This window comes from Photobacterium sp. GB-36, assembly GCF_003026135.1.
Classification (GTDB): Bacteria; Pseudomonadota; Gammaproteobacteria; order Enterobacterales; family Vibrionaceae; genus Photobacterium.
Genome location: NZ_PYNY01000008.1, coordinates 57,672 through 115,342, shown reverse-complemented (window position 1 = coordinate 115,342; position 57,671 = coordinate 57,672). Strand labels below are relative to the sequence as shown.

The window sequence follows — 57,671 nt, the reverse complement described above, 5'->3', positions numbered from 1 at the left end:
TGTTAATGGCAGGCGTCAGCCACGACTTACGTACACCATTAACCCGTATTCGTCTGGCTACAGAAATGATGTCACCTGAAGATAGTTATTTAGCGGAATCGATGATCACTGATACCGAAGAGTGTAACGCGATCATTAGTCAGTTTATGGATTATCTAAAATCGACTAAAAAGCAGGAAGAAGAAGATCTTGATCTGAATACCTTGCTGATTGATGTTGCGCATACTGAAGGCAGTTACGGTAAAACTATTGAGCAGCAACTCGGTGAAATCCCCGGTATGATTTCCGCTAATGCGGTTGCGCTTAAACGTGCTGTCGCCAATCTTGTGGTGAACGCACAACGCTACGGTAAAGGTTGGGTGAAGATATCGAGTGGTGCTTCTGCTGATCGTAAATCTGTATGGTTTTGCGTTGAAGATGATGGTCCGGGTATTGCGCCTGATCAGGTCAATAAGATGTTCCAACCCCTTACGCGTGGTGATTCAGCTCGCGGTAGTGAAGCGGAAGGGACAGGGTTAGGACTTGCGATTGTGAAGCGTATTGTTGATCAGCATGATGGTGTTATTTTAGTGCGTAACCGCAGCGAAGGTGGTTTACGCGTTGAAGTGACGTTACCACTACATAAAATGAAGTAAGTCAGCAAATGAAAAGCCCACATTACCGCGCGGTAATGTGGGCTTTGTTGTATTTGTACTTTACCAATAACTAAGCGTTTGAGTAGTTTTCTCGTTGTCCTAGCCAGCGATCAATGATGGCTTTGGCGTTATCGGGGTAACTGTCATGAATATAGCGAGCCAGCTTCTGCACTTGTGGGATCATGTATTGGTCACGGATAAGATCGGTGACCTTAAATTCAGCAATACCGGTTTGTTTGGTACCTAATAATTCACCTGGGCCACGAATTTCTAAATCTCGTTGGGCGATCACAAAACCATCACTACTTTGACGTAATACCCCTAAACGCTTTTGTGCGGTTTTAGACAGGGGGGCGTGATAAAGCAATACACAGTGACTCGCAACTTTTCCTCGACCGACACGTCCACGTAGCTGGTGGAGCTGCGCTAAGCCTAATCGTTCCGGGTTTTCAATCACCATTAAACTGGCATTGGGTACATCCACTCCGACTTCAATCACGGTTGTGGCAACTAACAAATTCAGCTCACCAGCTTTGAAACTTGCCATCACCGCTTGTTTTTCTGCGGCTTTCATTCGTCCGTGTACTAAACCAATTTTTAAATCAGGCAGTAAACCCGTCAGTTCATCGGCAGTATCTGAGGCGGCTTGGGCTTCCAACACTTCTGATTCATCAATCAAGGTACATACCCAATAGGCTTGGCGTCCTTCATTAACGCAAGCTGATCGAATACGCTCGATAATTTCAGGGCGACGGGCATCGGGTAAGGCAACAGTTTGGATCGGTGTTCGGCCGGGGGGCAGTTCATCAATGACCGAGGTATCCATATCGGCATAAGCTGTCATGGCAAGAGTACGTGGAATCGGGGTTGCCGTCATGACTAACTGATGTGGGTAGCGACCCTCATTGGCCCCTTTTTCTCGTAGCTCTAAACGCTGATGGACACCAAATCGGTGTTGTTCATCGATGATAACGAGTGCTAAATTTTCAAATTTAACGTGGTCTTGGAATAAGGCATGCGTGCCGACCACCATCTTCACTTCACCACTCGCAATACGGGCAAGTTCCGTTTCGCGCGCTTTGCCTTTCAACTTACCTGCCATCCAACCAACCTGAATACCCATAGGATTAAGCCAGTTGGCAAAGTTGATGGCATGTTGCTCTGCCAGTAACTCTGTTGGTGCCATTAAGGCGACTTGAAAGCTATGTTCGATGGCGCGTAGGGCGGCAAGAGCGGCAACTAAGGTTTTACCTGAGCCAACATCTCCTTGAACTAAACGCATCATTGGTTGCGGCTTAATAAGATCGGCTTCAATGTCTGCGACAACACGTTGCTGCGCACCTGTTGGAGTGAACGGCAGACTATCGAGCAGTTGCTGCTTTAATGAATCTTTCGCGGCAAGTGGCCAAGCACTATGTTGTTGTCCTTTGCTGCGCAATGCCAACATCGATAAATTTTGCGCCAACAATTCTTCTAAAATTAACCGGTGTTGAGCAGGATGCTTACCTGCTTCTAATTGATCTAATGAGATATCAGGGGTTGGACGATGCATCGCACGTAATGCCTGCGCAAGCGTCATTTGACGGTCGTATAAACCTTCAGGCAGTAGTTCTGTCACCGCTGCCTTATCGAGCAAGTTGAGCGCTTGGTCGGTTAGGTTACGCAGGGTCTGTTGACGTAAGCCATCAGTGGTTGGATATACTGGTGTTAAGGTTTCTTCAACACTAAGCTCGGTTGGCTCTGAGAAAATACGGTAATCCGGATGAATGATCTCAAGACCGAATTTACTGCCTTTGATTTCGCCGTAAGCCTTAACTTGTTTACCTTCAGCAAAGCTATTTTTCATTGCTGCATTGAAATTAAAAAAGCGCAGCGTAACAGAGCCTGTGCCGTCTCCAATTTTTACTGCCAGCATTTTACGTTTACCAAAAGTAATACTGGTATGGTGGACTTCACCTTGAACGGTCAAGTGTTGCCCTGGCATGGCTCGATTGATAGGCCAAATACGAGTGCGATCCTCATAGCGCAATGGTAAGTGAAACAGTAAATCTTGGACATTATGGAGCCCAATCTTTTCCAGTTTCTCTGCCATTTTTGCTCCAACGCCAGAGAGTTCAGCTAGCGAAATAGTATTGAGGAGTTGTCCGCTCATTACTCGTTATTCTCCATTGCGGGTTGGCGTTTTTTCATTTTCTTCGCTTGCATGGCTGCCCACCATGCTTCATCAGCAACAATCTGACCTTGATCATCGAGTTGTGGGTAAGGTAAGCCCTTTTGTTGTGCGACTTTAGCAAGAACAGGATGCCCGCGTTCAAACAAAATACGGTTAACGACATCATCTGGTAGTAAGGTTTTTTCACGCTCATACATACCAGCATTTTGACGTTGGCGTTGTGCTTCGTACAAAATCAACGCGCTTGCGACTGACACATTTAATGACTGCACCATACCGACCATTGGAATGATGATATCTTGATCGGCCATCGCTAGCGCTTCAGCTGTGATGCCGTTTTTCTCTCCGCCTAAAATAATCGCTGTTGGTTTGGTGTAATCAACATCACGAAAATCAATCGCAGTATCAGATAGGTTGGTAGCCAGTACCTGCATGCCTTGATCTTTTAATGCTTGAACGGCTTCAACCATAGAATCATGGGTATCTAATTCAACCCAGTTACGCGCACCAGCCGAAGTATGGCTTAATACTTTCATCCCTTCTTTGGGCCAAACGGCATGGACTTTATGTACACCGACAGCATCAGCTGTGCGGATTATCGCTGAGACATTATTTGGTTTGTGGACTTCTTCCATACATACCGTCAGATCGGGCTGACGCGTTGCCAATACTTGGTGGATACGTTGAAAACGATCTGGGGTCATGGAGGTTACCTAATGAAAACAAATGAGATAGGTTAATGATAATAAGGCTTTATTGCCAAATACACAAAACGCCCAATAAAGGGCGTTTTTATGATGAAAACTGTGCGTATCTTAACGCTTAGTTTTTCTGGCGCGCGACACGTACGACATTTGGCATAATACGAATTCGACGCATAATGTTGGCTAAATGAATGCGGCTACGTGTGGTTAACTTTACGGTGATGGTGTATAAACGGCCATCTTTTTCTTCCGTCGCTAAGCCTTGAATATTCGAGCCTGTCGCAGCAATAGTGTTAGTGAGATCGGCTAATGCACCTTGGTGGTTTTGCATATCAACTTTCAAGCTGGTAACAAATTCCTGATCGAAGTCTTCACTCCATTCTACCGCCATGTACTTATCCGGCTCTTTACGATAACCACGGACATTGGCACATTCTTCACGGTGGATCACTAACCCTTTCCCTGGACTAACATGGGCAATGATCGGATCGCCATGGATCGGATGACAGCAGTTAGCAAAGGTTAATAAAATGCCATCAGCGCCTTGAATTGGTAAGCGACGATCATTTTCTTTTGGCGTGAGCTCATCGACATTGCCTAACAAACGACGAGCAATGACCACACTCATCACTTCACCTAAGCCGATTTCAGCGAGAAGATCATCCATTGAGCTGAGTTTGAGATCAGACAATACCTTGGTAATATTTTCGTTAGCAATATTATCAATATTAGTGCCACCAAGAGCATGGTTTAGCAAGCGACGACCTAAAGTAATCGACTCGTCACGACGCATGGTTTTCAGCACTTGGCGGATCTTCGTGCGGGCACGGGATGTCACCACGTAGTTAAGCCATGCAGCGTTAGGTCTAGCGCCAGGAGCACTAATGATATCAACGGTTTGACCGTTTTTAAGTGGTTTGCTTAGTGGATAAGGTTGGCGATCAACGCGAGAGCCAACACAAGCATTACCGACATCAGTATGCACGGCGTAAGCAAAATCTACCGCGGTTGCGCCAACAGGTAATTCAACAATACGGCCTTTCGGGGTAAAAACGTAAATCTCATCAGGGAAAAGATCGGATTTTACGTTCTCAATAAATTCAAATGAGCTACCTGCACTTTGTTGAAGTTCAAGTAAGCTTTGCATCCAACGCTGGGCTTTAACTTGCGCGGTGGTACCTGAGCTTTCGCCATCTTTGTAGGTCCAGTGCGCAGCAACGCCTTTGTCTGCCATTTGATCCATGTCTTCGGTACGAATCTGTACTTCAACGGGAACACCATGAGGGCCAACAAGCGAGGTATGCAGCGATTGATAGCCATTGGCTTTCGGGATCGCAATGTAGTCTTTCATGCGGCTAGGACGGGGTTTGTACAGGTTATGTACTTGTCCTAATACGCGGTAGCAGGTATCTAAATCACTCACAAGTACACGGAAAGCATAGATATCCATGATGGAGTGGAAACGCTGCTCTTTGTTCTTCATCTTGTTATAGATAGAGAACAAGTTTTTCTCACGACCTAATACGGTAGCGTGAATTCCCGCATCACTGAGGCGACCCTCAATTTCAGCGTGAATTTTATTGATCATCTCTTTACGGTTACCACGCGCCGCAGCTACCACTTGCTTTAATACACGGTAGCGATTTGGGTATAACGCTTCAAAGCCAAGCTCTTCAAGTTCAGATTTGATGTTATGGATACCCAGACGGTGGGCTAGAGGAGAGAATATTTCAAGAGTTTCGCGGGCAATACGACGACGTTTATCGGGGCGAAGGGCACCGAGTGTTCGCATATTGTGGGTACGGTCAGCCAGCTTAATCAAAATTACGCGAATATCATGCGCCATTGCCATGATCATTTTGCGGAAGTTTTCAGCTTGTGCTTCTTTTCGATCTCGAAACTTTAATTTATCGAGTTTCGATACGCCATCGACCAATTCTGCGACAGTGTCGCCAAAACGGCTGGCGAGATCTTCTTTAGTGACCTCGGTATCTTCGATAACGTCATGAAGCAATGCCGCCATGAGCGTTTCAATATCGAGACGCATTTCCGCCAAGATGCGAGCAACCGCAACGGGGTGGATAATATAAGGCTCGCCAGTGGAGCGAGTTTGCCCTTCGTGTGCGTCGCGAGCAACGAGAAAAGCCTGCCTAAGAGCCTCTAGCTGAGGCTCTGGCAGGTACTCGATTGCGACTTCTTTCAGGCTATCAAAAAGATACAATTCGCCCGGTTCCCTGATTAACGGTGGTCGCCAGCAATAGCACTAACTGCTGCTAATTCAGCAGCTTCTTGCTCTTGCAGTTCCTGACGCTCACGAGCATCAAGGATATCTTTAGTAATTAGGCCTTCTTCGATTTCACGAAGTGCAATTACTGTGTACTTGTCGTTTTCTTCAGGAACCAATGGATCCTTACCGCCGGTTTGCATTTGACGTGCGCGGCGAGCAGCAATTTGGATCAGATCGAAACGGTTGCCAATTTTATCAACAGCGTCTTGAACGGTTACGCGTGCCATGGAGGACTCCAGTGGTTATTAAATTAGGAATAGAAAATTGTACAAAATAACTTACTGATCTGCTAGTAGTGCAGACAACATGCTCTTATATTTAGCAGCTTGTTTGTCTTGCTTCAATCGTTCAGCACGAATAATTGCTTTAAAGTCGATTAAAGCAACATCAAAATCATCATTTACGATAACATAATCATACTCATCGTAGTGTGAGATTTCTGAACGAGCTTCTTGCATACGACGTTCAATAACAGCTTCGCTATCTTGACCGCGCGCATTTAGACGACGCTCTAATTCCTCTTTTGAAGGAGGAAGGATGAATAAGCTCTTAGCCGCTGGCATTTGTGTGCGAATTTGACGCGCACCTTGCCAGTCGATATCAAGGAATACATCAATTCCTTTATTTAATTGCTCTTCGATCCATGGGCGTGAAGTGCCATAGTAGTTGCCGAATACTTCTGCATGTTCAAGGAATGCACCTTGTTCTACCAAGTCAGTAAATTCTTCTACGCTAACGAAATTGTAATGAACACCGTGTTCTTCACCCGGGCGCATACCACGAGTTGTGTGGGACACGGATACTTTCATGTCATAGGTCGGGTTTGTTTCAAGAAGGGCATTAATCAGACTTGATTTACCAGCACCGCTTGGGGCCGACACGATGTATAGAGTACCTTTGCTCATTGCCTATTTTCACTCAGTGATAGAAGGGCGCGAAGATTATCATGATCTGCGCATAATTGAAATTAGCTAGTTGCTGGAAAATTCATCTTTTTGTGCGATATAGCTTAAGCCTAGTTGGCTTTAATGCGTTTTTCATAATTGCAGCAGCTAATCAACCACAACCAAGGAAGCAATGGCTTCCTTGATTGAGCGATTATCGAGTTATTCGATATTCTGGATTTGTTCGCGCATTTGTTCAATCAAGACTTTAAGTTCAACTGCAGAAGCTGTGACTTCAGTGTTGATTGATTTTGATGCGAGGGTGTTAGATTCACGATTGAACTCTTGCATCATGAAGTCTAAACGACGGCCACATGCGCCACCTTTTGCGATGATTTTTTGGGTTTCTTTCACGTGAGAATCAAGGCGATCAAGCTCTTCTGCGACATCACTCTTTTGCGCGAGCATGATCAGCTCTTGTTCAATGCGGTTCGCATCAAGATCAACTTTTGCCTCTTCAAGGCGAGACATAATGCGCTCACGCTGCCAGTTGATGATTTCTGGCATCATAGTGCGTACCTTGGTTGCTTCAACCGAAATAGCATCCAGACGTTGGTCGATAAGCTGCTTCATGTTATCGCCTTCGCTTGCACGTGCGGCAATGAAGTCATCCATAGCGAGTTCAAAACCCGTCAGTAGATCTTTGTTAATCGCATCTAAGTCTTGCTCTGGCGCTTCCATCACCCCCGGCCAATTAAGGACTTGGAATGGACCGATATTACCTTCACCCGCGGTTTCTTTTACCCATTTAGCAGCAGTAATAACTTGTTTTGCTAACGCTTCATTGATGGTTAGCGCTGTGTTTGCGGCAATATTGGCTTCAAAACGTAGATTACATTCCACTTTACCGCGAGCAAGACGTTTACGGAAACGCTCACGTAATACTGGCTCTAAGCTACGGAATTGCTCAGGCATACGAATGTAGGTTTCAAGATAACGTTGATTTACTGAGCGGATTTCCCACACAGCAGTGCCCCAATCGCCTTTAATTTCGCGACGGGCATAAGCAGTCATACTATGGATCATGGCTTTTGGCCTTTTAGTTGAGAATGGTGCGACGACTAACTTACCGTTACCCACGATAAGTCTTAATTATTCATAACAGGTGCGTCGTTACCGGGTGTTGAGATTATATGCGATATTGGCCTCAAGGGGCTACTGTTTGTCAGCTTACGTTATCGTTTTCTCGTGCACTGAGATTGAGTTATCGCTATAATCGCCGGTTAATATCATCCAGCCAAAGGGAAATCCCGATGCGTCCAAGCGGAAGAAGTGCGACTCAAGTTCGTCCAATCACTATTACTCGCCAATATACAGCCCATGCTGAAGGTTCAGTACTGGTTGAGTTTGGTAATACCAAGGTTATTTGTACCGCGAGTGTAGAAGAAAATGTTCCGCGCTGGTTAAAAGGCAAAGGCCAAGGTTGGGTGACGGCTGAATATGGCATGTTACCTCGTGCTACGCATACGCGTAACCGTCGAGAAGCTGCGAGTGGCAAGCAAGGTGGACGTACGATGGAAATCCAACGTCTTATTGCACGTAGCTTGCGTGCTGCGGTTGATTTAAAAGTATTAGGCGAGCAGATGATCACCGTTGACTGTGATGTTATTCAGGCTGATGGTGGCACACGTACCGCATCTATTACCGGTGCGATGGTTGCACTGGTTGATGCAATTAATTACATGCTAGAAAAAGGCATGATTAAGAAAAGCCCACTGAAAGGTATGGTCGCTGCGGTATCTGTGGGTATCTATAAAGGCGAACCTATTTGCGATTTGGAATATCTTGAAGATTCAGCGGCTGAAACCGACATGAATGTGGTGATGACAGAAGAAGGCAAGATGATTGAAATCCAAGGTACTGCCGAGGGTGAAGCCTTTAGCCATGAAGAATTACTGGCAATGCTGGCTCTGGCGAAAGACGGTATAACCGATATTATTTCGATGCAGAAGCAAGCGTTAGCAAATTGATATTAAGCGGTTCCTATTGGGAGCCGCTTTTTTTTAGCTAAAACTGAATATCAAGTGGAGTACTTGTTGGTTTTAGTTGTTACCTGATGAGTGTTAGGTAACAGGTACATTGTTAAAACACAGAGAAGTAGTTTAAGGAGACACAATGAAAGCATATCAGCGTCAGTTTATTGAATTTGCCCTAGAGAAAGGTGTATTAAAATTTGGTGAGTTCACATTGAAGTCAGGTCGTAAGAGTCCGTACTTCTTTAATGCTGGCTTATTTAATACCGGTCGTGATTTAGCACGTCTTGGTCGTTTTTATGCTGAAGCTTTGGTTGATGCCAAGATTGAATTTGATGTGTTGTTTGGCCCAGCGTATAAAGGGATCCCGATTGCAACCACAACGGCAGTTGCCCTTGCTGATCACCATGATGTTGATACGCCATATTGCTTTAACCGTAAAGAAGCAAAAAATCACGGTGAAGGTGGCAACTTAGTCGGCAGCGCACTAGACGGTCGTATTATGTTAGTTGATGATGTGATCACGGCAGGTACGGCGATTCGTGAGTCAATGGAAATCATTAAAGCGAATGGCGCAGATTTAGCTGGCGTTTTAGTGGCGATTGATCGTCAAGAAAAAGGCCAAGGTGAATTATCTGCGATTCAAGAAGTTGAGCGTGACTTTGGTTGTGCGGTTATTTCAATTGTCTCGCTAGGCGATGTGGTGACCTACCTTTCTGAGCAAGCAGGCATGGAACAACATCTTGAAGCGGTAAAAGCGTACCGTGCCGAGTATGGTGTATAAGTACGGCTTAAGAAAAAAGAGATAATAAAAAAGCGAGGGCTGAGGCTCTCGCTTTTTTGTGTCCGTCAACTAAGTATTAGCCTAATTGCGCACTTAATAGCTCCCAGTATTCATCAAAGTTTGCCGTTGGCTTGTATTTGAAGTTAGAGCGAACATAGCGGTTTAAACTGCCTTCTACTTGACCTAGAAGTTGTGCTGCTAAAACTGACTCATCAACAGGAAAGCCTTTACCCTCACGAATTTTACGCTCTTTTAAGATCTGGCGAAGTTGCGATTCAACACGTTCGAACAGTTGATTAATACGAGATTGAAGACGATCTTGTTCAAACATCAGAGCATGGCCAGTCATGATACGAGTTAAACCTGGGTTACGCTCAGCAAACATGAGGATGAACTGCATCACCATACGTAAACGGTTCAGTGTATCTTTTTCATCATCTAAAATGCGGTTAATACGCGTGGTAATTGAATCTTCAATAAATTCAATTAACCCTTCAAACATACGCGCTTTGCTTGGGAAGTGGCGGTAGAGTGCAGCTTCTGAAACTCCAACATTCGCGGCTAGCATTTTGGTCGTGATGCGTTGACTGCCTTGGTTGGACTCCAGCATATGCGCTAAGCACTGAAGTATTTCCTCGCGGCGATTGTTCTTTTTGGTGCCTGCCATGAATTATCGTTCCTTTACAAAATGAGACTGTCCATGGACAGTATGAAACCCGCCTATCTTAGCGATGCCTTGGCGTTGTGAAAAGTAGCGCAATCGAAATGTACGTATTTTTATTCGCAAAAAAAGCGCAAGCTGAAGAGGTTGCGCTTTGCTTTAATATGTTGCCTTTATTTTATCATCAAAATTGATAATACATGGCTAATTAGATCACGCTTTTTTAACATCAATAGCGATTAGCTACGGCCTGAATGACCAAAACCACCTTCGCCACGATCTGTGCTATTAAAATTTTCAATGATATTAAACTGCGCTTGTACCACAGGTAAGAAAACCAATTGAGCAATACGATCACCTGGTTCAATAGTAAATGTGGTTTCACCTCGGTTCCACACTGACACCATTAATTGACCTTGGTAATCAGAGTCGATAAGGCCAACAAGATTTCCCAAAACAATGCCGTGTTTATGGCCAAGGCCTGAGCGAGGCAGGATGGTTGCCGCAAGATTTGAATCGCCAATATGGATCGCAAGACCTGTTGGTACAAGATGGGTCTCACCCGGTGCGACGGTTAATGCTTCATCTAAACAAGCGCGTAAATCTAAACCAGCAGAACCTTCGGTTGCATACGCTGGGAGTGGGAATTCATTGCCAACTCGTGGGTCAAGAATCTTCAGATCAATACTATTCATATTTTGCTCTATTGTTTCGCTTGTTGGTAAAGGTTAATAATTTCATTGACTAATTGCAGCCCAAGCTCTGATTTGGCAGCAAGAGGTAGTGCTTTATCACCGTTAGACCAGTAAAGGTGTAGCGCGTTGTTATCACTATTAAAGCCTTGGTCTTGTACCGACACATCGTTGGCGCAAATCATATCAAGGTTTTTCTTTGCCAGTTTACCACGTGCATATTGCTCAACATCTTGTGTCTCTGCTGCAAACCCGACCGTAAATGGGCGGTTTTCTGTTAAGGCCGCTACGCTGGCAACAATATCAGGGTTTTTCACTAACTGAATCACCATCTCATCATTGCCGTCTTGTTTTTTCATCTTTTGAGTTGCGAGATGAGCTGGACGGAAATCTGCAACGGCAGCACAAGCAATAAAAATGTGGTGATTAACGGCATGTTCAAGTGCCGCTTGGTGCATCTCTTGGGCACTACTGACATTAATACGCGTTACACCATCAGGTGTGGTTAAATTTACTGGGCCACTGATTAGGGTGACGTTTGCACCACGCTTTGCTGCTGCTTGAGCAATGGCGTAGCCCATTTTTCCTGAGCTGTAGTTACTTAGATAACGTACTGGATCAATAGCTTCTCGTGTAGGACCTGCCGTTACCACAATATTTAGACCACTAAGGTCTTGCGGCTGAAAAAAGTCTTCGCAGCAATGTACCAGTTGCATGGGTTCTAGCATACGACCAGGGCCTACATCACCACAGGCTTGCTCACCACTTGCCGGTCCCCAAATACGGCAGCCGCGACGTTGTAAGGTGGCAATATTCTCTTGCGTTGCGATATTGCGGTACATTTGCTGATTCATCGCAGGGCTAACAGCGATTGGTGCATCGGTTGCGAGACACAGCGTTGTCAGTAAGTCATTGCCCATCCCCGCACTCATTCGAGCAATCAGATCCGCGGTCGCAGGTGCTAAGAGGACTAAATCTGCCCATTTAGCTAATTCAATATGACCCATGGACGCTTCTGCGGAAGGATCTAGCAAGCTATCTGAAATGGGGTGGCCTGACACGGCTTGCATGGTGAGTGGGGTTATAAACTCTTTTGCAGCTGTGGTCATGACAATGCGCACTTGCGCCCCACGTTCAATAAGTCGTCGGGTGAGCTCTGCACATTTGTAAGCAGCGATACCGCCGCTAATGCCGAGAAGAATTTTTTTTCCTGCCAGTGTTTGCATTCGTCTGCCTGTGTCTTGGGCTTATAAATTGGCAACAAGATACCACCAAAGTAATTTTTGATCATCGATTCGGATCAACTCTGAATTGAATGGGAAGTTGTATGCCTCGCATTTTGAGTACTGAATATTTTATTGATTACTTTTTCGCTGTGACTGTTTTCTAAAAAAGCGTCTTGTTAGGTTGTGATAATGGTGTCGGCTGTTTTGCTAGTGGCATATCAATGGGAGGGATTATGTCATTAAAGCAATTACCAGCCGCATCGCGACCGCGAGAAAAATTATTATCTCATGGCTCTGATGCATTAACCGATGCTGAATTATTAGCCATTTTTTTACGCACCGGTACTCAAGGAATGAATGCACTGGAATTAGCGACCCATTTACTGGATGAGTTTGGATCTCTTCGAGCACTGCTTGGTGCTGAAAAACAGATATTTTGTCAGGTTAAAGGTTTGGGGCCGGCAAAATTTGCACAATTACAGGCAGTTTTAGCACTGAATGAGCGGTATCTAGAAGAAACTTTAAAAAAAGATGATGTCCTCACAAGCCCGCAAAATACCCGTCGATATTTAGCGAGAAAATTACGTGATAAACAGCGTGAAGCCTTTTATATCCTGTTTTTAGATAACCAGCACCGAGTGATCACAGGAGAGGTTTTATTTGAAGGAACGATCGATTGTGCGAGCGTTTATCCACGTGAAGTTGTAAAAAGATCACTAGAACTTAATGCAGCAGCGCTCATTTTAGCGCATAATCACCCATCAGGCGTCGCTGAACCTAGTCAGGCTGACCGTCGAATAACGCGCAAAATCAGTGATTCGCTGGCTTTGGTCGATATTCGTGTTCTGGATCATTTTGTTGTTGGTGATGGAGAGATTGTTTCTTTCACCGAGCGTGGTTGGCTATAAAATAGCCGATTTTTCGATAAAAAAGTGAGAAAGGATCTGCTCGGGACTTGAGCAACTGGTTTTGACTTAGTATAATGCGCGACCTTTGATAGCTGTGGTTATCTGTGAAAATTATTTTTACAGTGAATTTCTACAGTAGATATCGAGCTGAAACGATTTGGAGAAGACAGTAATGTCCCGAGTATGCCAAGTAACTGGTAAGCGTCCTGTAACGGGTAACAACCGTTCACACGCACGTAATGCCACCAAGCGTCGTTTTCTGCCGAACCTGCAAACTCATCGTTTCTGGGTAGAAAGCGAAAAACGCTTCGTTAAACTACGCCTTTCTGCGAAAGGCATGCGTATCATCGATAAGAAAGGCATTGATGTCGTTCTTGGTGAAATGCGTGCTCGCGGCGAGAACGTTTAAGAGGATTTAAAGAATGGCTAAAGGCATTCGTGAGAAGATCCGTCTAGTATCATCTGCTGGTACAGGCCACTTCTACACTACCGACAAGAACAAGCGCAACATGCCAGGCAAATTTGAGATCAAGAAATTTGATCCAGTAGTTCGCCAGCACGTGCTTTACAAAGAAGCTAAAATCAAGTAATTGGTTTTATCAATCTTTGATAAAAACCCAGCCTAGCTGGGTTTTTTTATATCTATTACTTTTCTATTTAACACCGCTGACTTCCTTTCTGTTACTTATTTATCTGCCAATGGTGCAATGACCTTACCAGTGTTATCTTTATTCTCATTAAGATAAGACAGGAATGGATGAATGCGCTTAACTCGACGTGGCTGGAATAACATTATCATCATTGGTGTGCTGTGCTTTATCGCGATAATTAAATTGCCCGATTTACTTCGCGAACGATTTACCCCCAAAGAAGCGGTGACACAAACTGTTACCGAGCAAGTAAATAATATTCCCAATACTGTTTTTGTCCTCTCGCCAGATCTTTTGATTCAGCGGGTTGTTTTTCCACATTTTACGCTTAAGCAAAGTAACGGGCAGTGGCAAAGCTCGTCTAAGTTATCGATTTCAGCCAGTGAGTTAATACAACGTTGGCAACATCTACAAGGCACTGTGGTGGATGAAGCAACAATATCAAAGTTAAGTTTACAGTTACCGCCTCCACAAACGATAGAAGTTTTGGGGGAGCAACAAGTAGAACCGATTCGATTAACGGTTTATGCCTTACCTAAATTTTGGTTGTTCAATAATGGTCAACAATGGGTTGCTGTGTCTGTTGCTGCGGATTATCTGTTTCCGACGTCTGTATCAAATAACCAATAAAAACGAGATTGAGTCATGCCTGAATTACCAGAAGTAGAAGTGAGCCGGATGGGGATATCTCCTCATGTCATAGATCAAACAGTTAAAGAAATTATTATCCGTAATCCTCGATTGCGCTGGCCTATTCCTGAAGCGATTAAAGCGATAGAAGGGCAAGTGATTCGTGGGGTGACACGTCGCGCTAAATACTTGTTACTAGAAACGGATGTCGGTTATGCGATTGTGCATCTAGGGATGTCAGGCAGCTTACGCGTTTTACCCGTCGGAACCCCGGTTGAAAAACACGATCACGTTGATTTGGTTCTGACTAGTGGTGAAGTGCTACGCTATAACGATCCTAGGCGCTTTGGCGCGTGGTTATGGGAAGAGAAAGGGGTAACACACCCTGTGCTCGATAAAATGGGTCCAGAGCCGCTGAGCGGCGATTTTAACGTAGAATATCTACATGAAAAAGCACAGGGAAAACGGACAGCAATAAAACAATTTATTATGGATAATCATGTGGTTGTTGGTGTGGGTAATATTTATGCCAATGAATCTCTGTTTGCGGCTGGTATTCACCCTAAACGTGCGGCTGGCAAAATCTCACTTGCTCGTATGACGAAGCTGGTGGCAGAGATCAAATCGGTATTAGCCTTTGCCATTCAACAGGGCGGTACGACATTAAAAGATTTTAAAAACGCAGACGGAAAACCGGGATATTTTGCACAGGAGCTGCAGGTGTATGGTAAAGCAGGTAAACCTTGCCCTAAATGCGGTAAGGCTTTAAGTGAAGCCAAAATAGGTCAACGCGCGACAGTGTTCTGCAGTGATTGCCAGAAGTAGGTTCGATAATAATTAACCTAGGTATCATCATTATTGAGTCAGTTGGTTTGGGATTAACCTTTGTTGATTGATCTAAAATGGTATTATGCCCACAGTATTTAGGTTGAGTAGCGCATAATGAAGCGTTATTGAGGATAGAAAAATGAAATATCTCATCACTGGTGTTGCTGGTTTTATTGGTAGTGCAATCACCGAACGTTTATGTGCTCAAGGCCATCAAGTCATTGGTATCGATAATCTTAATGATTACTACGATGTATCACTTAAACAAGCGCGTTTAGCTCGTATTGCTCATCCAAGTTTTACTTTTATCGAATTAGATTTAGCGGATCGTGAGGGTATTGCTAACTTATTTGCAGAGCAGCAATTTAACCGCGTTATCCACTTAGCGGCACAAGCAGGCGTACGTTACTCGATTGATAATCCATTGGCCTATGCTGATAGTAACTTGGTGGGACATCTCACGATTTTAGAAGGTTGTCGTCATAATAAGGTTGAGCATCTGGTTTATGCGTCTTCAAGCTCAGTGTATGGCTTAAATCATAAGACACCGTTTAATACGGCAGATAGCGTTGACCATCCCATTTCACTTTATGCTGCAACTAAAAAATCTAATGAGTTGATGGCACATACCTATTCGCATCTTTACGGTGTTCCAACGACGGGCTTACGCTTCTTTACTGTTTATGGCCCATGGGGGCGTCCAGATATGGCATTGTTTAAATTCACCAATGCGATAATGGAAGGTAAAGAGATCGATGTGTATAACCATGGCGATATGCGCCGCGATTTCACTTATATCGATGATATCGTTGAAGGTGTGATGCGTATTCAGGATGTGATCCCACAGCCCAATGCTGATTGGACAGTAGAAACTGGCTCACCAGCAACCAGCTCTGCCCCATACCGCGTGTATAACATCGGTCACGGCAGCCCTGTAAAACTGATGGATTATATTGAAGCGTTGGAAGAGGCATTGGGCATTGAAGCGAAGAAAAACTTCATGGACATGCAACCGGGCGATGTTTACATGACGTACGCAGATACAGAAGATTTATTTAAAGCCACGGGCTATAAGCCTGAAGTGAAAGTCAAAGAAGGTGTAAAAGCCTTTGTTGATTGGTATCGCGAGTTTTACCAAAAGTAAGAAAAGGCGCACTCAGCGCCTTTTTTAATGTCTATTTTACAAACTTTTTTAATAATGCTTCAGTAATTAGCGGATCAACAAACTGACTTACATCACCTTTGTGTAATGCGACTTCTTTAACAATGGTTGAAGAAATGAAGGAATTTTCTTCTGCTGGGGTTAAGAAGACAGTTTCTAGTTCTGGCATTAAACGACGATTCATATTGGCGAGCTGAAATTCATACTCGAAATCGGATACTGCACGCAGACCACGGACTAGAATGTTGGCGTTGCGCTCTTTAGCAAAATCAACCAACAGCCCTGAAAAACCAACAATCTCTACATTATTTAGGTGGTTGGTAATTTTACCTGCCAGCTCTACGCGTTCATTAAGATCAAACAGTGGCTTTTTACTTGGGTTAAAAGCAACGCCAACAATCACATGATCAAACATTGCAGCTGCACGCTCAATTAAGTCTAAATGACCGTTGGTAATAGGATCGAAAGTGCCAGGATAAATTACTCGAGTTGTCATAATTGTCGTTACTTCTTGTGCTTTAGGTGAAGACCTAAGTATTTATTTAGGACGTATTGGGCGTTTATGCAAGCAATAATAAACCCATGCTTACCGTCTAGAAACCCAGCTTTAAGAATGTAAGTTCGAATAAAGCTAAACATAGAGTGGATAACAGCAGAGGCAATAGATGATTTTTTGCCTTTTAAAAACTTTTCTTCAGCCCAAAGCTCTGCATACTTTTGTTGTTTGCGCTGAAACTCAAAGAAATCTTCAAAAGTGTAATGTTCTAAATTACCCGTTAGTTTTTCGACTTTGCCATTAGCAGGGATCACAAGAGACTCATGTACTTTGACGTCATTATATTGGGTTTCATTGCGACGATGTAAACGCGAGATCCAATCTGGATGCCAACCAGAATAATGAATAAATTTACCAAATGCTGTGCTGAGTCTATTAACTTGATAAACCGTATTGATGTGATTGCTTGCGACAGCTTGTTGAATCGATAGACGTAGCTCTGGCGTTACTCGTTCGTCAGCATCAAGCCATAAAATATAATCGCTCTCAACATATTGTTGAGCACGTTGACGTTGCATACCAAAACCAGGCCAATCATGACTGACAAAAAATTTGTCAGTATATTGGCGTGCAATGGCTTCCGTTGTATCGCTACTGCCAGAATCAAGGATCACGATCTCATCAACCCAATCTTTTACTGAGTCTAAACATGCCGCCAGATGCTTGGCTTCATTTTTTACAATCAGTGCAACAGCAAGGCTTGGTTTGGTGTTTTGCTGGTTCATTGTTTTCTCACTGTGATTGGGTCAAAGTTAAGGGGTCGATGATGGTATCAAGTTGGGTGATAACATCCTCAACAGAAATTGCAGCCATAATATCACTGCCTTTCACTCGTGCTCCCCAAGGAAGTTCTGAGACAGGTTTGCCATAATGCTTTTCTGCAAATTGTTGATACACACTGACGACATATTGTTGGCTAAGATAAGGGCCTGTGCGTGTTGGATTACTATGCCCGTACAAACCGATCACTGGAGTGCCCTGTGTGGTTGCTAAATGGGCTGGACCTGAGTCGGGAGCGATAACAACCGTTGCGTATTTTAGTAATGCGGTTAATTGGATCAGGCTTGTTTTACCAATAAGGTTAGTAATAGGGTGATGACAATGTTGTATGATCTTCTCACCTAACGTTTGCTCACGTTGTGTCGGTGAACCACATAGGATGACATTTAATCCTTTGCTAACGGCATGATCTGCAACGGCAGCATAGCGCTCTATAAGCCAGTTACGCTCATCTTTACTAGCAGCCGGTGAGATGATCAATGTTGGTCTGTTAGTATATTGCTGAGCAAAGGCCATATCTTCACTTGATAATGGGATCTGCCAATCTGGAGTTGTAAAAGGTACGCCTATGTAGCGAGCAAACTCAGCAAAGTTATCAAGTACATGAGAAGCATTTGTTTGTGGCAGCTTTCTATTCGTAAAGAGCCATTGTCCCTCTTTGGCTCTTTGGCGTGAAAAGCCAATTTTATAACGTGCTTTAATTCCTAAAGATAATAGGCTTGCGCGTAGCGCTACTTGCATGTCGAGTAAGGCATCAAACTTTTGATCTTTCAAGGTATTCCAAACTTCCTTGATCCCTTGCCAGCCTGCTTTTTTATCAAAACTAACCACCTTGACATTAGGCAGTGTACCCACAAGCTGAGCTTCTGTTTTGCCCACTACCCATGTAATACTGGTTTCTGGCCAATGTTTTTGGATAGCTTGTACTACAGCGATCGCATGACACACATCACCAATAGCGGATAGCCGTAAAATACAGATAGATTGAGGCGCAGTGGTAAACAAAGCCATAGTGATACCTAATAAAAAGTGGTTAGCGAATTATGCAGTTAGCGCTGGTAATTGTAAAATAAACCAAAATAAACAGGAGAAAGACAACAGTGCAGAAAATTAGCCATGAACAGCAAATGATATGGTTTGATGACAATTATTTAACTGTCGATCCGCATTGTTGCTTTGAGATTGATTTTTGGCGTCAACAAAATGCAATTGTCGGCTCGGCGCAAGGACGGGGCACGACTTGGTTCGTTGCTGGCGATAAAATGGAAATGGCATTGCGTCATTATCGTCGTGGTGGCTTATTTGGTAAGTTGGTGAGTGACAGTTATTGGTTTACTGGTTGGGATAAGACCCGGAGTTATGCTGAATTGATGCTGCTAAAAGTCTTACGAGAAGGTGGGGTAAATGTTCCTCGTCCTGTGGCCGCAAAAGCGGAAAAGAAGGGCTGTGTTTATCGCGCAGATATTTTGGTTGAGAAAATTCCTAATAGCCGTGATCTCGTTGCGCTACTTATCAAGTCATCTTTGCCAAGTTCGGTTTGGCGTCAAATTGGTATTATGATCCGTAAGATGCATGATCTGCAGGTTTGCCACACCGACTTAAATGCCCACAACATCTTGCTTGATATGAAGCAGCAAGTTTGGTTGATTGACTTTGATAAATGCTATCAGCAACAGGGTGAAAGTTGGAAAAAAGATAACTTAGCCCGTTTAGAGCGCTCATTTATCAAAGAAGTGAAGAAGCGTAATATTCAATGGCAAGCTCAAGATTGGCAAGCGTTATGCGATGGCTATCAACAAGGTTAGGGATGAAGTAGCGATGAGTGTGGGCTCTCATCGCTATAAATTTAATGCAGGTAGTCAGTAATGCTATCAATGGTGCGTTGCACTGCGCCCTGATTTTGCTCTACCACTTTTTTAGCGTTTTCTCCCATCACTCGCTGACGTTCTGGGTTATTAAATAACTCAATCACTTGCTGTGTTAGCTCGGTGCTATCTTGGCAGACTTCTATCGCGTCAGCTTGCAGTAGTTGCTCTGTAATATCGATAAAGTTGTAGTAGCTGGGGCCTGTGATAGCAGGTTTTCCTACAGCTGCAGGTTCGAGTAGATTATGTCCACCGACTTTATCACCGATCAAACTTCCCCCGATAAACGCCACATCACTACTAGCAAGAAGTAATAGCATCTCACCCATGGTATCGGCTAAATACACTTGGGTTTGTGACGTAAATTTAGCGTTATTAGTACGGCGATGAACGGACAATTGAAATTGCTGTTTTGCCAATATTTCAACATCATTGAAGCGTTCAGGGTGACGAGGAACGATGATGAGTAATGCATTTTCGTTGTGCTGCAATATCGTCTTAAAAGCCGTAAATACCTGCTCATCTTCACCTTTGTGAGTACTCGCAGCAATGAACACAGGGCGATCTTGACCCAGTTGTGAACGTAATTGTGCTGCGTGCTCAAAGACCGTTGGCGTAATAGTAAGATCGTATTTAATCGAGCCTGTTACCGTAACCTTCTCTTTGGCCGCTCCAATATCGATAAAGCGTTTTGCATCGTCTTGATGAAGACAAAGAATGCTATCGACATTATTGAGTAGTGGTTGGGTAAAAAACGCTGCCGATTGATAACGTTGAGCAGAGCGTTCTGATAAGCGAGCATTAGCGATCACGATCGGGATATGCTGTTTTTTAACAGTTGCTAGCGTATTGAGCCAGAGTTCTTTTTCAACAATCAGCATCAGTTTAGGTTGTACGGCTTTGAGAAAGCCTCGTACACACCAAGCAAAATCAATCGGCATGTAGCGGTGTTCAACCAAATCACCTAGCTTGGCTATTTGCTCGGCGCCAGTACTTGTTGTTGTCGTAATCACGATAGCTTGTGCTGGATATTGCTCTTTTAGCGCTTTGATCAGTGGCGTGATGGCAATAGATTCACCAACCGATGCGGCATGGATCCAAATAGGTTTCTTACCATTAACTGCTGGCGTAAAACCAAAGTGCTCCTTCCAGCGCTTACCAAAACGAGGTTTCCCCGGTTTTTGTTTGTAAAGTCCAAACAGAAGTAACGGGGAAACTAGAGCAAGCAGTAAGGTATAAACGATTCTCAGTAACATATTCACTTACGCTTGTTGCAACTTATTGATCGCAGCAACCACTAAATCAGGTGTCAGCTCTGTTAAACACTTCAAATGACCTAATGGACACTCGCGCTTAAAGCATGGGCGACAACTGATATCGGTATTTAATACTTCAACATGCTTAGCTAGCGGTGGGGTATAACCCGGTGATGTTGAGCCGTATAACGCCACGATATTACAGCCAACAGCGGCTGAAATATGCATTAGGCCAGAGTCATTGCTAACGACGGTCTTACAGGCGGCAAGTAAATCAATTGCTTCGATTAAAGACGTATTACCAGCAAGATTTTGGCAATGCGTTTGCATTTCCTGCGGCAGGCTGGCTTTTATTTTATCGGTCACTTCACGATCTTTTGCTGAGCCGAATAACCATACTTGGTTACCTTGCTCTATCAGCGTTGCGGCAGCTTTTGCAAAATGTTGCTCCGGCCAACGTTTTGCTGGACCAAATTCAGCACCTGGACATAAGCCAATCACGGTTCTTTCTTTGTTTAAGCCGAATTTAGTTATCGCTTCATTTTGAGTTGTGGCGTCGATGGTAAGCTTTGGATGTGGCATATCAGTTAAACAGCCCGAGCCTGTCATTTCCGTTGCCGGATGCGCGAGTGCAATATAGCGTTCAATCATCAAATTGAATGATTTTTTGTTATTGCGCAGATCATTAAGTAAACCGTAACGCATCTCACCTTTCCAGCCGGTACGAACTGGGATCTTGGCAAATAAGGGGATTAATGCTGATTTGGCTGAATTAGGTAAAACATACGCATGATCATAGTTGTCATCGCGAAGAATTTTACCTAATTGATAGCGAGCAAACAGATTGAGATCGCCATGGCCAAGCGGCATTTCAATCGCTTGATTGACCTCAGGCATGCGTTCAAGCACGGGCTTACACCAGCCGGGCGCCATCACATTAATGATAGCGTCAGGGTGAAGCTTTTTAAGCTCGGTATAAAGACATTGCGACATTACCATATCGCCAACCCATGATGGGCCAATAATTAATATTTTCACATTACAACCGTTGGTTTATACGCTTTGAAAGAAGTTCAGCTGCTGCTTTGTTGTTTCTTGGATTGAAAAATGGGCTTTTAATCGTTGTTGTGCATTCTGTCCCATTTCAATGCGTACTGTTTTAGATTCTGCTAATTGTTTAATTTTATCAGCTAATGCTTGAGGATTATTGGTTTCAACCACAAATCCGGTTTTACCTTCTTCTACTAACTCTTTACTGCCGCCAGTAGTTGTGACAACGGAAGGTTTTGCCATTGCCATCGCTTCGATAATTGTTTTGGGTAGACCTTCACCGCTAATAGATGGCTGCACTTGGATATCGGATGTCGCCATGATTTCAGGTACATCAGAGCGATAACCTAAAAAGTGAATACGATCCTGCATGCCACTGTTTGCTGCTAGTTGATCATTTTCTTCCGTATCCATATCACGACCAACGAGTACCAGATGTAGATTGTCGATATCGGCTAATTGCTTAGCTGCATCAAGCAGAACATGCACGCCTTTGGATTTACGTGCATTGGCGACACAGGTAACAATAATATCATCATCGGTTAAGCCGAGTTGCTCACGTGGCAGAGCATCTGCTTGATACCAAGCTAAGTCATGACCTTTATAAATGGTTTGAACTTTTTCAGGTGCTAGCTTAACAACGCTCCGTACAGACTCTGTAACCGCTTCTGCGACGCAAGAAATACCATTCACGCGAGGATGAAGATGGGTTAAATATGATGATGGGTCATGACGGTAAATACCACCAACAGTGCCACGGTAGCTAATAAGTTTTGTATCCGGAAAACCAATACAAGCAAACGCAGCGTTAGGGATAGTTTTAGAGTTAAGCGCATACACCACATCATAATGGTGTTGGCGTAGTTCATGACGAATTGTTTTTATTGTGTTGAAGCAAATTTTACGACTTGGGTAGCAATCGATAACCGTTATTCCAGCTTCACGAAAACGCTCGACATAAGGCGCATCACCTTGGGTGATAATCGTGACTTCGTGACCTTGTTTGACCATCTCGATACACATTTCGGCTTCTGGTCTAACGCTGTTCCAAGCATCCATATAGGAGCTTATTATCATTATTCTCATTATTTTGCTCAGTCGATTTAAATGTTTATCAAAATAAACGAGTAGGTTTATATTCTACAAGCTTTAAAGTCATCATACTCACTAGGGATGCCACAAAAGATAACATCTTTGCGCTCGATTAGGTGGTAGTGAATTGATTGATTGTTCTTGATGAGAAAATTGTACATCGGGGCAATATAAAGCTCTCCCTTTTCCCATTCCTCTTGTGGCAAAGCAAGATAGTGCTGATAGGCCGTTTCAAAATCTTGCTGGTGGGCAAAATGATAAAGACCAGTACAGCATAAATCAGAGATTGCTCGTTTCTCTGCTGTTTCGACAACTTCAGTTGAGTGTGTTGAACGAGGCTTGGCAAAAGACCAGTTATCGCCGCTACCTTTAAATACTTCGAGATAGCCTTGACCTAATAAAGATAAATCGGGGTAAATGAAATCAGGTCTGAAGGTATCGATATTAAATATAGTGATTGGCTGGCTTTTATCTTGCTCAATTTGTTGTAAGCCAAGGTAGACGGTCTCCGCTTGCCCTCGGGTTTCTTGTGTCAAAGTCACGATGGAGAAAGATTGTATCCCTAGAGCTTTCGCACGTTGTTCCACAAAAATGGGTGTTTGGTAAACATCACGCACAATAAATAAAAAAGTCTCTGTTGAAAAATAGGCTTTGAAGCTGGTTACAGCATGGTCAAAAAGAGACATACCATGCGCATCTAGCATGTATTTAGGCTGCGTGTATCCAGCCTTAAAAAAGCGAGAGCTTAAGCCTGCCATCGGAATGATTATCATTGGGCATACCTTTTCAATATTTGGTAAAGTCTAAATGCGTTAGCAAAAAGTGCATCTTGGCGCTGCTGATCATCACTATGTAGCGGCAACATTGATAAAAATAATTGGATTTGCATCGCATACAAATTCATAGGGGTAAGATTAAATTTCTTTCCTACAATCTCAATGAATAGTTGTTGTAAATCTTGTTGTCTCTGAGTGCTTGGGATGTGCAGAGTAATATCTTTATTCGTTATATCAACGTGATAGTAGCCAGCGATGATCCAATCATAGAGTCCTAGTACCGAGTGGCTTAACTTTGCAATATCGTAACGAGTATCCCCATAAATGGTGAGCTCATTATTCGGTGTCAATCCTCGTGGATCGATGGTCTTTATTCGATTGGTTCTAAAATCATATAAAATATTGCTAAAACAAAAGTCGCCATGCATGACTGATGGTTGCGATTTATCTGTTGGTAGCCATTGTGATGAGGTGCTGAGAATATCATTTAATGTGATTTCTTCTCCATCAAACAACCAAGCATCTTCGAGTGATATGTGTCGGGTGGCACAGAACTCAATTAGTCTACTTGCTGTTTTCTCGCCAAAGAGATCATCTAGCGAAGAACAAGTGACGTCATGCGGAGCGGGAAATTCTTGGCACTGAGATATAAAGTTAATACAACTGTTAAAGATGTTGTTCCAAACAATTGTCGGTAATTCAGAAAAAACATACAGCTCATTTAATGCCGTGTGGTGTAAATATTCTAAACGATATTTATAGCGTCCTTGGCTTTCTTGGGATCCCATAAACTGAGGGATAAAGTGGCGCATCTCGAAAGGTAATAGTTCAAACCACTTTGCTTCGGCTTTAATCTTTATATTTTTTGAGCTTGATTTTTCAATCCAGTCTGGAGTGATGAGCAATTCGTTAAAAGCTCTTTGCGTCGTGAACTTTGCTTTTGAGCGGTAATACGTATTAACGTGTCCGAAATCAAGCCAATGATCAGTACTGATTGTTTGTAAGCCAATTTGGTTGTGGTAACGATTGAGAGCCTCAAGAAAGTCCCAATGACTTTTGGTGATAAGTCGAATTAATTGTCGAGGCTGATTAAATTTAAAATAGCCACAGACCATTTGATTACTCGATGTAAAGGTGTTTTTTGCTGATAACCATGGAGAGTTCGGGCCATTGTTAATTGTGGCCCAATTATAACCGTCTTCTACCTCTGTGATTGCAACGAGATTATTACCAAGTGGTAATTGAGTAATTAGCGTATCGCCAAATAATACATGTAGAGGACTATCGAAATTATCTTCGATAAGACTTATGGCTGCAACGAGCGATGCACCGAGTGATAAACCGTCAGGTGTTGATAATATCGTAAAGTTATTTTCTTCTAGCCAAGTCGCATCCGTTGGAGATATCGAATACGATTCAGGAAGTGAAATATATTTCTTTATACCTAGGGGAATAACAGTGTTTTGATGTTGAAATAAACGACGGTTACCAAGCGGAAGAAAACTTGGGGGAAGAGCACCAAACTCAGATTGTAATTCCATATCAACATAGGCCGCTGACATGATTAAGAACATACTTTCTCCTTTGCAATTAATGCATTGATTTCGTCGTGAGAGAGGGCTGCAAATTCAGACGGGCGAATTGCGCGATCATCAATATAAAAGCCGTCATGACCACACCAAGGCTTACCAACAATTACTTCATCGTAAGGAACATTGTATCTATCTAGCCATTCGATGATAAGTGGTAAAGTATGGATATTAATTTTACCGATATTCCCATTATGCGTACGCATATTGCGGGCAGTGAAAATAACGATTTCAAAGCCTTTTTCTTTGTAAGTGTATAAATTGTCGATAATTTCTTGTCGAGGTTTTACATTTCTATAATCAGAGGTATCAGCTTGCGTTAAGGTGCCATCTAAATCAACAACCAGTCTTTTCATTTTAGGTCAATCTTCATGTAGAATGTTTGCCCAATAGTTTATCTGATTAATATAATGAAGTCTTTTTTTGTCATAAATGATGACGAGGTATCCCTATTTTGGACTTGGGTTTAAAAATTAATAACAATTCTATACCGTTTGAAGAAATTACTGTCGTTGTCCAAGGACCGGTTCAGACATTTGCGGATAGACAACAAGAAGATGGCATAACCCAGCGTTGTTTAAGGTCAGTGCGACAGATGCTACCTGGCGCTCATATCATACTGTCGACATGGAAAGATCAAGATTTAGCGGGCTTAGATTATGATCAATTAGTCATAAGTGAAGATCCTGGCCCCAATACTCGATATTACAAGAAAAATGGAACTCCACAGTATTATAACAATAACCGTCAAATAGTATCGACGCTAGCTGGATTAAAGCAAGTACAAACCAAATATGTGGTAAAGCTGAGAAGTGATAATTACCTCGAATCGAATGATTTTATAAATATTCAACAGCAATATAAAAGTCGTTGCGATGCGTTTAAGTTTTTAAAAGAGCGGGTTGTTGTGCCAAATATTTTTACACGTAAATATGCGAAGGGGCATCGAGTCGCTTTTCATGTTAGTGATTTCTTTTATTTTGGTTTAACCGAAGATGTTTTGGCGCTGTGGCAGTTTGAATTAATCCCTGAATTTACCTTAACTAAGCCGGGGATGTTAAATGATGGCTATCCAGACTACCCTGTTGATTGTACACAATTACTTTTTCTTAATGCCTTAAAACAGTTTGATCCAACTATTCACTTAAATGGACTGCTAGATAATAACAAACATACCATTTATCAATCAGAGTTATGCATGGCGAATAATTTAGTTGTTGCTTCTGCAGAAGATATTGGTTTAGGACTATGTAAGAAATTTAAAGAAAAGGTGAGAGTTTCTAAGCCGAAAGGGAAGTGTGCTCATTATCAATATAGAGAGTGGCAGGAGCTCTATAAAAAATATTGTGATGCTAGATTTGACGTAAACTACCCTTTAAAAGAAAAGCTTGGTCTATTTTTTGAACGTTGTTTATACGTCTTTCCTGTGTATTTTGAAACGAAGATTAATTTATGTAGGCGTACTAAATTTTTTTTAAAAAATAATAAGTTAAACTAAGTGTTCGGTTGAATTAACTGATGTGTTTGGTGTTGATAATATTGTCGCATTAATAGAATGAAGATATCGAATATCATCATTGTATTTATGAAAAATGTTTAGTAAAGGTTATCAGATGAATTTGATTAAGCGACTAAAAGCAAAGTGGCGCACCGTTCGAAATACACAAAAAGCGATAAAACTTAAAGCGGCTTGTGCGCTTTATGATCATCGGGACTGTTCCGATGTTTTTTGCGCAGAAGATGTGAAGCATATAGTTATATTTCGTTGGGATGATAAGCTTGGTGATTGTATTATGGCAGGCATTCTTATCAATAACCTGCGTTTACATCGCCCAGACATAAAAATTACCGTTATATGTCGTCAAACAACTAAGTTATGGTTAAATAAAGTTTCTTTTATCGATGAATATATTTTATTAGGCAAGCATAATTTACGTAAAACATTACAGCCTTATAAAAATAAATATGACGTATTTGTTGATGTTTCAAATGGTTTTTCTTACAAAGAGATATTTATTGCGAAATACATAAATGCTAAACATTATTTAGGATTCAGTGCGGATAGATTTAATATCATTGATGTTTCTATTGACAGTAATCAAACGCATTTTTATCAACGATATATTAATGCGACAAAAGTTTTAACGAATAAAGATTGTTTGACTTCTGAAAAACCTCCTGTACCAAACTATAATAAAGAGCTTGAATTTCTCGACTCATTAATAATAGATAAAGATTATAAAAATATAGTTGGTATTAACTTTTTTGGTTCAGGTAAATATAGACGATTTAGTTTTGAAAAAGCAGTATCTTTGATGAAGTATTGGTTGGATAAGTATCCTGAAGACTTGTTAGTTTTATTACCAACACCAGGTGAAGAGAAATTTTTAACGAAGCTGATCAGCCAATTTTCTTCGTCTAATTTGCTCTTACCGACAGATAAAGCGAGCCTTGAAATGTCTTTAGCTATTATCGATAAGGCTGATTTTACATTGACTCCTGATACCGCAGTAGTACATATGGCTTCGGCATTAGATAAACCTGTAATTGGTATATATCGTGAAAATAGAATGAATTATGAAGAGTGGAAACCATTAGGTATGTATTCTCAGACCATCTTTAATCGAGAGCCTATTTGCGATAATGATAGTGTATATGTATATGAGTTCGGATATGAACAACTAGAAGAAGCCAGAACAAATATATTGAAGGCAATAAAATGAGAATTGGATTTTTTTTACGAGATCTAAAGGTTGAAGGGGTTCAAGTTGTTACTGTTCGTCTAGCGGAAGCATTAACAAAACTTGGATATCAATGTGAGTTTATTACTCTGACTTCTGAAAAAGAATTAGCTGTATCAGAAAATATTAAACATCATGTTTTATCCATTACTGAAAAAGTTAAATATAAAAAAGCGAATATTCAAGCTGAAAAATTTTTACAATGGTTAAAAATAGAAGAAAAAGAAAAAAGTTTTGATGTTATTTTTTCTGAACATGGTGAGACAAACGATATTATCTCTTATATTAATGATCCTCGACTAATTTATTGTATTCATAACTCAGATGAATATACTTACAATAATAAAAATTTATATAATCGTTGGAAATATAAAAATAAAATAACAAAAAAGATTTCAGGTAAGCATGTTGTTTGTGTATCTGATGGAATTAAAGACTTTTTAATAGAAACTTCAAAAAATAGTTATAAGTCAATATCTAGGATTTATAATCCATTTTTATTTGAAGAAATAAAAAAGCTATCTTTACAAGATACTGCTTATGACTTACCAGAGAATTTTATTGTTTTTGTTGGACGATTAGAGAAACAGAAAAATTTAAATTTATTACTTGAAACTCTTGTTAAGATGAAAAGTAAGATCAACCTTGTCATCATAGGTGAAGGCAGTTTAGAACGGGATATAAGAAATAAGGCAAAGATATTAGGATTAGAAGATCAAGTTTTTATTTATCCTTTCTGTTTAAACCCTTATCCAATTATGCGCCAAGCCAAAATGTTAATATTGACGTCAATTCATGAAGGATTTGGTAACGTACTTGTTGAATCATTAATTTGTGGCACACCTGCGATCAGTGTCAATTGTCCTAGTGGACCTTCAGAAATCCTTTCAGGGGATTTATTGAAGTATTTAGTCGATTCATTCGAACCAGATGTTATTGCTAAAAAAATAGATGAAATCTCAATAGATGTAGATAATGAGATACCATCATCGAGCTATGATAAATTTTCAGCTGAAAATATTGCTCAAGAATATATTGATTTTATATATAAAGTAAAAAAAGAGGGGCTGTAAAGCCCCTTTTCTCATTTTATCTTATTTTTACCATATACTATTGCTAGTAGAGTAAGAAAAAGAATAAAGAGTTGCTTGTTAACTAAAGGTGGATCAGTTAAGCCTGCTATCATAAATATTGATGTCAAAGAATAAAAACTTATTTTGGTAAAGTCATCTTCTTTATTAAGTGTAAATAAAGGGACTAATAAAAATAACAGGAGAATAATTAAACTTTGAACTCCCCATTTCACAGCTATATCTATGTACTGATTATGAAAGTGTATTAGGGTGAAATAAAAGTTATTCTTATATATCTTACCTTCATCCATGAGCTTCTTAATTGCTGGATGAATGTTATTTCCTGTACCTTTGAAAGGAGAGTTTTCAATGGTGAGAATACCTGCTTTCCAGAGATTTAACCTAATCCCTATTGATGAACTATCATTGCCTTTTTCTATGAGTGAAAATTCATAAGCAGTTTTATCATATAGACGATCTTTTAAAACAGGAAAACTAATAACTACCATAAAAGCAGAAATAATAATAAAAAAAAGTATGCTTTTTTTCTTGTTTTCACTTCTCTTTATAATAAAGTAAATTGCCGATAAAACTAATGTAATGATAAGCGCTAAAATAGTGCCTCTTGTTTCTGTTAGCATTACAGCAATAAAACTTAATATTACTGAGAGTAAACAAATTATCTTATATTTAGTATCACGGATACAAAAAAAACAAACTAGAGATAAGGCAGATAGTACACATAGGTAAGTTGAAAATGGGATTGGATTTATATCTAAAGATCCCCTTTCAATATTTAAAACAAAAATATTATAACTTACAAAAAATAATGAAATTATACTTCCTATAAGACTATAAATACAGATCCGCTTTGGTGATATTAAGTCATATGGAAGGAAAAGTGTTAACACTAATGTCGTCGCAATAGCTCGAAATATTATAGGTGTTTCGAAGTGGAAAACTTCACCTAAGGCAGAGTATATAAATAATACTACCAGTATAAGGAGGTATTTATTTTTAAAATTTCTTTTTAATACCTCAAATTTATAAGTAATTAATGTTAATAGTAGAGATAAAAGTGTAAGTGTAACTAATATTTTATCACCATTATGTATTGTAAATAGACCAGTTAGAATCCACAGCACAGGTAAAGTGATAGTAAAGGCATTGATATTTTTTAACATATTGTATTTATTCATACGGATTCTTATCACTATTAGGTCGTGTCTTTAATAAACGCAGAATCCACATGTATTGTTCTGGACGCTCACTCACGTATTGCTCGATACATTCGTTCATCATGCGGGCATCTTGCTCTTCAGTTTCACTAGGGAAAGGCAGAGCAGGGTAGAAATCTAATTCATATTTACCTGATTCACTGTTGTACATCGCAAAAAGCGGTACGATCTTTGCGCGACTTAATTTAGACAGTCGGCCAAGACCTGACATTGTTGCTTTGGTGGTAGCAAAGAAATCGACAAATACGCTGTGCTCAGGGCCAAGATCTTCATCGGGTAAGTAGTAACCTAAGTACCCTTCGCGAATCGATTTAATAAACGGTTTAATACCACCACTGCGTTCATAAACACGGCCGCCGTATTGCACACGTTGACGATGCATCAACCAGTCTGAGACTGGGTTTTTCTGCTTTTTCGCCATTGCAGAAACAGGTAAACCGCGTGATGCAAGCAGTACCGCAGGAATATCAATCGCCCAAGTGTGAGGGACTAACAAAATCACGCTTTGCTGCTGATCGGTGAGAGTGGTGAGATTCTCCATCCCGCGGATCACGGTATTATCTTCTAACCAAAATTTGCTACGTACACTTAACGATGCAAATCCCAGCAAGAATGTACCTGCGGTGGTGATACTTTGCAGTAGAATATCTTCACGTTCAGCATCGGTTTTGTCAGGAAAGCACATCTGTAAGTTTACGCGCGCACGATGGTTTGATTTGCTCTTTAACTTGATAGCTTGTTTAGCAAAGGTACTCGCAATTGCGCGGCGTGCGTTATGGGGCAGCAAGCAAAATAGAGAAGCGAGGATAACGGCAAGCCATGTCCCCCAATATTTAGGTGCTAGAAAAGACCATTCAAATTGTGGGTTATAAGCTTGTTTATCGTAATGGTTATCAATCATATCGTTATTATTTGTTTAGGATTGTCATGTATTCTGCAACGCCTTCAGCAACAGATTTAAACGTTTCTGTATAGCCTGCAGCGCGCACTTTAGTCAGATCTGCTTGGGTGTAAGTTTGGTAACGACCTTTTAGGTGCTCAGGGAAGGGAACTGACTCAACTTCACCTTTGCCATGATATTTAACGACAGCATCAGCTACTGCTTGGAAAGATTCAGCATTGCCTGTACCACAGTTAAAAATACCGGATACACTATTTGCTAAGAACCATAGGTTCATTTTGCATACATCGCCAACATAAACAAAATCACGCTTAAAGGTTTCAGAGCCTTCAAACAGTTTTGGGTTGCCACCTGCATTAATTTGAGTGTTTAGGTGAAAGGCGACAGAGGCCATACTGCCTTTATGTTGCTCACGCGGGCCATACACATTGAAATAACGGAAGCCAGTGATTTGCGATAGTTTCTCACCATGTGCTTCAGCATCTTGCCAAATACGGCGAACATAGTTATCAAATTGTTGTTTCGAATAACCATAAACGTTCAGTGCACCTTCGTATGGCTTTTCTTCGATGAAATCATGATCGCGACCACCATAGGTTGCTGCAGATGAAGCATAAAGGAACGGGATTTGGCGCTCTAAACAGTAATGTAAAAGCTCTTTTGAGTACTCATAGTTATTGAGCATCATGTATTTACCGTCCCACTCAGTGGTTGCTGAGCAAGCACCTTCATGGAAAATGGCTTCAATATTTCCGAACTCATCTCCCGCCATAATCTGGGTGATGAAGTCTTCTTTGTCCATGTAATCGGCAATGTCTAAATCGACAAGGTTGGCAAATTTAGTCCCGTCTTTGAGGTTATCCACCACTAAAATATCGTTACAACCTTGCTCGTTAAGGGCTTTTACGATGTTGCTGCCGATCATGCCGGCGCCGCCAGTAACAATTATCATGGGAGAAAATCCTTCATTGATGAAATAACAACTTGTAGCTATGGCGCTACAGAGCAAAAAAAACGTTAACTTATGATACATTATATGTAGAAGAAGGGCGAAGGAAGTCAATCAAATGAAAACCCGAGACAGAATTATTCATGCTGCTTTAGCGTTATTTAATGAGCGTGGAGAGCCAAACGTAACGACGAACCATATCGCCGCCGATCTCGCGATCAGTCCGGGTAATCTTTATTATCATTTTAGAAATAAAGAACAGATCATCCACAGTATTTTTGATTTATATGCCACTGACTTACAAGTGAGCTTTCAACCGCGTAGTGAAGCGGAAACGACAGAAAGTCTGTTGAGTTACCTCGATGCCGTATTTTTGCTGATGTGGCGCTATCGTTTTTTCTACGCAAATTTGCCTGATATTTTACGTCGTGATCCTGAATTACAGCTTAAATATCTCGAAGCACAGGCGCAACTTCGCAGTAATATCGCGATATTGATGCAAAGCTTAAAAGAAGGTGGATTGGTTGATATCGATGATGAAGATTTGAAAACCTTGGCTGAGACGTTGTTGATGGTAGCATCAAGTTGGATTAGCTATCAAACGACCCAAGTCGCTGGTGCTAAAATAACCCCAACGGTTATCTATAAAGGTGTTATTCAGATACTTAATATTGTAAGGCCGCTGGCAACACCGTTAGGCTGCGAACGTGTAGAAGCATTGAAACAGTATTACGAACAACAGGAACAGCAAGCAAAGCGTTAAAAATCCGTTGCGAAAGAAGCGATATTAAAAAAGGTTGGGATAATAACTATCACCAACCTTTTTATTTTTAGTATTAGAGTGGAGCTTAATCAAGCCAAGGTTTAGGATCTATTGGCTGGCCTTTACGGCGTATCTCAAAGTAGAGTCCGGGTTGGGTTTGGCCACCACTGTCACCGACTAAGGCTATTGGCTCTCCAGCTTGGACCGTATCACCGACTTTCTTCAGTAGTGTTTGGTTATAGCCATAGAAACTCATGTCACCTTTACCGTGATCAATACCAATCATCAAACCATAGCCACGTAGCCAGTCTGCAAAAATAATGCGACCAGAATAAATCGCTTTTACTTGGCTCCCCATTGGCGAGCTAAATACCATGCCTTTCCAGCGTAATTGCCCTTGCTGGTGCGAGCCGTAATTATGCAAAATAGTTCCTTTTACTGGCCAGTATAGTTTGCCTTTATGGCGAGCAAGGCCGTCCATCGGCACACGTGCCTGTTGGTTTGCATATTGTCTGTCAATCTCACGTGCTTCAGCTTCAGCTGCAGCACGCGCTTTGGCTTCTTTTGCCGCTTTTATGCGTGCTTGAGCTGCCGCTTTTTCACGGGCAATTCTTGCCGCTTCTTCACGGGCTCTTCTTTCTGCTTCCGCTTTCGCTTTGGCAATGGCAGCGAGCATTTGTCTTTCGTTGGCTTGTAGTTCAGCTAAATCTTCACTGCTGCTATCGATTTGACTTTTAATGCTAGATAGCGTTTTTTGACGTGATTGCTGCTGTTGATCGAGTGTTTGTTTTTGCTGTTTAAGAGTGTTGAGTGCTTGTTGCTGCTCCGTTTTTTGCTCGTTGAGCTGGTGCACTTTCATTTGAATTTCAGTTTGCGTGGCATCAAGGGCATCGATGGCATTAACACGGGCTTTACTGATGTACTCAGCATAGGTTGTCATTCGATCAAGGCGTGTTGAATCCTCACCGCTTAATAAGCTGGCGATATCACTGTCTTGGCCTTGGCGAAATTGGGCATTTAAGATTGAAGCAACAACGGCTTTCTGTTGTTTCTGTTTTTGTTCTAGTTCTGTTTGTTCCGTATTTAACTTATCAATAGCGCGTTTAATGGTTGCTAATTGATTGTTTGTCGCATGAATATCATTCGCAGCTTTGGCAATGTTCAGTTCGTGTTGTTTTAGATCTTGTTGCAAGCTGTTGTATTTCTTTTGCTTGCTTGCCAGTTGATTTTTTTGACGTGAGATTTCCTGTTTTACGCCATCGAGCTGGTTTTGACTGGACGCTGCACATGGAACGGCAAATGTCATGCATAAAAGAACGCCAGTGCATAATGCACTGGCGCGGATTTTTTTGTTTAGATGTTTTCTAATCATATCTCGCATGGAGATAATTATTTCAGATTGTATAGCACCTGACCAGACATCTCTGCAGGGATTTCCATATCTGTTAGTGAAAGCATCGTTGGCGCAAGATCTGACAGCTTACCACCTGACTTAAGTTCTAAGTCTTTGCTACCTACGTAGATAAGTGGCACTGGTAGATTAGTGTGTGCTGTGTGGATACCACCGGTTGATGGGTCAACCATCATCTCGGCATTACCGTGGTCGGCAGTGATCAGTAACTGACCGTCCATTTCTTTAATCGCTGCAACGACTTTACCTAGGCAAGTATCTAGTGCTTCACACGCTTTCACTGCAGCGTCGTAAACACCAGTATGGCCAACCATATCACCGTTAGGGTAGTTACAGATGATCATATCGAACTCACCACCTTTGATTGCGGCAACAAGCTTATCAGTTAGCTCTGGTGCACTCATTTCAGGTTGAAGATCGTAAGTGGCTACTTTTGGTGAAGCAACAAGTTGACGTGATTCACCATCAAACTCATCTTCTTTACCGCCATTGAAGAAGAAGGTTACGTGCGCGTATTTTTCTGTTTCAGAAATACGTAGCTGTTTTTTGCCTTTCTTCGATAGCCATTCGCCTAATGTATTGTCTAGGCTTGCTGGTTTGAATGCTGTTGTTAGTTCAATATCTGCAGCATATTGCGTTAGCATTACAAAGTCAGATAATTGTGGGAATTGTGCACGCGCAAAATCGGTAAAACCTGGCTCAAATGCACGTGTGATTTCACGCGCACGGTCAGCACGGTAGTTCATGAAAATAACGCTATCGCCATCTGCCACGATTGCTGCTTCTTGACCTTCAGCACGCACTTCAGTTGCTTGTACAAATTCGTCATTTTCATCACGCTCGTAAGCCGCAGCTAGACCGTCAACGGCATTAGCGACTGTGAACTCCGCTTTAGCAGCAGTGATAAGATCGTACGCTTTTTCAACGCGATCCCAGTTATTATCGCGATCCATTGCGTAGTAACGACCAATCAGTGATGCGGTACGTCCTTTGCCTAGCTTGGCAAATAGTTCATTAAAACGAACCAGTGAATTCTTCGCGCTACGTGGTGGCGTATCACGGCCATCTAGGAATGCGTGAAGGTAGATTTTCTCTGCGCCACGTTTTGCTGCCATTTCAATTGCAGAAGCAATGTGATCTTCGTGGCTGTGTACGCCACCAGGAGATAGAAGACCTAAGATATGAACCGCTTTACCTGCGTTTACTGCTTTGTCGATAGCCGTTACAAGTGCTTCATTTTCGAAAAACTCACCATCGCTGATCGCTTTAGTAATACGAGTAAGATCTTGGTATACCACACGGCCTGCACCGATATTAGTATGACCTACTTCAGAGTTACCCATTTGACCGTCAGGTAGACCAACATCAATACCAGAAGCTGAAATTAGTGTGTTAGGGTTTTGAGCAAGCAGCCCATCCATTACTGGTGTTTGAGCGTTAGCAATGGCGTTATCCGCATTGTCTTCGCGGTAGCCCCAACCATCTAAAATAACAAGTGCAAGTGGTTTCTTCGCAGACATGTTCTGTCCCTCTTCGAATAAATGAAAATCTATATCAATTGCCTTAACTGCTTAATATAAAAGCATTTTTAAGGTAATTGTAATATCCATTAATGTGATTTTACTACAGAAAGTATTGAAAGCAGTAGGAGAAGTTCAAACTTACTGTCGAGCGTATTGTGACCTATTCGACAAAATATATGCATTTATTGTCTTGAGTGTAAGCCCTAGATCACAGTTTTTCTCTATTTCATTAATAGGTAAGTGCGAGATTCGCTTTTATACTGGGTGGTGCGCATCACTTATTAATAGCAACAAGTGAGTTAAAGCGCGGAATGAATACCCGTTGCTGTACATGATAGGTAACAACGGTATACTCAAAACCTTTAAAAATCCCGTTAATCTTGGCTGCCATTTAGCCATGAAACAGAGCGAAGCAAATGCAACAATATATTGAATTTTTAACCAGTAACCCTATTTTATCTCTAGTTTGGATCGGTTTAGTTGTGGCTATCATCGGTTCTATGGTCAAAGAGAAAACTGCAACGTATAAAACAATTGGTATTAACGATGCAACAGTTTTAGTCAATCGTGAAGAAGGAGTGTTTGTTGATATTCGCTCTCGTGACGAATACCGTAAGGGTCATATTGCAGGCTCACTTCACGCTTTACCAAGCCAAATTAAAGAACAAAACATTACAGAGCTTGAAAAACATAAAACAGCCCCAATCATTGTGGTATGTAAGACAGGTCAAACCGCTCAAACAACCGCAAATGATTTGAGTAAAGCGGGTTTTACCAATGTTAATGTACTAAAAGACGGTCTGATTGCTTGGAACGAAGCAAACCTGCCGTTAGTAAAAAGCAAAGGTAAAAAATAACGCATTGTTTGATGTGCGGTACGCGTAGTCATACCGCTGTCTATTTATTCAATACAGCCTGTGGTTAGCACTGTGCTGGCGCATTAAGTCTCGTAATAGCGAGCATCAAAAAGGACTCAGGAAATGGCTGAAGCAGCAAATACAGAAGCACAACAAAACTTTCAAATTCAACGTATCTTCCTAAAAGACGTTTCTTTTGAAGCGCCTAATTCACCTGATATGTTCCAAAAAGAATGGAACCCAGATGTGAAATTGGATCTTGATACTCAAAGTCGCGAACTAGCTGAAGGTGTGTATGAAGTTGTACTTCGTCTGACTGTTACAGTTAAGAATGAAGAAGAGAATGCATTCCTTTGTGAAGTTCAGCAGGGTGGTATCTTCTCTGTTGCAGGTATGGAAGCACCACAACTAGCACATTGCCTAGGTGCATTCTGCCCGAACATCCTATTCCCGTACGCGCGTGAAACAATTTCAAGCTTAGTCGTTAAGGGTACATTCCCACAATTGAACCTAGCACCAGTAAACTTTGATGCATTGTTCATGAACTACTTACAAAACCAAGCAGAAGCAAACGCTGAAGCTTAATAAGCAAAGTAACAATTATGACTAAGAACGCAAATAATACGATTTCAATGGCAGTATTAGGTGCTGGCTCTTACGGCACAGCACTTGCTATTGCGTTATCCAGAAATGGTGCCAATGTTATTTTATGGGGCCATGACCCAGAACATATTGCACAATTGGAAATTGATCGTGCCAATGAAGCGTTTCTTCCTGGTGTGCACTTTCCTGAATCGTTAATTGTAACGTCAAACTTACAAGATGCTGTTGAAGGTAGCCGCGATTTACTTGTTGTTGTACCAAGTCATGTATTTGGTCAAGTATTATCACAAGTAAAACCTTTCTTACGCTCAGATTCACGTGTCTGTTGGGCGACCAAAGGGTTAGAACCAGAAACTGGACGCCTGTTAAAAGATGTCGCAGTCGATGCTTTAGGTAATGATATTCCACTTGCAGTGTTATCAGGCCCTACCTTTGCCCAAGAACTGGCTGCGGGTTTACCGACGGCTATTTCTGTTGCATCACCGGATGCGGAGTTTGTTGCTGATCTTCAAGAAAAGATTCATTGTGATAAAACCTTTAGAGTTTATAGCAATAATGATTTTACGGGGATGCAACTAGGCGGCGCGGTAAAAAATGTGATTGCGATTGGTGCAGGTATGTCTGACGGTATTGGCTTTGGTGCCAATGCACGTACAGCGTTGATCACCCGCGGTCTTGCGGAAATGTGTCGTCTTGGCGCGGCATTAGGTGCACAGCCTGAAACCTTTATGGGGATGGCTGGATTGGGTGACTTAGTACTCACATGTACCGATAACCAATCCCGTAACCGTCGTTTTGGTTTAGCACTAGGTGCAGGTAAAAGTGTAGAGCAAGCACAGCAGGAAATTGGTCAAGTTGTTGAAGGTTATCGTAATACCAAAGAGGTTTGGCAATTAGCTAAACGTTATGGTGTTGAGATGCCGATCTCTGAGCAAATTTATCAAGTACTTTATCAAGGTAAAGATGCTCGTGAGGCTGCTAAAGAATTACTCGCACGCGAGAAAAAATATGAATAACAGTAAGATATAAAGGTAACAACCTTATTATCTTCTGTTTCAACAACGCGAGCCCTGGCTCGCGTTGTTTTTTTTTGCAATCAGGTTAAAGTAATACCTGACTAATTAAGTATAGTTATAAGAAGAATAGATAAGTAAGCAGAGGATGACGTGAAGCAATGTCAACAACACCAGCTTTGGCCAGCGATCAAGCAGGAAGCACGAGAGCAGTCAGAGCATGAACCAATGCTTGCGAGTTTTTATCATGCCACGATTATTAAGCATGATGATCTTGCTGCTGCATTGAGTTATATACTTGCCAATAAATTGGCGACACCATCGATGCCAGCGATGGCTGTTCGTGAGGTCATCGAAGAAGCGTATGCTAGCGATTGTTCGATAGTTGAATCGGCAGCACGTGATATTTGTGCTGTTGTTGAACGTGATCCTGCTATTGAGATGTATTCTATTCCATTACTTTATCTTAAAGGTTGTCACGCTCTTCAAGGATATCGTGTGGCTAACTGGTTGTGGAAACAAGATCGAAAAGCCTTAGCGGTTTATCTACAAAACCAAATCTCGGTAGCTTGCCAAGTCGATGTGCATCCTGCGGCAAAAATCGGTCAAGGGATCATGTTTGATCACGCGACCGGTATTGTGATTGGTGAAACCGCTGTCATTGAAAATGATGTTTCAATTCTTCAGGACGTCACATTAGGTGGTACGGGGAAAGAGAGTGGCGATCGTCACCCGAAGATCCGTGAAGGGGTGATGATAGGTGCTGGCGCTAAAGTGTTAGGCAATATCGAAGTCGGTGAAGGGGCGAAAATAGGCTCTTGTTCGGTAGTGTTAAATTCTGTACCTCCCCATACCACTGTCGCTGGTATTCCTGCCAAAGTGGTTGGGCGACCAAATTCTGATAAACCATCGATGGATATGGATCAGCAATTTAATGGTAACTCGCAAACGTTTATTGAAGGTGATGGTATTTAGCCATCGTTATGTTCAATAAAAGACATATTGAATGTGAAAAAAAGGCGATCATTGATCGCCTTTTTCTGTTTTATACCGCGCCGTTAAAATCCATTTGTCGCCATGCTTCAAACGCAATAATCGCAACTGCATTGGAAAGGTTTAAGCTGCGGCTATCGGGTTGCATTGGAATACGTAAGCGTTGCTCAAGGGGCTGGCTGGCAATAAATTCAGCCGGTAGGCCACGAGTTTCTGGGCCAAAAAGTAACACATCACCTTGCTTAAATTTCGCATTAGTATGGAAATTAGTGGTTTTGGTGGTGCAGGCAAAAATACGACGCCCTTCCATTGCTTGTATGAAAGCAGCAAAATCTTTATGGCGATGGACATGCGCTAAATCATGATAATCCAAACCAGCACGGCGTACTTTTTTCTCGTCTAAATCAAATCCTAATGGTTCAATCAAATGCAAGTTAGCACCACAGTTCGCACTGAGGCGAATAATGTTACCCGTATTGGGGGCAATTTCAGGTTCATATAACGCAATATCAAACATAATTTATCGCTTTATTAGCAGCTAAAGATAACACATTGTGACAAGCTCAGTATAAACAAGCAAATGGCCTGAGCATAAAGATTATTTCCACTAAGAGTGTGTCTGTTTTTAGCTTTGTATATTGATCTGGACGATTTTAAGTCAATAAATGATCAATATGGTCATGCCAATGGAGATAGAGTATGAAAGCCTCGTTACTTTAATGACATGCAACGTTTTCGGCTCAAAAGTGTCGCTGGTTTATCAAGAGTATCTCTTTAATGGTGTTAACAGGCCAGAGGCAGAGTAATAGTAATATTCAATCCGCCAAGGGAGCTATTATTCGCTTTAATTGTTCCTCTATGTTGTCGAATCGCACTTTCTGTAATAGCTAAACCAAGCCCAGTGCCTCCGCTGTCACGATCTCGTGCGGTGGAGACGCGGTAAAAGGGCCGGAAGATATCATCTAATTCCGCCTCAGGCACACCGTCACCATTGTCATCAATCGTGATGGTGAGCAGGTGCTGTTGAACCGTAAACTGTATTTCAATGACGTCATTGCCGTATTTAATCGCGTTACGTATTACGTTCTCTAGTGCGCTGATCAATAGGTTAGGGTTGCCATTAATCGGCCAATCTTGCAGCGCGTTATAACGTAAAGTTTTATGGCATTGTTCAGCTTCAAAGCGAGCATCTTCAAGCATCTCATACCATAGTGTTTGGCTATCAAGCCTTTCATTTTGTTGATGACTATTGACTTGCATTCTAGATAATTCAAGTAATTCGCCAATCATGGTTTCTAATCGTTCAGCCTCAGTATCAACGCGGGTTAGCTCACGGCTTTCCCCTTGTTTGCGTTGAGCTAATGCGGTAGCCATCCGTAAACGAGTGAGTGGTGAGCGTAACTCATGCGAAATATCTGACAGTAAACGTTGCTGTCCACTGATCATGGTATTTAATGCCCCTACCATTTGGTTAAAGCTTGCGCCAGCTTGTTTAAATTCTCGTGGTCCGGTTTCTAAATTTGGATCGGCGGTAAACTCACCTTGTGCGACACGCTCTGCGGCTTGTTGTAAACGTCTTGCTGGGCGTGTGACTGCCCAAGCGAGCCAGAGCAAAAAGGGGGTGCTGACAAGCATTGTCACGAGTAGGAGCTTAAATGGCTTATCCAAAATTTGAATGATAAACGGGGAAGGGCCACGCCATATTTGACTGCTATACATATAAATATCACCCTTCGGCGTATTGATCGTAAAGGGGCCAGCCATCATCCAGCGACCATATAAACGTTGCTTAGGGGCACTTGGGTTATCAGCAATAGTAATAAAGTTACGCAATGCTTTAGTGTGTTTTTGTGGTGAGATAATGTCGCCATCAAGAGTCGTAAAATAAATCTGGATATCATGATTATTTTTACGTTTTGTTAAGCGTTTGAGTTTTTGTTCTAGCTGCAATCTTTTAACGGTTTCGTTTCGTGGGGTGTTGAGCTTTTGGTTAATATTTTCTGCGGTATATTCTAGGCGTTTAAGGTGAGGCTCTGGGATCGCTTGCCCTGTTCGAGGATCGAGTTGAAATAACAAAACGATTGTCACGACGACAACAAAAAGGGTAAACCAGAAAATGGCAAAAATACGGCCATAAAGGCTAGTGAGCCCCGGAAATTTCATTATGCTTCCTCAACTAATAAGTAACCTTTACCGCGTAAGGTTTTAATCCTTGGCTTACCATCTAAGCGCTCTGGCAACTTTTTACGAATATTGGATACATGCATATCAATGGCGCGATCAAAACGAGCTAAACGTTTACCGAGTACATCTAGGCTTAAGGATTCTTTGGCAATAATCTGACCTGGGCGTTGAATAAAATAGCTTAATAAAGCGAGCTCTGTGCCTGTCATTTCGATTGGAATTTCCTGACAAAGCACCTCTTGTCGTCCGGGATAAATCGTAATGTCTTGATAGGTGAGTAGGTCTGATTTTTCAGTGGTTTTTTCATTCGTGGCTTGAGTACGGCGCAATACTGCGCGTATACGCGCTAACAACTCTCGGTCGCTAAAAGGTTTAGGCAGGTAATCATCAGCGCCGAGTTCAAGACCAAGCACACGATCAATTTCATCACCTTTAGCGGTTAACATCATCACAGGTGTTGAATGGGACTCTCGTAAGCGACGTAGCATTTCAGTGCCGTTCATTACTGGCATCATGACATCAAGTAAAATCAGATCGATACTGTTATCTACCTTTTCTAATCCTTGCTGGCCATTATTGGCTTCAATCACATCAAAGCCTTCTAGCTCTAGAATATCTTTTAATAATGCTGTGAGCTCAATGTCGTCATCGACAAGTAAAATTTTCGCCATGGTCAAACCTATGCAAAGATAAAGAGAGTGATGAAGTTTTGAGCCTAGTATCGCTAATGTCAGCGTGAACGCCAAGTTTCGTTATCATTGATTTACGTAGCTTTACGTTTACTCGACAACGCTTTACTTGTGATCCGTTATTATGATTACCAAGCACAATGGCACAGGTTGCCGCACCCAAATAGTTGGAGATACAAGCATGAAAATGTTCAAAAAAACAATGATGATGGCGATTGCAGTACCAATGGTATTAGGTTCGATGTCAGTAATGGCAGCTCCGAACTCACATGGTATGAAAGGACATCATGGTGAGCGTGGCCTGTTTAAACAGCTAGAGTTGACTGATACACAAAAAGCCGAAATGAAAACCTTACGAGAGAAAGATCGTGAAGCGATGAAAGCGGAGCGACAGGCTAATCGCACTGAAATGCAAACAGATCACAAAGCACTCGATAAATTAGTACTGGCAGATAATTTTGATGAGCAAGCGGTACGTCAATTGGTCGATCGTATGTCAGAGAAACAAGCCGAGCACCGTGTTGAGCGATTAAAACAGCGCCATCAAATGTTGAATATTTTGACCCCAGAGCAAAAAGCAAAATATGTGGAATTAAAGCAACAGCATGCCGAAAAGCGATTTATGAAACTTGAGAAAAAAACACACTGAGTGTTTGAGTAATAAAGACAAAAAAAGAAAGCCATAACTTCTGTTGTGGCTTTTTTTTGATTTTTTACTCAGGAGTTAGAGCCCTCATAAAAAAATCACCTCGATGATCGTATTTTCTCGTAGGTTTTGTTATTAATTGTCATCATAAAACGGCTATACTGCGTGATATTGAACACACCATAGGCATATGGATCATCAAGTACACGAAAAATCGGGCTGATTATGTAGCAACGTCAGCTTAAAACGAAAGAGATAAGGTTAATTTTTGTGTAAAAAGAAGCTTGATTGAATCCCGACCTTGCGTGATATGAATCAACTAAATATTTTTGCAAACTTGTAATACTCCTACGTAAGTAGAAAAGTTTCAGTTTTTACACGCACAGCACGGGTGTTGCTGTGATATCGAGCAGGGGAACCTCGGTATAATCGTGTCGGATTTGATTTTCAATTCCCAAAGTCAGAGGGTAACCATGATTAAGAAGATTGGTGTTTTGACCAGTGGTGGTGACGCACCTGGTATGAATGCAGCAGTTCGCGGCGTAGTTCGAGCAGCGTTAACTGAAGGTCTAGAAGTGTACGGTATTTATGATGGCTACCAAGGTCTTTATAACAACTGTATCGAAAAGCTAGATCGTAAAAGTGTATCTGATGTGATCAACAAAGGCGGTACATTCCTAGGCTCTGCGCGTTTTCCTGAATTCCGAGAAGTGGAAGTGCGTGAAAAAGCGATTGAGAACCTAAAACTGCATGGCATTGATGCATTAGTAGTTATTGGTGGTGACGGTTCATACATGGGCGCGAAGAAGTTAACTGAGATGGGTTACCCATGTATCGGTCTTCCTGGCACTATCGATAATGACGTTGCAGGTACTGATTACACTATCGGTTACATGACAGCAATGAATACGGTTATCGATGCAATTGACCGTTTACGTGATACATCATCTTCACACCAACGTATCTCTATTGTAGAAGTGATGGGTCGTCATTGTGGTGACTTAACCCTAATGTCTGCGATTGCTGGTGGTTGTGAGTACATCATCACACCTGAAACTGGTCTAGATAAAGAAAAATTACTAACGCATATCCGTGAAGGTATTGCTAAAGGTAAAAAGCACGCAATTATTGCTATCACAGAGCTAATGACTGATGTGAATGAACTGGCTAAGTTCATTGAAACTGAAACAGGTCGTGAAACTCGTGCAACAGTATTGGGCCACATTCAGCGTGGCGGTCAACCAACAGCGTTTGACCGTGTACTTGCTTCTCGTATGGGTGCATATGCAGTTGATCTTCTTCAAAAAGGTGAAGGTGGTCGTTGTGTAGGTATTCAGTGTGAGCAACTTGTTCACCACGATATCATCGATGCAATTGAAAATATGCGTCGCCCTGTTCGTAACGATCTTTATGAGTTAGCTGAGAAGTTATTTTAAGAGATTTATCGAGCAGTAAGAGAGAAAAAAGGTCGATTATTATCGGCCTTTTTTATTACCTTGAAATCGGTAAAGGACGGTTTTTTGCGATAAAAACAAAAAGGCCACCCGTAGGTGACCTCTTAGGCTAATCAACAAGAATGATTAGTTTTTCGCTTCAGCTGCTGCTTTAGCAATAGCTGCAAAGCTTTCAGCATCAAGTGCTGCGCCACCAACTAGAGCACCGTCGATGTCTGGTTGTGCGAAGTATGCAGCTGCGTTTTCTGGCTTAACAGAACCGCCGTATTGGATAACAACGTTCTTAGCGACTTCTTCACTCTTCTCAGCGATGTGAGCACGGATAGCAGCGTGGATGCGTTGTGCATCGTCAGCAGTTGCTGCTTTACCTGTACCGATAGCCCAGATTGGTTCGTAAGCGATGATTGCGCCGTTCAGTGCTTCAACACCTTGAGTGTTGATAACTGCGTCAAGTTGACGCGCACATACAGCTACTGTTTCGCCAGCTTCGTTTTGTGCTTCTGACTCACCAATACAAAGAACTGGCGTTAGGCCATTTTCTTTTAGGAATGCGAATTTTTGAGCAACAAACTCATCTGATTCGTTGTGGTATTCACGACGCTCAGAGTGACCGATGATGATGTGGCTAGCACCGAATTCTTTAAGCATTGCAGGAGAAATATCACCTGTGAATGCGCCGTTGTTGTGTAGATCAACGTTTTGAGAACCAAGGATGATTTTGCTGTTCGCTTTGCTTAGTAGCTGCTCAGCTAGATCCAAGTACATTACTGGTGGAGCGATGGCTACGTCAACACCTTCAACACCGTTAAGTGCTGCATCAAGACCTTTGATAAGGCCAGAGACCATTTCCTTGCTACCGTTTAGCTTCCAGTTACCCATAACCACAGGATGGCGCATAGCTTTTCTCCAAATTTAAATGATGTAATTAACTTAACTTGATGTAGTAAAAATATACCAACAATGGTTTATTTTTACTGTCCAAAATCATTAATGAGCTCGGTTGTACCTTTTTCAAGGCGAAAAGTGAACTCATAATTTCAAAATATTTCAAAATATAGTTAATTTCTTGCAGGAAGCGTAGTTAGAAAGAGCTTTTATCTGTGTTTTTGGATTGTTTGGGATGAGATGAAATCGGCGTGATCTCAGCATTTTCTTGGTTATAGGGGTGTTGGAGGGTTTCGGCAAAGCGAACTAATTGGCGTTGTAATTCATTTCGCAACAACATGGTGGTGTGAAGTGGGTTTTTTCCACGACTAATAACTAGATCGATATGACTTTGCTGTGCTTTTAGGCGTGGTTGCATGCTGTCATGTGCTTGGTTTATTGCATCTTCTATTAATTGTTGGCGTAGTCGTTCGAATTGTTCTGGATCTTCTTTTGCCATTTTTGCCATATCATCAAAATTGGGTAGCGTATCCATCGTCAACTCCATCCGTACAACTACCTTTAGTATATGAAAAGATAACGGGTATGGCGTCTTAGAGGTGAGATTAGTAGGAGATAAATGGCAACTTAATGCATATATCTCCTATTTGATACAACTCATCGGGTGTTAATGATTACCAATAATGCTCCATAGTAATTTGTCCCGGTTTTCGGCGTAAATTTTTAGCAAATCCTCGCGCTTCTAGCACACTTTTAGTCTCTTTTACCATTTCAGGGTTGCCGCATAACATAATTTGGCTTTGATCTGGATGTAATGTTAGCCCAACATGGCGCTCTAGTTGCCCATCAGCAAGGGCTTGAGTGATCCTTCCTGTCAGGCAAAGAGGAGACGGTTCTCGGCTGACAAAAGGCTGGACGATAAGTTGATCGCCATATTGCTGCTTTAATTGTGTGATTTCTGCTTGATAACTTAAATCTGCGGCAAAACGAACCGCATGAACTAAGACGATCTTTCTAAACCGATGCCAGACATCGCCTTGTTGCAAAATAGAGAGGTAAGGACCGATAGCCGTCCCTGTTGCAAGTAGCCAAAGGTGATCGCCTTGTGGGACTTCATCAAGAGTAAAAAAGCCATTGGCGCGCGCAGAAATCAGGACTGTATCACCTTCTTCTAGTTGGTGGAGTCGTGGTGACAATAACCCGCCTTGAACCCTTGTGGCGTAAATATCGATGGTTGGCTGTTGGGGAGGGTTAACAAAAGAATAGGCACGTTGGATCATTTGGCCATCAATCTCTAAGCCGAGCTTGGTAAATTGCCCAGCTTTAAAAGGCTCGATGTTTGCCGCTAATGACAAACTGAATAAATTATTATTCCAGTGGCGGTTTGCAATAACTTGAGCAGGAATCCAATCAGCCATTATGGCCTCCTAATTCTATGATGTTATTCGATAAGTGCAGCGCCTTTGACCTGAAATGATATGTTCTTCACGTTCAATACGGATGTTTTCTCCAAGAAGGCGTTTAAATACCGTAAGTTCTGAGAGACATAGCGCAGGACAATGTTGTGCTGCTCGACAAATAGGGCAGTGATTTTCAACTAAGGTATACCCATCGTGCGTTGTTATAAGCTCTGCCATATACCCATCTTGTGTACGTAATTGAGCGAGGTGTTCGAGCTTTTCTTTGAGTGTTTCGCACGTTTGTAATGTTTGTTGATACTGTTCGTAAGTCTGCTGTTCGCGTTTTGCGATAACTTGCTCAAGCCCTGATGTTCCGAACAGATCTTCAACTGACTCTAACATGTGTACGGCTAAATCATGATGACGATCAGTAAAACGACGATGTCCTTGCTCTGTTAATTGCCAATGACGGGTAGGACGTCCGACTTTGACTTTGACATCGTTAAAATCAACCAGCCCTTCATCTTCTAAGCTTTGTAAGTGCTGACGAATTCCCATGGTAGTAACGGAGAACTTTTCAGCCAATACTTTTGCCGTGACAGGACCTTCATTTTTTAAGTGATAGAGGATTTTCTCGATGGTTTTCATAGCTACCTATATATTCATTTCTCTAGGTATTATGGGATCAGCTCATTAAATAAAGCAATCTCTTTACCATTCTAACGGGTTGCGTTGATTTTGCTTCTTAGGAGTGAGAGGTGGGAAAAAAAGCGTACCGAAGTACGCTTTCTTGCATGTGAATATCGTAATTAGATGATGTGCGATTTTACAATGTCATCTTTACGATCAAGGTAATGGGTCGACTTAATACGACGAATAGTACGGCATTGACCACGGATCAATAAGGTTTCCGTTGTCGCGATATTACCTTGACGATGAATGCCTTCTAGTAAGTCACCTTTGGTTATACCTGTCCCTGCAAAAATCACGTTATCGCTTTTTGCCATATCTTCAATACGCAGTAATGTGTTGGTTTTAATACCCATTTCGTGGCAACGACGAATTTCAATTTCACCGAGTTCGCGGTTTTCTGTGGTATCACCTTTTACCTCATGTCGAGGAAGTAAACGCGCCTGCATGTCACCGCCTAATGCACGGATCGCGGCGGCGGAAACAACACCTTCTGGCGCACCACCGATACAGTACATCACGTCGACTTCACTATCTGGCATGCAAGTTAGAATAGACGCCGCCACATCGCCATCAGGCACGGCAAAGACACGAATACCGATTGCTTGCATTTGCTTAATCGTTTCATCGTGGCGAGGCTTGGCAAGGGTGATCACGACTAAATCTTGCAATGATTTACCTAGAGCATTAGCAATAGCCGTCAAGTTATCAACGAGTGGCTTCTCAAGATCAATCACGCCTTTTGCAGCAGGGCCAACCACCAGTTTTTCCATGTACATATCAGGCGCCTTTAGAAAGCTTCCTTTTTCACCCGCGGCTAATACAGCGAGGGCATTATTTTGTCCCATCGCTGTCATACGTGTTCCTTCAATGGGATCGACTGCAATATCAACAGCATCGCCACCGCAGCCCACCTTTTCACCGATGTAGAGCATTGGCGCTTCATCAATTTCGCCTTCACCAATTACGATCTCGCCATTGATTTCAGTTTGATTAAGTAGAATACGCATCACTTCTACCGCAGCATTATCAGCAGCATTTTTATCGCCACGACCAAGCCATTTATGGCCCGCTAGTGCCGCCCCTTCTGTAACCCGTGAGAATGCCATTGCTAAATCGCGTTTCATGATAACTCCAGATATAAAATCGATTAGATAAATAAACTGAGTCGATTTTAACATAAGGGATGGTGAAACGATTGCGCAAAATAAAGGGCAGTATTGCAATGTTCATAACCCGTATTAATCGCTGTGTATAAATTCTGGTTTTGATGACAAGCCACTATTATATCCTGCATGTGGTCATGCTAATGATTAGCGTTATTTTTGGTGACAGAATATCAATGAATGAATCGTGACAAAAAAGCAATATTGGTGGTATTGGGTCTAAACACTGTGTACAAATTAGGATATAAATAAGAAAGCGTAAGTTAGGTGACAGTTAAGCTTATTCGTTGATGTTTTTTTGACAGGGAAGAGAGCAAATAAAGCTGAGATTCGATTAAAAATGAACTTCGCGCTGTATTTGGTTGTCTCAGTGGGCGAATATTTGATCCACTTTGCAAAAATTATATCAGACTTGTGTGATTTTCATCCGTTTGCCCAAAAGCATTAGAATTGTGGATGTCAGATAGTCGCTGCCTCGTTAGAATAGAGGTGAATGTGAATTTAACTCGCGCGTAGGTGATTGGCTTAATGACTAAGCCAACATACGGGCTAAGATCAGGTAAACAATATGTCTCTAGAAATGTTAGAACAACTAGAAGCCAAAGTTCAGATGGCAATTGATACAATTTCTATTCTACAAATGGAAATTGATGAATTAAAAGAGCAAAACTCTCAACTTTCGATGGAAGCGCAAGAACTACGCTCTGGTCGTGAAAGTCTAAATGAAGAAAATGAAAAACTACGTCAAGATCATAATGCATGGCAGGAGCGCGTACGCAACCTACTAGGCAAAATGGAACACGTAGAATAATACTGATTTCAGTTTATCTGTTTCGGTTTTCGGCTTGGTATGTTGTTTTCAGGAACGACAGCATACCGGGCCGTAATTTTATTGATTGCTCGCAGTATGTCTAATCGATATCAAGAGGCTCAGGCGATAAAATAACCCCTGTATTATCAGCATAGATATGATCTTCTGGTAAGAAGGTCACCCCACCAAAATTGACTGCAACGTCAACCTCACCGATATCACGTTGATCAGCGCCCACTGGGATTGAGGCAAGCGCCTGAATACCAAGATCTAATTCATCTAGCTCATCAACATGGCGAACACAGCCATAAATAATCAGCCCTTCCCATTGATTTTCTTGCGCTAAATGAGCTAAATCGATATCAATTAATGCACGTCGTAGTGAACCACCACCGTCAATTAATAACACTCGCCCTACGCCTGATTGTTCTAAGACTTGGCGAATAACACCGTTATCTTCAAAACATTTTATGGTGGTTATTTGACCGCCAAAAGAGCTGCGTCCACCGTAAGAGCTGAACATAGGCTCAACAACATCAACGTGTTCGAGATAGATATCACACAGTTCAGAGGTATTGTATTCCATAAGTGGACTTCTTATTTAGCGAAAGAAAAGAAAGGAAATCAATAAGGCTTATAACGAGGAGATACTCATCGTAAGCCTTGTTGAAATTATAACCAGTTGATCTGTCATTGCAATTCGCAATTATGACAAGATGATCCCAAGAGCAAACAATAAATTCGTCAGTAAAGCACATTTGACCATGGTTGCCATCATTGGGCGGAGTTCTTCACCATTTTTAGAATGATAAACAGCACGACCATGTTTAAATAGTAGTGGCACACTCAATAAAAATAGCCATCCGAATAGCGATTTTGTTTCAAATAGAGAAAAAAGCGTTAAACATACAACACTGGCTGCTAATAAGAAGAGGTGGTATTTACGACCCCATTCAGGTCCCATTCGTACGACCAAAGTTTGCTTACCATAAGCTCGGTCGTTATCAATATCACGTAGGTTATTAATATTAAGAACGCCCACTGCGAGCAAACCACAGGCCGTTGCCGGTAACATTATCACTGAATCAATGTTGCCAGCTTGTAGGTAGTAAGTGCCTGCAACACCCAACCAGCCAAAAAAGATTAATACTGATAAATCACCTAAGCCACGGTAACCGTAGGGCTTATTACCCACGGTATAGGCAATAGATGCAACAATAGCTAGCGCGCCGAGTAGTATAAAGCCAATGATGTCATGGGGATTATGACAGGCAAAAAATATCAATGATAAGCCACTGATTGCTGTCAGAATAATGTTGACAAACATGGCAGTACGCATGGCTTTCGGGGTTACTAATCCTGATTGAATCGCACGTTGAGGTCCTAAACGATCATCATTATCGGTGCCTTTGACAGCGTCACCGTAATCATTAGCAAGGTTAGAAAGAATTTGCAGCAAAAGGGCGGTTAATAAAGCGAGCGCTGCAATTAAAGCAGAAAAACTTCCATGCCATCCTGCCACTGCACTACCGCATACAATTGATGCGATGGCTAGTGGCAAGGTTTTCGGTCTTGCTGCATCTAACCAAATAGCAAGTGATGAAGATGATTTCATAATCTAGGTACTTAAATAATGAGGGAATAGCTATTATGGCGAAAATTTGGATTGGCGCAAATTTATCCCATTAATAGTTGCTAAAATAAAAAAAACGGTGCGCAAGGCACCGTTATTTCTGAAAGGCAATGTTATTACAGGATAAAGCGGCTTAAATCTTCATCTTGTACGAATTCACCAAGACGCTCGCTAACATATGCGGCATCAATCGTGAATTTCTCACCAGACTTTTCGCTTGCATCATAGGAAATTTCTTCCATTAGACGCTCCATAACGGTATGCAGACGACGAGCACCGATATTCTCAGTACGCTCATTCACTTGCCATGCCGCATCCGCTAGGCTGTCGATACCGTCAGCCGTGAATTCGATTTCAACTGATTCTGTTGCCATTAATGCTTTGTATTGCTCTGTTAGCGATGCATTTGGCTCCGTCAGAATTCGTTTAAAGTCGTGACTTGTTAGCGCTTCAAGCTCAACGCGAATAGGTAAACGACCTTGCAATTCAGGGATCAAATCTGATGGCTTAGCCACTTGGAAAGCGCCTGATGCAACAAACAGGATGTGGTCTGTTTTAACCATACCGTGTTTGGTTGATACTGTGCTGCCTTCGACTAATGGGAGTAAGTCGCGCTGCACACCTTCACGAGAAACATCAGGACCGGAAGACTCGCCACGCTTACAAATTTTATCGATTTCATCGATGAACACGATACCATTGTTTTCAACCGAATGAATGGCTTGTTCTTTAAGCTCTTCTTGGTTGACTAACTTCGCCGCTTCTTCTTCGGTTGCAGCTTTTAGCGCGTCTTTGATTTTCATCTTGCGCTTTTTAGTGGTATTGCCAGCAAGGTTTTGGAACATGCCCTGTAGCTGGTTGGTCATTTCTTCCATACCAGGAGGCGCCATGATCTCTACACCCATCTGAGGTGCTGCAATGTCCATTTCAATTTCTTTATCGTCAAGCTTGCCTTCACGTAATTTTTTACGGAAAGATTGACGAGTCGACGACTCTGCAGGGGCTTCTTCATTTTGACCCCAAGCATCACGCGCTGGTGGTAGAAGGGCATCTAAAATACGCTCTTCTGCTAATTCTTCAGCACGGAAACGGACTTTCTCAGTCGCCTGTTGATGTGTCATTTTTACTGCTACATCAGTTAGATCGCGAATGATTGTTTCGACTTCTTTACCAACATAACCCACTTCGGTGAATTTTGTTGCTTCTACTTTAATGAAAGGCGCGTTAGCTAGTTTCGCTAAGCGGCGTGCAATCTCGGTTTTACCCACCCCAGTTGGGCCGATCATTAAAATATTTTTTGGCGTTACTTCAACACGCAACTCTTCAGGAAGTTGCATACGACGCCAGCGGTTACGTAGTGCAATCGCAACTGCTCGTTTCGCTTTGTCTTGACCGATAATATGGCGATTAAGTTCATGAACGATTTCGCGAGGAGTCATTTCAGACATTACAACTTCCTTACTTAGTTTCTAATTCTTCAATGGTGTGATTGTGGTTAGTGAACACACAAATATCACCAGCAATATTCAGGGCTTTCTCTGCAATTTCTCGCGCACCTAAATCGGTATTTTCTAGCAATGCTGTGGCTGCGGCTTGGGCGAAATTACCGCCAGAGCCAATCGCAATTAAGTCGTGCTCTGGTTGCACAACGTCACCATTACCAGTGATGATGAGTGAGCCAGTTTCATCGGCAACGGCCAACAAGGCTTCAAGCTTACGCAGAGCGCGATCAGTACGCCAATCTTTGGCAAGTTCTACGGCCGATTTTAGAAGGTGGCCTTGGTGCATCTCAAGCTTACGCTCAAAACGTTCAAATAGAGTGAATGCATCAGCGGTACCGCCAGCAAAACCTGCCAGTACTTTATTGTTATATAGACGGCGAACTTTACGTGCGTTGCCTTTCATTACTGTGTTACCAAGTGATACTTGGCCGTCACCAGCAATGACGACTTTACCGTTTCGACGTACAGATACAATAGTTGTCACGGGGTTAACCTCTCTGGTTCTGCTCCGGCATAGCCGGTAACGTTAATGTGAAAAGATCTGGGGATGAAAGAAAGGCTTTTCAAGTATGAACTGTCAATTGGTCGCTATTATTACGTTTATCTAACATAAAAAAAGGACGTACATAGGTACGTCCTTCTGATTATTTGGCTAACCTTGGAGAGTTATTGCCAATGCCAAATACCACACGGTGAAACACCGCCATTTTGTAGTTTAGCTTTATCTTTTTCAGCACTGCTTTTTTGTGAGTAAGGGCCTAATACGACACGGTACCAGGTTCCTTTTGCATCACTGCTAATTTTAAGTTGGCTATTCATGCCTTGGAATGCAATTTTTGCTTTACGTTCATCGGCTTGTGATTTATTACGGTAAGCACCACACTGCAATACAAAGCGCACACTTGATGTCGCCTCGGGCTGATTTTGGGCTGGACTTGGTTTTGTGTCTACAGTAACCACAGGCTTAGCAGTTTGAGCGTTCTCTTTCGGTTTAGGTGTGTCTGTTTTTTTAGCTGCAGTTTCTGTTTCCACTGGCTGCATACGTTGGTTTTTCAAGTCGTCTGGCACGATGACTTTTTTATTTTCTAATTCTTGAATGTAACGCCATTTTTCTTCAGGTTTTGGCGGTAGAACTTCTTTATTAGCGGTTTTTTTAACCTCATTAGTGGGTTGAGGTTTTGCACTAATTAAAGGTTCATCTTTATGTGCTGGTTTTTCAGGAACATCAGTACCAGATAAGAAGAATAAACCAGTAATAAGTCCAAATACTAATACAATAGCGGTGACCGCCCACTTGATTGGAAATCCACTAGAGGCGGGGGCTTTTTTTCGACTCGGACTGCTTTTTTTATTTGCCGGTTTCGGCGAGCGTCCGCGTTTTACATAATCTTTAGTAGCCACGATGATAGACAAATATGTTGAGAGAAGGAAAGAACTCTATGTTACAAAGTTGGAATGATACTGACTAGTTTTTATCACTATTAATGTGTGGGTTAAGGTCAATAGTATGTAAAAACTGTGAACTTATGATTATTTCATAAGCTCACAGTCTTTTTATGACTATCGAGATGGTGGGGCTGCACTTTCACGGATCACCAGTTTCGCATCAAGTAAGCGAGATCCTGCTTGTACTTCCTTGCCTTTAAGTAGTTCAAGTAACATCAACATTGCTTGACGACCAATCTCATAGCGTGGTTGAGAAACGGTGGTTAATGGTGGATCACAATATTCAGCAAATTGAATATCATCAAAGCCAACAATCGAAATATCTTGAGGAACACGAAGACCAAGACGTTTTGCCTGCTGCATTGCGCCAATCGCCATCACATCAGAATGACAGAACAGTGCGGTTGGTGGCTCAGGTAACGACAACAATGCGGTAACTGCGCGTGCGCCAGCAGCAAAGCTAAAATCACCCTTCACCGTATAGGCTGGGTTTAATGTAATCCCACCACGACGCAGTGCTTGTTGATAGCCCTGATTTCGGAATTGAGATAATGGTGCTTGGTCGGGGCCGGTAATTTGCGCAATACGCTTATGACCCATTTGTGTTAGATAATTAACTGCTTCAAATGCCGCGGTGAGATTATCAATATGGATGGTCGGCAACTCTAACTCGGGTGCGTACTCACAAGCCATCACTAAGGGGGGTAGGTTCTTCTGTTCTGGTTTACTGACATCAAAAGGTAAGTCTGTACCCAGTAATAACATACCATCAGCTTGTTTAGTAAAGACTAAATTAACAAATGAGTTTTCACGCTTTTTCTGTTGACCACTGTCGCCCAGCAATACAAGGTAACCGTACTCCATTGCAGCTTCTTCGATACCACGAATAATCTCTGTGAAGTAAGGATCACAAATATCAGGGACGATAGTTACGATCGTTTTTGACTCATTGCGACGTAAATTACGGGCAAGTGAGTTAGGTGAGTAGCCAGCTTCCATGACAGCCTGCTCAACTTTTTTACGAGTTGAAGCCGATACTTTTTCCGGGTTCATTAGCGCACGGGAAACCGTTGCAGTCGAAACTCCGGCTAGCTGGGCAACATCCTTCATTGTCGCCATATTGCTTTCCTCTTTTATCTAAATCTCTCTTATTATGCGGCTGGTGGCTCGAAGTCAAAAGGACTGAGACGGAAACCAGCGAAGCAGTAAATGACTGATATTAGTCAATACTATTGATATTGTAGAGCGTATACACGGGATTAAACATGCCTCAAATAGCATAAATTACATTCACTATGTGAGTTTTGTCGCATTGTTGGTCTTAAGTTAAATCTTGTGGCTCTACATCAATCGACCAACGTACTTTTTTTGCTAACGGCAGTAATTGAATTGCAGGCTTGGCAATACTGAGTATCTGTTGCAAGGTTTTGCGATTAGGGGTTTGTAAAATTAATTGCCAACGATAACGTCCAGCACGACGGGCAAGAGGAGCAGGGTTGGGCCCTAATACGCAGCAATCTTGATCATAAACGGGGCTGGATTCAAAAATGCCACGGATTTGCTGTAATAGTTGGCAAACAGTATCACTGTCATTCGCTTCCGCCCGTATTAAGACAAGGTGAGTATAGGGCGGTAACATAGCTTGCTGGCGTTCAACTAATGCGGTTTGTGAGAAAACGCCATAGCCTTTATGAAGCAATGATTGTAATAGTTGATGCTCTGGGTGGTGAGTTTGCAATAACACTTCGCCCGGTTTACTCGCACGTCCTGCGCGTCCTGCAACTTGAATAAACAATTGTGCTAAACGTTCGGATGCGCGGAAATCGTTACTAAACAGTGCGCTATCAACATCAATTAAGGCGACTAAAGTGACATTTGGAAAATGGTGTCCTTTTGCTAGCATTTGAGTACCAATTAAAATCTGATACTCATTATTTTTAATTGCTTCGAGATAGTTTTCTAAAGCCCCTTTACGACGCGTGCTATCGCGATCAATGCGCACCGTCTTAAATTCAGGAAATAGGGTGGCGAGTTGATTTTCTAATTGCTCTGTACCGACACCGACGGGCAATAATTGCGTCGAACCACATTGCTCACATTGCGGCATGATAGGACGCTGAGTTGCACAATGGTGACAACGCAGTTCTCCAGATTGCTGGTGTAAGGTGTAATAAGCATCACAACGATGACATTCGGCGATCCAACCACATTCATGGCACATCATCGCAGGTGAAAAACCACGACGATTAAGAAATAACATCACCTGATTACCCGCATTTAAGTGTTTACGCATCTCAGCGATAAGTGGTGCAGATAATCCAGCATCAAGATATAGACCTTTAACATCAATCACGCCATGACGCGCCAATTGGGCGTTACCCGCACGTTTAGTTAAGGTTAAATGATGATACTTACCTGTTTTCGCATTATGTAAGGTTTCTAATGCTGGTGTCGCAGAGCCTAAAATAATCGGGATGTTTTCTTTATTGGCGCGCATAACGGCAAGATCGCGAGCATGATAACGTAAGCTATCTTGTTGTTTATAAGACGCGTCATGTTCTTCATCGACAATGATGATGCCAAGGTTTGCAAAGGGGGTGAATAATGCAGATCGCGTCCCGATGATGATCCCCGCTTGATTATCTCGACCTGCAAGCCATGCAGCCATACGCTCGCTGTCGTTTAGCCCTGAGTGAACCGTTTCTAAAGGCACATTAAAACGACGGCGAAAGCGGTTAATCGTCTGAGGGGTTAAGCCAATCTCAGGTACTAAGATGAGTGCTTGTTTACCTGCGGCAAGCACCGGCTCTAGCAAGTTAAGATATACTTCTGTTTTGCCTGAGCCCGTTACCCCTTCTAAAAGATAACAGCCAAACTCAGGGTTACTATTCACGGTCGCAATGGCTAACGCTTGTTCTTCATTTAAACGTGGTTTTTCTTCAGTAACAGAAAACTGTTTCTGCCAGTTTTGGCTTTTGGGTTGTTGCTGTTGTTCAATGATCCAGCCTTTATTCGCTAACGTTTTTAAGGTCGTAGAGCTCACTTCTTCGCTCAATAGTGCATAATGACTGACAGCTCCGTTTTGTAGTAGACGCAGTATTTGGGCTTGTTTGGGCGCGCGGGTTAGGCCATTTAGCGGTTGTGATTTTCCCGCTTCTGTTAATGCCCAAAATTTCAGGGTGGTTTGTGAGGCTTCACGTCCTTTTCGCAATAATGCCGGCATTGCATTAGCCAGCGTATCGCCAAGTGGGTACTGATAATACTGACTAGCCCATTTGAGCAAATCGAATAATGGCGGCATCCACAGTGGTGCTTTATCTATGACTTTTTGAATAGCTTTTAGTTGTTCGATAGGAAACTCAGAGCTATTTGTCAGTGCGGTAACGATACCGATTAATCGTTGACGCCCGAAAGGAACCTGCACACGCCCGCCGACAATAGGTAGGTCGTTGGGTTTGATTAAATAATCAAAGGTTTTATCTAGGGGAATAGGGAGAGCGACTCGAGCGATATTCGGGATCATAATTTACTGCAGTCATTGAGCTTGTGTTGAATAATACCAGACCAAGTGATACTCGATAAGTGCTGTTAAGTCTGATAGGTGAAGAACGCGGTGTGGTACAAAGAAATTACGCGTGAAAAATCGGCATCTGTATTGATCTCCGCGGGATGATTGATTACTATACGCCGCCTGATTTGTCACATAATGTGACAAGCTATTTTTTAACGACGTGTGGTGCCCGGCTTTGGATCGGGAGAGCGACACGGCCTTTATTTTGAGGTTATCCCATGAAACAAGGTATTCATCCTGAGTACAAAGCAGTAAACGCACGTTGTTCTTGTGGCAACACTTTCGTATTTAACTCTACTATGGGTAAA

General features: G+C 42.1%; 61 protein-coding genes (2 of these 61 cut by a window edge). 23 read left to right on the top strand and 38 right to left on the bottom strand.

The window, feature by feature from the left end:
- A protein-coding gene (gene envZ, locus C9J46_RS10000; RefSeq protein WP_107290852.1) for a two-component system sensor histidine kinase EnvZ crosses the window boundary here: on the top strand, positions 1-635 show its 3' portion. The gene continues 697 nt to the left of window position 1, outside the view; 635 of the gene's 1,332 nt are visible here — the last part of the coding sequence; its start codon lies off the left edge, out of view; the stop codon is at positions 633-635.
- 70 nt (positions 636-705) lie between these two features.
- Here envZ and recG read toward each other — a convergent pair whose 3' ends face one another.
- From recG to C9J46_RS09970, 6 genes are all read right to left on the bottom strand, one after another.
- A complete protein-coding gene (recG, locus tag C9J46_RS09995; protein WP_107290851.1) occupies positions 706-2,787 on the bottom strand; it encodes an ATP-dependent DNA helicase RecG in 2,082 nt (693 codons plus the stop codon).
- Positions 2,787-3,512: a tRNA (guanosine(18)-2'-O)-methyltransferase TrmH gene (gene trmH / locus C9J46_RS09990; RefSeq protein WP_107207438.1), complete on the bottom strand. Its 726-nt coding sequence runs from the start codon at positions 3,510-3,512 to the stop codon at positions 2,787-2,789. Before trmH ends, recG begins: the two co-directional genes overlap by 1 nt.
- Before the next feature lie 118 nt (positions 3,513-3,630).
- On the bottom strand, positions 3,631-5,733 hold the full coding sequence (gene spoT / locus C9J46_RS09985; RefSeq protein ID WP_107207439.1) for a bifunctional GTP diphosphokinase/guanosine-3',5'-bis pyrophosphate 3'-pyrophosphohydrolase: 2,103 nt from the start codon (positions 5,731-5,733) through the stop codon (positions 3,631-3,633).
- A gap of 17 nt (positions 5,734-5,750) precedes the next feature.
- The gene (rpoZ, locus tag C9J46_RS09980; protein ID WP_005371960.1) at positions 5,751-6,026 is read right to left on the bottom strand and encodes a DNA-directed RNA polymerase subunit omega; all 276 of its coding nucleotides are present in this window, start codon (positions 6,024-6,026) and stop codon (positions 5,751-5,753) included.
- 51 nt (positions 6,027-6,077) lie between these two features.
- On the bottom strand, positions 6,078-6,704 hold the full coding sequence (gene gmk / locus C9J46_RS09975) for a guanylate kinase (RefSeq protein WP_107207440.1): 627 nt from the start codon (positions 6,702-6,704) through the stop codon (positions 6,078-6,080).
- Positions 6,705-6,905: 201 nt separating this feature from the next.
- Complete coding sequence (locus C9J46_RS09970) at positions 6,906-7,769, bottom strand: YicC/YloC family endoribonuclease (RefSeq protein ID WP_107207520.1); 864 nt, start codon at positions 7,767-7,769, stop codon at positions 6,906-6,908.
- Positions 7,770-7,996: 227 nt separating this feature from the next.
- On the opposite strand from C9J46_RS09970, the gene rph reads away from it, so the two are divergent.
- Positions 7,997-8,713, top strand: a complete 717-nt coding sequence (rph, locus tag C9J46_RS09965) for a ribonuclease PH (protein ID WP_105061152.1) — start codon at positions 7,997-7,999, stop codon at positions 8,711-8,713.
- A gap of 145 nt (positions 8,714-8,858) precedes the next feature.
- A complete protein-coding gene (gene pyrE / locus C9J46_RS09960) occupies positions 8,859-9,500 on the top strand; it encodes an orotate phosphoribosyltransferase (protein WP_045083819.1) in 642 nt (213 codons plus the stop codon).
- Positions 9,501-9,576: 76 nt separating this feature from the next.
- Here the strand turns inward: pyrE and slmA are convergent, their stop codons facing one another.
- From slmA to coaBC, 3 genes are all read right to left on the bottom strand, one after another.
- Complete coding sequence (slmA, locus tag C9J46_RS09955; RefSeq protein WP_005371955.1) at positions 9,577-10,167, bottom strand: nucleoid occlusion factor SlmA; 591 nt, start codon at positions 10,165-10,167, stop codon at positions 9,577-9,579.
- Between the two features lie 233 nt (positions 10,168-10,400).
- Positions 10,401-10,856, bottom strand: coding sequence for a dUTP diphosphatase (gene dut, locus C9J46_RS09950; protein ID WP_107290850.1), 456 nt, complete (start codon positions 10,854-10,856; stop codon positions 10,401-10,403).
- 8 nt (positions 10,857-10,864) lie between these two features.
- Positions 10,865-12,079, bottom strand: a complete 1,215-nt coding sequence (gene coaBC, locus C9J46_RS09945; protein WP_107207442.1) for a bifunctional phosphopantothenoylcysteine decarboxylase/phosphopantothenate--cysteine ligase CoaBC — start codon at positions 12,077-12,079, stop codon at positions 10,865-10,867.
- A 233-nt stretch (positions 12,080-12,312) separates the two neighbouring features.
- Here coaBC and radC point away from each other — a divergent pair, with 233 nt between their 5' ends.
- From radC to C9J46_RS09915, 6 genes are all read left to right on the top strand, one after another.
- Positions 12,313-12,987: a DNA repair protein RadC gene (radC, locus tag C9J46_RS09940; protein WP_107207443.1), complete on the top strand. Its 675-nt coding sequence runs from the start codon at positions 12,313-12,315 to the stop codon at positions 12,985-12,987.
- 172 nt (positions 12,988-13,159) lie between these two features.
- The gene (rpmB, locus tag C9J46_RS09935; protein ID WP_005371944.1) at positions 13,160-13,396 is read left to right on the top strand and encodes a 50S ribosomal protein L28; all 237 of its coding nucleotides are present in this window, start codon (positions 13,160-13,162) and stop codon (positions 13,394-13,396) included.
- A 13-nt stretch (positions 13,397-13,409) separates the two neighbouring features.
- The gene (rpmG, locus tag C9J46_RS09930) at positions 13,410-13,577 is read left to right on the top strand and encodes a 50S ribosomal protein L33 (RefSeq protein WP_005371942.1); all 168 of its coding nucleotides are present in this window, start codon (positions 13,410-13,412) and stop codon (positions 13,575-13,577) included.
- Between the two features lie 171 nt (positions 13,578-13,748).
- Positions 13,749-14,267 (top strand): hypothetical protein, encoded by a 519-nt coding sequence (locus tag C9J46_RS09925; protein WP_107290849.1) that lies wholly within the window; start codon positions 13,749-13,751, stop codon positions 14,265-14,267.
- A 15-nt stretch (positions 14,268-14,282) separates the two neighbouring features.
- On the top strand, positions 14,283-15,092 hold the full coding sequence (mutM, locus tag C9J46_RS09920; protein ID WP_107290848.1) for a bifunctional DNA-formamidopyrimidine glycosylase/DNA-(apurinic or apyrimidinic site) lyase: 810 nt from the start codon (positions 14,283-14,285) through the stop codon (positions 15,090-15,092).
- Positions 15,093-15,234: 142 nt separating this feature from the next.
- Entirely contained in the window at positions 15,235-16,239 is a 1,005-nt protein-coding gene (locus tag C9J46_RS09915; protein ID WP_107290847.1) for an NAD-dependent epimerase, read from the top strand.
- Between the two features lie 31 nt (positions 16,240-16,270).
- Here C9J46_RS09915 and coaD read toward each other — a convergent pair whose 3' ends face one another.
- From coaD to C9J46_RS09900, 3 genes are read right to left on the bottom strand one after another with little or no spacing between them, the layout of a single operon-like run.
- Positions 16,271-16,753, bottom strand: a complete 483-nt coding sequence (gene coaD, locus C9J46_RS09910) for a pantetheine-phosphate adenylyltransferase (RefSeq protein WP_107290846.1) — start codon at positions 16,751-16,753, stop codon at positions 16,271-16,273.
- An 8-nt stretch (positions 16,754-16,761) separates the two neighbouring features.
- Positions 16,762-17,538, bottom strand: a complete 777-nt coding sequence (locus C9J46_RS09905; protein ID WP_107290845.1) for a glycosyltransferase family 2 protein — start codon at positions 17,536-17,538, stop codon at positions 16,762-16,764.
- Between the two features lie 7 nt (positions 17,539-17,545).
- Positions 17,546-18,604 carry a glycosyltransferase family 9 protein gene (locus C9J46_RS09900; protein WP_107290844.1) on the bottom strand — a complete coding sequence of 353 codons (1,059 nt, stop codon included), beginning with the start codon at positions 18,602-18,604 and terminating at the stop codon, positions 17,546-17,548.
- 89 nt (positions 18,605-18,693) lie between these two features.
- Between C9J46_RS09900 and C9J46_RS09895 the strand changes: the two genes are divergently transcribed.
- Positions 18,694-19,398, top strand: a complete 705-nt coding sequence (locus tag C9J46_RS09895) for a 3-deoxy-D-manno-octulosonic acid kinase (RefSeq protein ID WP_107247057.1) — start codon at positions 18,694-18,696, stop codon at positions 19,396-19,398.
- Positions 19,399-19,439: 41 nt separating this feature from the next.
- Here C9J46_RS09895 and waaA read toward each other — a convergent pair whose 3' ends face one another.
- The 6 genes from waaA to C9J46_RS09865 are packed head-to-tail and all read right to left on the bottom strand — an operon-like array spanning position 19,440 to position 25,577.
- On the bottom strand, positions 19,440-20,714 hold the full coding sequence (waaA, locus tag C9J46_RS09890; RefSeq protein WP_107290843.1) for a lipid IV(A) 3-deoxy-D-manno-octulosonic acid transferase: 1,275 nt from the start codon (positions 20,712-20,714) through the stop codon (positions 19,440-19,442).
- A 6-nt stretch (positions 20,715-20,720) separates the two neighbouring features.
- Complete coding sequence (gene waaF, locus C9J46_RS09885; RefSeq protein WP_107260597.1) at positions 20,721-21,752, bottom strand: lipopolysaccharide heptosyltransferase II; 1,032 nt, start codon at positions 21,750-21,752, stop codon at positions 20,721-20,723.
- A gap of 15 nt (positions 21,753-21,767) precedes the next feature.
- Positions 21,768-22,850, bottom strand: a complete 1,083-nt coding sequence (locus C9J46_RS09880) for a glycosyltransferase family 4 protein (protein WP_107260600.1) — start codon at positions 22,848-22,850, stop codon at positions 21,768-21,770.
- A gap of 47 nt (positions 22,851-22,897) precedes the next feature.
- Entirely contained in the window at positions 22,898-23,629 is a 732-nt protein-coding gene (locus tag C9J46_RS09875; protein WP_107290842.1) for a glycosyltransferase family 2 protein, read from the bottom strand.
- On the bottom strand, positions 23,626-25,206 hold the full coding sequence (locus C9J46_RS09870) for a capsular biosynthesis protein (protein ID WP_107290841.1): 1,581 nt from the start codon (positions 25,204-25,206) through the stop codon (positions 23,626-23,628). The genes C9J46_RS09875 and C9J46_RS09870 overlap by 4 nt, the downstream gene beginning before the upstream one ends.
- A complete protein-coding gene (locus C9J46_RS09865) occupies positions 25,197-25,577 on the bottom strand; it encodes an HAD-IIIC family phosphatase (RefSeq protein ID WP_107290840.1) in 381 nt (126 codons plus the stop codon). The genes C9J46_RS09870 and C9J46_RS09865 overlap by 10 nt, the downstream gene beginning before the upstream one ends.
- Positions 25,578-25,675: 98 nt before the next feature.
- On the opposite strand from C9J46_RS09865, the gene C9J46_RS09860 reads away from it, so the two are divergent.
- The 3 genes from C9J46_RS09860 to C9J46_RS09850 all read left to right on the top strand — a co-directional run bounded on the left by C9J46_RS09860 (position 25,676) and on the right by C9J46_RS09850 (position 29,035).
- Positions 25,676-26,719 (top strand): WavE lipopolysaccharide synthesis family protein, encoded by a 1,044-nt coding sequence (locus C9J46_RS09860; protein WP_233217739.1) that lies wholly within the window; start codon positions 25,676-25,678, stop codon positions 26,717-26,719.
- A gap of 115 nt (positions 26,720-26,834) precedes the next feature.
- Positions 26,835-27,944 carry a glycosyltransferase family 9 protein gene (locus tag C9J46_RS09855; protein ID WP_158259611.1) on the top strand — a complete coding sequence of 370 codons (1,110 nt, stop codon included), beginning with the start codon at positions 26,835-26,837 and terminating at the stop codon, positions 27,942-27,944.
- A complete protein-coding gene (locus C9J46_RS09850; protein ID WP_107290838.1) occupies positions 27,941-29,035 on the top strand; it encodes a glycosyltransferase in 1,095 nt (364 codons plus the stop codon). The genes C9J46_RS09855 and C9J46_RS09850 overlap by 4 nt, the downstream gene beginning before the upstream one ends.
- Before the next feature lie 11 nt (positions 29,036-29,046).
- On the opposite strand, the gene C9J46_RS09845 is transcribed toward C9J46_RS09850, so the two are convergent.
- From C9J46_RS09845 to rfaD, 3 genes are read right to left on the bottom strand one after another with little or no spacing between them, the layout of a single operon-like run.
- The gene (locus C9J46_RS09845) at positions 29,047-30,234 is read right to left on the bottom strand and encodes an O-antigen ligase (RefSeq protein ID WP_107290837.1); all 1,188 of its coding nucleotides are present in this window, start codon (positions 30,232-30,234) and stop codon (positions 29,047-29,049) included.
- A complete protein-coding gene (gene lpxM / locus C9J46_RS09840; RefSeq protein WP_107290836.1) occupies positions 30,227-31,174 on the bottom strand; it encodes a lauroyl-Kdo(2)-lipid IV(A) myristoyltransferase in 948 nt (315 codons plus the stop codon). The genes C9J46_RS09845 and lpxM overlap by 8 nt, the downstream gene beginning before the upstream one ends.
- A 7-nt stretch (positions 31,175-31,181) precedes the next feature.
- Positions 31,182-32,126 (bottom strand): ADP-glyceromanno-heptose 6-epimerase, encoded by a 945-nt coding sequence (rfaD, locus tag C9J46_RS09835; RefSeq protein WP_045083840.1) that lies wholly within the window; start codon positions 32,124-32,126, stop codon positions 31,182-31,184.
- Positions 32,127-32,241: 115 nt separating this feature from the next.
- Here rfaD and C9J46_RS09830 point away from each other — a divergent pair, with 115 nt between their 5' ends.
- Positions 32,242-32,886: a TetR/AcrR family transcriptional regulator gene (locus tag C9J46_RS09830; RefSeq protein WP_107207462.1), complete on the top strand. Its 645-nt coding sequence runs from the start codon at positions 32,242-32,244 to the stop codon at positions 32,884-32,886.
- Positions 32,887-32,971: 85 nt separating this feature from the next.
- On the opposite strand, the gene envC is transcribed toward C9J46_RS09830, so the two are convergent.
- Complete coding sequence (envC, locus tag C9J46_RS09825) at positions 32,972-34,267, bottom strand: murein hydrolase activator EnvC (protein WP_107260621.1); 1,296 nt, start codon at positions 34,265-34,267, stop codon at positions 32,972-32,974.
- Between the two features lie 8 nt (positions 34,268-34,275).
- The gene (gene gpmM / locus C9J46_RS09820; protein WP_107247075.1) at positions 34,276-35,817 is read right to left on the bottom strand and encodes a 2,3-bisphosphoglycerate-independent phosphoglycerate mutase; all 1,542 of its coding nucleotides are present in this window, start codon (positions 35,815-35,817) and stop codon (positions 34,276-34,278) included.
- 419 nt (positions 35,818-36,236) lie between these two features.
- Here gpmM and C9J46_RS09815 point away from each other — a divergent pair, with 419 nt between their 5' ends.
- The 4 genes from C9J46_RS09815 (at position 36,237) to cysE (ending at position 39,268) form a co-directional block, all read left to right on the top strand.
- Entirely contained in the window at positions 36,237-36,677 is a 441-nt protein-coding gene (locus C9J46_RS09815; RefSeq protein WP_005371904.1) for a rhodanese-like domain-containing protein, read from the top strand.
- Between the two features lie 123 nt (positions 36,678-36,800).
- On the top strand, positions 36,801-37,262 hold the full coding sequence (gene secB, locus C9J46_RS09810; protein ID WP_045083845.1) for a protein-export chaperone SecB: 462 nt from the start codon (positions 36,801-36,803) through the stop codon (positions 37,260-37,262).
- Between the two features lie 17 nt (positions 37,263-37,279).
- Entirely contained in the window at positions 37,280-38,296 is a 1,017-nt protein-coding gene (gene gpsA / locus C9J46_RS09805; RefSeq protein ID WP_107247077.1) for an NAD(P)H-dependent glycerol-3-phosphate dehydrogenase, read from the top strand.
- A 150-nt stretch (positions 38,297-38,446) separates the two neighbouring features.
- Entirely contained in the window at positions 38,447-39,268 is an 822-nt protein-coding gene (cysE, locus tag C9J46_RS09800; RefSeq protein WP_107207466.1) for a serine O-acetyltransferase, read from the top strand.
- 70 nt (positions 39,269-39,338) lie between these two features.
- Here cysE and C9J46_RS09795 read toward each other — a convergent pair whose 3' ends face one another.
- A complete protein-coding gene (locus tag C9J46_RS09795) occupies positions 39,339-39,803 on the bottom strand; it encodes a tRNA (cytidine(34)-2'-O)-methyltransferase (protein WP_107207467.1) in 465 nt (154 codons plus the stop codon).
- Between the two features lie 96 nt (positions 39,804-39,899).
- Here C9J46_RS09795 and C9J46_RS21940 point away from each other — a divergent pair, with 96 nt between their 5' ends.
- The gene (locus C9J46_RS21940) at positions 39,900-39,989 is read left to right on the top strand and encodes a diguanylate cyclase domain-containing protein (RefSeq protein WP_107247081.1); all 90 of its coding nucleotides are present in this window, start codon (positions 39,900-39,902) and stop codon (positions 39,987-39,989) included.
- An 80-nt stretch (positions 39,990-40,069) separates the two neighbouring features.
- Here C9J46_RS21940 and cpxA read toward each other — a convergent pair whose 3' ends face one another.
- Positions 40,070-41,449, bottom strand: coding sequence for an envelope stress sensor histidine kinase CpxA (cpxA, locus tag C9J46_RS09785; RefSeq protein ID WP_107290835.1), 1,380 nt, complete (start codon positions 41,447-41,449; stop codon positions 40,070-40,072).
- Complete coding sequence (locus C9J46_RS09780; protein WP_107290834.1) at positions 41,449-42,141, bottom strand: response regulator; 693 nt, start codon at positions 42,139-42,141, stop codon at positions 41,449-41,451. The genes cpxA and C9J46_RS09780 overlap by 1 nt, the downstream gene beginning before the upstream one ends.
- Before the next feature lie 199 nt (positions 42,142-42,340).
- Between C9J46_RS09780 and C9J46_RS09775 the strand changes: the two genes are divergently transcribed.
- On the top strand, positions 42,341-42,808 hold the full coding sequence (locus C9J46_RS09775; RefSeq protein ID WP_105061129.1) for a Spy/CpxP family protein refolding chaperone: 468 nt from the start codon (positions 42,341-42,343) through the stop codon (positions 42,806-42,808).
- 470 nt (positions 42,809-43,278) lie between these two features.
- Complete coding sequence (pfkA, locus tag C9J46_RS09770) at positions 43,279-44,241, top strand: 6-phosphofructokinase (RefSeq protein WP_107207471.1); 963 nt, start codon at positions 43,279-43,281, stop codon at positions 44,239-44,241.
- 144 nt (positions 44,242-44,385) lie between these two features.
- On the opposite strand, the gene tpiA is transcribed toward pfkA, so the two are convergent.
- The 5 genes from tpiA to glpX form a co-directional block, all read right to left on the bottom strand.
- Positions 44,386-45,156 (bottom strand): triose-phosphate isomerase, encoded by a 771-nt coding sequence (gene tpiA / locus C9J46_RS09765; protein WP_105061127.1) that lies wholly within the window; start codon positions 45,154-45,156, stop codon positions 44,386-44,388.
- 184 nt (positions 45,157-45,340) lie between these two features.
- Positions 45,341-45,679 (bottom strand): DUF3135 domain-containing protein, encoded by a 339-nt coding sequence (locus C9J46_RS09760; RefSeq protein ID WP_107290833.1) that lies wholly within the window; start codon positions 45,677-45,679, stop codon positions 45,341-45,343.
- Positions 45,680-45,818: 139 nt separating this feature from the next.
- Positions 45,819-46,562, bottom strand: a complete 744-nt coding sequence (locus C9J46_RS09755) for a ferredoxin--NADP reductase (protein ID WP_107290832.1) — start codon at positions 46,560-46,562, stop codon at positions 45,819-45,821.
- Positions 46,563-46,577: 15 nt separating this feature from the next.
- Positions 46,578-47,192, bottom strand: a complete 615-nt coding sequence (locus tag C9J46_RS09750; RefSeq protein WP_107207474.1) for a metalloregulator ArsR/SmtB family transcription factor — start codon at positions 47,190-47,192, stop codon at positions 46,578-46,580.
- A 161-nt stretch (positions 47,193-47,353) separates the two neighbouring features.
- The gene (gene glpX, locus C9J46_RS09745) at positions 47,354-48,361 is read right to left on the bottom strand and encodes a class II fructose-bisphosphatase (protein WP_105061123.1); all 1,008 of its coding nucleotides are present in this window, start codon (positions 48,359-48,361) and stop codon (positions 47,354-47,356) included.
- 607 nt (positions 48,362-48,968) lie between these two features.
- Here glpX and zapB point away from each other — a divergent pair.
- Complete coding sequence (zapB, locus tag C9J46_RS09740; RefSeq protein WP_107207476.1) at positions 48,969-49,211, top strand: cell division protein ZapB; 243 nt, start codon at positions 48,969-48,971, stop codon at positions 49,209-49,211.
- Positions 49,212-49,311: 100 nt separating this feature from the next.
- Here the strand turns inward: zapB and rraA are convergent, their stop codons facing one another.
- The 7 genes from rraA to priA form a co-directional block, all read right to left on the bottom strand.
- On the bottom strand, positions 49,312-49,797 hold the full coding sequence (gene rraA / locus C9J46_RS09735; RefSeq protein WP_107207477.1) for a ribonuclease E activity regulator RraA: 486 nt from the start codon (positions 49,795-49,797) through the stop codon (positions 49,312-49,314).
- Positions 49,798-49,917: 120 nt separating this feature from the next.
- Positions 49,918-50,826, bottom strand: coding sequence for a 1,4-dihydroxy-2-naphthoate polyprenyltransferase (locus C9J46_RS09730; RefSeq protein WP_107207478.1), 909 nt, complete (start codon positions 50,824-50,826; stop codon positions 49,918-49,920).
- A 134-nt stretch (positions 50,827-50,960) separates the two neighbouring features.
- Entirely contained in the window at positions 50,961-52,292 is a 1,332-nt protein-coding gene (gene hslU / locus C9J46_RS09725; protein WP_107207479.1) for an HslU--HslV peptidase ATPase subunit, read from the bottom strand.
- A 10-nt stretch (positions 52,293-52,302) separates the two neighbouring features.
- Positions 52,303-52,830: an ATP-dependent protease subunit HslV gene (hslV, locus tag C9J46_RS09720; RefSeq protein ID WP_005371875.1), complete on the bottom strand. Its 528-nt coding sequence runs from the start codon at positions 52,828-52,830 to the stop codon at positions 52,303-52,305.
- 182 nt (positions 52,831-53,012) lie between these two features.
- Positions 53,013-53,747: an SPOR domain-containing protein gene (locus C9J46_RS09715; RefSeq protein WP_107290831.1), complete on the bottom strand. Its 735-nt coding sequence runs from the start codon at positions 53,745-53,747 to the stop codon at positions 53,013-53,015.
- Between the two features lie 159 nt (positions 53,748-53,906).
- Positions 53,907-54,929, bottom strand: a complete 1,023-nt coding sequence (gene cytR, locus C9J46_RS09710; protein WP_289844205.1) for a DNA-binding transcriptional regulator CytR — start codon at positions 54,927-54,929, stop codon at positions 53,907-53,909.
- A 184-nt stretch (positions 54,930-55,113) separates the two neighbouring features.
- Positions 55,114-57,315 (bottom strand): primosomal protein N', encoded by a 2,202-nt coding sequence (gene priA / locus C9J46_RS09705; RefSeq protein ID WP_107290830.1) that lies wholly within the window; start codon positions 57,313-57,315, stop codon positions 55,114-55,116.
- 266 nt (positions 57,316-57,581) lie between these two features.
- Between priA and rpmE the strand changes: the two genes are divergently transcribed.
- A protein-coding gene (rpmE, locus tag C9J46_RS09700; RefSeq protein ID WP_105061118.1) for a 50S ribosomal protein L31 crosses the window boundary here: on the top strand, positions 57,582-57,671 show its 5' end (the start). Its footprint extends 123 nt past the window's final position; the window shows 90 of its 213 coding nt (coding positions 1-90); its start codon is at positions 57,582-57,584; its stop codon lies beyond the right edge, outside the window.

Coding starts and splice junctions, on each gene's coding strand:
- recG (WP_107290851.1), bottom strand. CDS start 2,787: ATGAGCGGACAACTCCTCAATACTATTTCGCTAGCTGAACTCTCTGGC.
- trmH (WP_107207438.1), bottom strand. CDS start 3,512: ATGACCCCAGATCGTTTTCAACGTATCCACCAAGTATTGGCAACGCGT.
- rpoZ (WP_005371960.1), bottom strand. CDS start 6,026: ATGGCACGCGTAACCGTTCAAGACGCTGTTGATAAAATTGGCAACCGT.
- gmk (WP_107207440.1), bottom strand. CDS start 6,704: ATGAGCAAAGGTACTCTATACATCGTGTCGGCCCCAAGCGGTGCTGGT.
- C9J46_RS09970 (WP_107207520.1), bottom strand. CDS start 7,769: ATGATCCATAGTATGACTGCTTATGCCCGTCGCGAAATTAAAGGCGAT.
- rph (WP_105061152.1), top strand. CDS start 7,997: ATGCGTCCAAGCGGAAGAAGTGCGACTCAAGTTCGTCCAATCACTATT.
- pyrE (WP_045083819.1), top strand. CDS start 8,859: ATGAAAGCATATCAGCGTCAGTTTATTGAATTTGCCCTAGAGAAAGGT.
- slmA (WP_005371955.1), bottom strand. CDS start 10,167: ATGGCAGGCACCAAAAAGAACAATCGCCGCGAGGAAATACTTCAGTGC.
- dut (WP_107290850.1), bottom strand. CDS start 10,856: ATGAATAGTATTGATCTGAAGATTCTTGACCCACGAGTTGGCAATGAA.
- coaBC (WP_107207442.1), bottom strand. CDS start 12,079: ATGCAAACACTGGCAGGAAAAAAAATTCTTCTCGGCATTAGCGGCGGT.
- radC (WP_107207443.1), top strand. CDS start 12,313: ATGTCATTAAAGCAATTACCAGCCGCATCGCGACCGCGAGAAAAATTA.
- rpmB (WP_005371944.1), top strand. CDS start 13,160: ATGTCCCGAGTATGCCAAGTAACTGGTAAGCGTCCTGTAACGGGTAAC.
- rpmG (WP_005371942.1), top strand. CDS start 13,410: ATGGCTAAAGGCATTCGTGAGAAGATCCGTCTAGTATCATCTGCTGGT.
- C9J46_RS09925 (WP_107290849.1), top strand. CDS start 13,749: ATGCGCTTAACTCGACGTGGCTGGAATAACATTATCATCATTGGTGTG.
- mutM (WP_107290848.1), top strand. CDS start 14,283: ATGCCTGAATTACCAGAAGTAGAAGTGAGCCGGATGGGGATATCTCCT.
- C9J46_RS09915 (WP_107290847.1), top strand. CDS start 15,235: ATGAAATATCTCATCACTGGTGTTGCTGGTTTTATTGGTAGTGCAATC.
- coaD (WP_107290846.1), bottom strand. CDS start 16,753: ATGACAACTCGAGTAATTTATCCTGGCACTTTCGATCCTATTACCAAC.
- C9J46_RS09905 (WP_107290845.1), bottom strand. CDS start 17,538: ATGAACCAGCAAAACACCAAACCAAGCCTTGCTGTTGCACTGATTGTA.
- C9J46_RS09900 (WP_107290844.1), bottom strand. CDS start 18,604: ATGGCTTTGTTTACCACTGCGCCTCAATCTATCTGTATTTTACGGCTA.
- waaA (WP_107290843.1), bottom strand. CDS start 20,714: ATGTTACTGAGAATCGTTTATACCTTACTGCTTGCTCTAGTTTCCCCG.
- C9J46_RS09880 (WP_107260600.1), bottom strand. CDS start 22,850: ATGAGAATAATGATAATAAGCTCCTATATGGATGCTTGGAACAGCGTT.
- C9J46_RS09875 (WP_107290842.1), bottom strand. CDS start 23,629: ATGATAATCATTCCGATGGCAGGCTTAAGCTCTCGCTTTTTTAAGGCT.
- C9J46_RS09870 (WP_107290841.1), bottom strand. CDS start 25,206: ATGTTCTTAATCATGTCAGCGGCCTATGTTGATATGGAATTACAATCT.
- C9J46_RS09865 (WP_107290840.1), bottom strand. CDS start 25,577: ATGAAAAGACTGGTTGTTGATTTAGATGGCACCTTAACGCAAGCTGAT.
- C9J46_RS09855 (WP_158259611.1), top strand. CDS start 26,835: ATGAATTTGATTAAGCGACTAAAAGCAAAGTGGCGCACCGTTCGAAAT.
- C9J46_RS09850 (WP_107290838.1), top strand. CDS start 27,941: ATGAGAATTGGATTTTTTTTACGAGATCTAAAGGTTGAAGGGGTTCAA.
- C9J46_RS09845 (WP_107290837.1), bottom strand. CDS start 30,234: ATGAATAAATACAATATGTTAAAAAATATCAATGCCTTTACTATCACT.
- lpxM (WP_107290836.1), bottom strand. CDS start 31,174: ATGATTGATAACCATTACGATAAACAAGCTTATAACCCACAATTTGAA.
- rfaD (WP_045083840.1), bottom strand. CDS start 32,126: ATGATAATTGTTACTGGCGGCGCCGGCATGATCGGCAGCAACATCGTA.
- C9J46_RS09830 (WP_107207462.1), top strand. CDS start 32,242: ATGAAAACCCGAGACAGAATTATTCATGCTGCTTTAGCGTTATTTAAT.
- envC (WP_107260621.1), bottom strand. CDS start 34,267: ATGCGAGATATGATTAGAAAACATCTAAACAAAAAAATCCGCGCCAGT.
- gpmM (WP_107247075.1), bottom strand. CDS start 35,817: ATGTCTGCGAAGAAACCACTTGCACTTGTTATTTTAGATGGTTGGGGC.
- C9J46_RS09815 (WP_005371904.1), top strand. CDS start 36,237: ATGCAACAATATATTGAATTTTTAACCAGTAACCCTATTTTATCTCTA.
- secB (WP_045083845.1), top strand. CDS start 36,801: ATGGCTGAAGCAGCAAATACAGAAGCACAACAAAACTTTCAAATTCAA.
- gpsA (WP_107247077.1), top strand. CDS start 37,280: ATGACTAAGAACGCAAATAATACGATTTCAATGGCAGTATTAGGTGCT.
- C9J46_RS09795 (WP_107207467.1), bottom strand. CDS start 39,803: ATGTTTGATATTGCGTTATATGAACCTGAAATTGCCCCCAATACGGGT.
- cpxA (WP_107290835.1), bottom strand. CDS start 41,449: ATGAAATTTCCGGGGCTCACTAGCCTTTATGGCCGTATTTTTGCCATT.
- C9J46_RS09780 (WP_107290834.1), bottom strand. CDS start 42,141: ATGGCGAAAATTTTACTTGTCGATGACGACATTGAGCTCACAGCATTA.
- C9J46_RS09775 (WP_105061129.1), top strand. CDS start 42,341: ATGAAAATGTTCAAAAAAACAATGATGATGGCGATTGCAGTACCAATG.
- pfkA (WP_107207471.1), top strand. CDS start 43,279: ATGATTAAGAAGATTGGTGTTTTGACCAGTGGTGGTGACGCACCTGGT.
- tpiA (WP_105061127.1), bottom strand. CDS start 45,156: ATGCGCCATCCTGTGGTTATGGGTAACTGGAAGCTAAACGGTAGCAAG.
- C9J46_RS09760 (WP_107290833.1), bottom strand. CDS start 45,679: ATGGATACGCTACCCAATTTTGATGATATGGCAAAAATGGCAAAAGAA.
- C9J46_RS09755 (WP_107290832.1), bottom strand. CDS start 46,562: ATGGCTGATTGGATTCCTGCTCAAGTTATTGCAAACCGCCACTGGAAT.
- C9J46_RS09750 (WP_107207474.1), bottom strand. CDS start 47,192: ATGAAAACCATCGAGAAAATCCTCTATCACTTAAAAAATGAAGGTCCT.
- glpX (WP_105061123.1), bottom strand. CDS start 48,361: ATGAAACGCGATTTAGCAATGGCATTCTCACGGGTTACAGAAGGGGCG.
- zapB (WP_107207476.1), top strand. CDS start 48,969: ATGTCTCTAGAAATGTTAGAACAACTAGAAGCCAAAGTTCAGATGGCA.
- rraA (WP_107207477.1), bottom strand. CDS start 49,797: ATGGAATACAATACCTCTGAACTGTGTGATATCTATCTCGAACACGTT.
- C9J46_RS09730 (WP_107207478.1), bottom strand. CDS start 50,826: ATGAAATCATCTTCATCACTTGCTATTTGGTTAGATGCAGCAAGACCG.
- hslU (WP_107207479.1), bottom strand. CDS start 52,292: ATGTCTGAAATGACTCCTCGCGAAATCGTTCATGAACTTAATCGCCAT.
- priA (WP_107290830.1), bottom strand. CDS start 57,315: ATGATCCCGAATATCGCTCGAGTCGCTCTCCCTATTCCCCTAGATAAA.